At 45.6% G+C, this 57671-nt stretch carries 56 protein-coding genes (1 of these 56 running past the window's edge); 23 read left to right on the top strand and 33 right to left on the bottom strand.

The annotated features are described in order from the left end of the window. The 6 genes from ABIX36_RS06610 to ABIX36_RS06585 form a co-directional block, all read right to left on the bottom strand. Positions 1–1093: the 5' portion of an arginine decarboxylase gene (locus ABIX36_RS06610; RefSeq protein ID WP_348081371.1), read on the bottom strand. It extends 302 nt beyond the left edge of the window; the window shows 1093 of its 1395 coding nt (coding positions 1–1093); its start codon is at positions 1091–1093; its stop codon lies off the left edge, out of view. 317 nt (positions 1094–1410) lie between these two features. Then, the gene (locus tag ABIX36_RS06605; RefSeq protein ID WP_348081370.1) at positions 1411–1983 is read right to left on the bottom strand and encodes a hypothetical protein; all 573 of its coding nucleotides are present in this window, start codon (positions 1981–1983) and stop codon (positions 1411–1413) included. Positions 1984–2336: 353 nt separating this feature from the next. Beyond that, entirely contained in the window at positions 2337–3254 is a 918-nt protein-coding gene (locus ABIX36_RS06600) for an arginine deiminase-related protein (RefSeq protein ID WP_348081369.1), read from the bottom strand. Between the two features lie 112 nt (positions 3255–3366). Next, positions 3367–3576, bottom strand: a complete 210-nt coding sequence (locus ABIX36_RS06595; protein ID WP_348081368.1) for a helix-turn-helix transcriptional regulator — start codon at positions 3574–3576, stop codon at positions 3367–3369. Next, on the bottom strand, positions 3576–4193 hold the full coding sequence (locus ABIX36_RS06590) for a DUF2975 domain-containing protein (RefSeq protein ID WP_348081367.1): 618 nt from the start codon (positions 4191–4193) through the stop codon (positions 3576–3578). The genes ABIX36_RS06595 and ABIX36_RS06590 overlap by 1 nt, the downstream gene beginning before the upstream one ends. 91 nt (positions 4194–4284) lie before the next feature. Continuing rightward, a complete protein-coding gene (locus tag ABIX36_RS06585; protein ID WP_348081366.1) occupies positions 4285–5778 on the bottom strand; it encodes an arginine deiminase family protein in 1494 nt (497 codons plus the stop codon). A 175-nt stretch (positions 5779–5953) separates the two neighbouring features. Between ABIX36_RS06585 and argS the strand changes: the two genes are divergently transcribed. Next, a complete protein-coding gene (gene argS / locus ABIX36_RS06580) occupies positions 5954–7723 on the top strand; it encodes an arginine--tRNA ligase (protein ID WP_348081365.1) in 1770 nt (589 codons plus the stop codon). A gap of 120 nt (positions 7724–7843) precedes the next feature. Here the strand turns inward: argS and ABIX36_RS06575 are convergent, their stop codons facing one another. Together ABIX36_RS06575 and ABIX36_RS06570 are read right to left on the bottom strand one after the other, a co-directional pair. Continuing rightward, positions 7844–8137: a hypothetical protein gene (locus tag ABIX36_RS06575; RefSeq protein ID WP_348081364.1), complete on the bottom strand. Its 294-nt coding sequence runs from the start codon at positions 8135–8137 to the stop codon at positions 7844–7846. Between the two features lie 150 nt (positions 8138–8287). Then, on the bottom strand, positions 8288–9190 hold the full coding sequence (locus ABIX36_RS06570) for a 3-hydroxybutyryl-CoA dehydrogenase (protein WP_348081363.1): 903 nt from the start codon (positions 9188–9190) through the stop codon (positions 8288–8290). A 122-nt stretch (positions 9191–9312) separates the two neighbouring features. Between ABIX36_RS06570 and ABIX36_RS06565 the strand changes: the two genes are divergently transcribed. From ABIX36_RS06565 to ABIX36_RS06555, 3 genes are all read left to right on the top strand, one after another. Next, the gene (locus ABIX36_RS06565; RefSeq protein ID WP_348081362.1) at positions 9313–9990 is read left to right on the top strand and encodes a hypothetical protein; all 678 of its coding nucleotides are present in this window, start codon (positions 9313–9315) and stop codon (positions 9988–9990) included. Positions 9991–10008: 18 nt separating this feature from the next. After that, on the top strand, positions 10009–10602 hold the full coding sequence (locus ABIX36_RS06560; protein ID WP_348081361.1) for a Crp/Fnr family transcriptional regulator: 594 nt from the start codon (positions 10009–10011) through the stop codon (positions 10600–10602). Between the two features lie 64 nt (positions 10603–10666). Beyond that, on the top strand, positions 10667–11494 hold the full coding sequence (locus ABIX36_RS06555) for a sterol desaturase family protein (protein ID WP_348081360.1): 828 nt from the start codon (positions 10667–10669) through the stop codon (positions 11492–11494). Between the two features lie 53 nt (positions 11495–11547). Here ABIX36_RS06555 and bioD read toward each other — a convergent pair whose 3' ends face one another. From bioD to ABIX36_RS06535, 4 genes are all read right to left on the bottom strand, one after another. Beyond that, entirely contained in the window at positions 11548–12162 is a 615-nt protein-coding gene (gene bioD, locus ABIX36_RS06550) for a dethiobiotin synthase (RefSeq protein WP_348081359.1), read from the bottom strand. Further along, positions 12152–13282 (bottom strand): 8-amino-7-oxononanoate synthase, encoded by a 1131-nt coding sequence (locus ABIX36_RS06545; RefSeq protein ID WP_348081358.1) that lies wholly within the window; start codon positions 13280–13282, stop codon positions 12152–12154. Before ABIX36_RS06545 ends, bioD begins: the two co-directional genes overlap by 11 nt. A 69-nt stretch (positions 13283–13351) precedes the next feature. Further along, the gene (locus ABIX36_RS06540) at positions 13352–13714 is read right to left on the bottom strand and encodes a Spy/CpxP family protein refolding chaperone (protein WP_348081357.1); all 363 of its coding nucleotides are present in this window, start codon (positions 13712–13714) and stop codon (positions 13352–13354) included. A gap of 327 nt (positions 13715–14041) precedes the next feature. After that, positions 14042–14815 carry a LexA family transcriptional regulator gene (locus ABIX36_RS06535; protein ID WP_348081356.1) on the bottom strand — a complete coding sequence of 258 codons (774 nt, stop codon included), beginning with the start codon at positions 14813–14815 and terminating at the stop codon, positions 14042–14044. An 84-nt stretch (positions 14816–14899) separates the two neighbouring features. On the opposite strand from ABIX36_RS06535, the gene ABIX36_RS06530 reads away from it, so the two are divergent. Next, on the top strand, positions 14900–15265 hold the full coding sequence (locus ABIX36_RS06530; protein WP_348081355.1) for a GIY-YIG nuclease family protein: 366 nt from the start codon (positions 14900–14902) through the stop codon (positions 15263–15265). Here ABIX36_RS06530 and msrB read toward each other — a convergent pair. The 6 genes from msrB to ABIX36_RS06500 all read right to left on the bottom strand — a co-directional run bounded on the left by msrB (position 15255) and on the right by ABIX36_RS06500 (position 24212). Beyond that, positions 15255–15743 (bottom strand): peptide-methionine (R)-S-oxide reductase MsrB, encoded by a 489-nt coding sequence (gene msrB / locus ABIX36_RS06525; RefSeq protein ID WP_348081354.1) that lies wholly within the window; start codon positions 15741–15743, stop codon positions 15255–15257. The two genes, ABIX36_RS06530 and msrB, sit on opposite strands and share 11 nt — an antisense overlap. A gap of 302 nt (positions 15744–16045) precedes the next feature. Further along, entirely contained in the window at positions 16046–16681 is a 636-nt protein-coding gene (locus tag ABIX36_RS06520) for a hypothetical protein (protein ID WP_348081353.1), read from the bottom strand. Positions 16682–17082: 401 nt separating this feature from the next. Next, positions 17083–20256: a tolB protein precursor gene (locus ABIX36_RS06515; protein WP_348081352.1), complete on the bottom strand. Its 3174-nt coding sequence runs from the start codon at positions 20254–20256 to the stop codon at positions 17083–17085. A gap of 65 nt (positions 20257–20321) precedes the next feature. After that, the gene (locus tag ABIX36_RS06510; protein WP_348081351.1) at positions 20322–22652 is read right to left on the bottom strand and encodes a transglycosylase domain-containing protein; all 2331 of its coding nucleotides are present in this window, start codon (positions 22650–22652) and stop codon (positions 20322–20324) included. 131 nt (positions 22653–22783) lie between these two features. Then, the gene (locus tag ABIX36_RS06505) at positions 22784–23332 is read right to left on the bottom strand and encodes a dual specificity protein phosphatase (RefSeq protein WP_348081350.1); all 549 of its coding nucleotides are present in this window, start codon (positions 23330–23332) and stop codon (positions 22784–22786) included. A 7-nt stretch (positions 23333–23339) separates the two neighbouring features. After that, complete coding sequence (locus ABIX36_RS06500) at positions 23340–24212, bottom strand: YegS/Rv2252/BmrU family lipid kinase (protein ID WP_348081349.1); 873 nt, start codon at positions 24210–24212, stop codon at positions 23340–23342. A gap of 144 nt (positions 24213–24356) precedes the next feature. On the opposite strand from ABIX36_RS06500, the gene ABIX36_RS06495 reads away from it, so the two are divergent. The 4 genes from ABIX36_RS06495 to ABIX36_RS06480 are packed head-to-tail and all read left to right on the top strand — an operon-like array spanning position 24357 to position 26967. Continuing rightward, on the top strand, positions 24357–24746 hold the full coding sequence (locus ABIX36_RS06495) for a hypothetical protein (RefSeq protein ID WP_348081348.1): 390 nt from the start codon (positions 24357–24359) through the stop codon (positions 24744–24746). Between the two features lie 8 nt (positions 24747–24754). After that, a complete protein-coding gene (locus ABIX36_RS06490; RefSeq protein WP_348081347.1) occupies positions 24755–25567 on the top strand; it encodes a DUF393 domain-containing protein in 813 nt (270 codons plus the stop codon). 7 nt (positions 25568–25574) lie between these two features. Then, positions 25575–26501 carry a TIGR01777 family oxidoreductase gene (locus ABIX36_RS06485; RefSeq protein WP_348081346.1) on the top strand — a complete coding sequence of 309 codons (927 nt, stop codon included), beginning with the start codon at positions 25575–25577 and terminating at the stop codon, positions 26499–26501. 4 nt (positions 26502–26505) lie between these two features. Continuing rightward, positions 26506–26967, top strand: a complete 462-nt coding sequence (locus tag ABIX36_RS06480; protein ID WP_348081345.1) for an SRPBCC family protein — start codon at positions 26506–26508, stop codon at positions 26965–26967. Positions 26968–26977: 10 nt separating this feature from the next. Here the strand turns inward: ABIX36_RS06480 and ABIX36_RS06475 are convergent, their stop codons facing one another. Continuing rightward, entirely contained in the window at positions 26978–27238 is a 261-nt protein-coding gene (locus ABIX36_RS06475) for a hypothetical protein (RefSeq protein WP_348081344.1), read from the bottom strand. Positions 27239–27274: 36 nt separating this feature from the next. After that, positions 27275–28123, bottom strand: coding sequence for an MOSC N-terminal beta barrel domain-containing protein (locus tag ABIX36_RS06470; RefSeq protein WP_348081343.1), 849 nt, complete (start codon positions 28121–28123; stop codon positions 27275–27277). A gap of 560 nt (positions 28124–28683) precedes the next feature. Here ABIX36_RS06470 and ABIX36_RS06465 point away from each other — a divergent pair. Then, positions 28684–30393 carry a GMC family oxidoreductase gene (locus ABIX36_RS06465; RefSeq protein ID WP_348081342.1) on the top strand — a complete coding sequence of 570 codons (1710 nt, stop codon included), beginning with the start codon at positions 28684–28686 and terminating at the stop codon, positions 30391–30393. Between the two features lie 155 nt (positions 30394–30548). Here ABIX36_RS06465 and ABIX36_RS06460 read toward each other — a convergent pair whose 3' ends face one another. Both ABIX36_RS06460 and ABIX36_RS06455 read right to left on the bottom strand, forming a co-directional pair. Next, the gene (locus ABIX36_RS06460; protein ID WP_348081341.1) at positions 30549–32576 is read right to left on the bottom strand and encodes a tetratricopeptide repeat protein; all 2028 of its coding nucleotides are present in this window, start codon (positions 32574–32576) and stop codon (positions 30549–30551) included. 290 nt (positions 32577–32866) lie between these two features. Beyond that, a complete protein-coding gene (locus tag ABIX36_RS06455; protein ID WP_348081340.1) occupies positions 32867–34453 on the bottom strand; it encodes a M20/M25/M40 family metallo-hydrolase in 1587 nt (528 codons plus the stop codon). 206 nt (positions 34454–34659) lie between these two features. On the opposite strand from ABIX36_RS06455, the gene ABIX36_RS06450 reads away from it, so the two are divergent. Further along, complete coding sequence (locus ABIX36_RS06450) at positions 34660–35319, top strand: OmpA family protein (RefSeq protein WP_348081339.1); 660 nt, start codon at positions 34660–34662, stop codon at positions 35317–35319. A 24-nt stretch (positions 35320–35343) separates the two neighbouring features. Further along, entirely contained in the window at positions 35344–35859 is a 516-nt protein-coding gene (locus ABIX36_RS06445) for a PRC-barrel domain-containing protein (protein ID WP_348081338.1), read from the top strand. A 110-nt stretch (positions 35860–35969) separates the two neighbouring features. Here ABIX36_RS06445 and ABIX36_RS06440 read toward each other — a convergent pair whose 3' ends face one another. Next, positions 35970–36293: a hypothetical protein gene (locus ABIX36_RS06440; protein ID WP_348081337.1), complete on the bottom strand. Its 324-nt coding sequence runs from the start codon at positions 36291–36293 to the stop codon at positions 35970–35972. Between the two features lie 7 nt (positions 36294–36300). Then, the gene (locus tag ABIX36_RS06435) at positions 36301–36429 is read right to left on the bottom strand and encodes a hypothetical protein (protein WP_262708165.1); all 129 of its coding nucleotides are present in this window, start codon (positions 36427–36429) and stop codon (positions 36301–36303) included. A gap of 213 nt (positions 36430–36642) precedes the next feature. Between ABIX36_RS06435 and ABIX36_RS06430 the strand changes: the two genes are divergently transcribed. Further along, the gene (locus tag ABIX36_RS06430; protein WP_128533579.1) at positions 36643–36837 is read left to right on the top strand and encodes a cold shock domain-containing protein; all 195 of its coding nucleotides are present in this window, start codon (positions 36643–36645) and stop codon (positions 36835–36837) included. 93 nt (positions 36838–36930) lie between these two features. Next, positions 36931–37113 carry a hypothetical protein gene (locus ABIX36_RS06425; protein ID WP_348081336.1) on the top strand — a complete coding sequence of 61 codons (183 nt, stop codon included), beginning with the start codon at positions 36931–36933 and terminating at the stop codon, positions 37111–37113. A gap of 57 nt (positions 37114–37170) precedes the next feature. Here the strand turns inward: ABIX36_RS06425 and ABIX36_RS06420 are convergent, their stop codons facing one another. Beyond that, on the bottom strand, positions 37171–37491 hold the full coding sequence (locus tag ABIX36_RS06420; protein WP_348081335.1) for a hypothetical protein: 321 nt from the start codon (positions 37489–37491) through the stop codon (positions 37171–37173). Between the two features lie 918 nt (positions 37492–38409). Here ABIX36_RS06420 and ABIX36_RS06415 point away from each other — a divergent pair. The 3 genes from ABIX36_RS06415 to ABIX36_RS06405 all read left to right on the top strand — a co-directional run bounded on the left by ABIX36_RS06415 (position 38410) and on the right by ABIX36_RS06405 (position 42912). Then, complete coding sequence (locus tag ABIX36_RS06415; protein WP_348081334.1) at positions 38410–38610, top strand: hypothetical protein; 201 nt, start codon at positions 38410–38412, stop codon at positions 38608–38610. Positions 38611–39172: 562 nt separating this feature from the next. After that, on the top strand, positions 39173–40774 hold the full coding sequence (locus ABIX36_RS06410) for an ammonium transporter (RefSeq protein WP_348081333.1): 1602 nt from the start codon (positions 39173–39175) through the stop codon (positions 40772–40774). A gap of 167 nt (positions 40775–40941) precedes the next feature. After that, on the top strand, positions 40942–42912 hold the full coding sequence (locus ABIX36_RS06405; RefSeq protein ID WP_348081332.1) for a hypothetical protein: 1971 nt from the start codon (positions 40942–40944) through the stop codon (positions 42910–42912). Between the two features lie 46 nt (positions 42913–42958). Here ABIX36_RS06405 and ABIX36_RS06400 read toward each other — a convergent pair whose 3' ends face one another. The 4 genes from ABIX36_RS06400 to lepB all read right to left on the bottom strand — a co-directional run bounded on the left by ABIX36_RS06400 (position 42959) and on the right by lepB (position 46725). Continuing rightward, complete coding sequence (locus ABIX36_RS06400; RefSeq protein WP_348081331.1) at positions 42959–43891, bottom strand: CAP domain-containing protein; 933 nt, start codon at positions 43889–43891, stop codon at positions 42959–42961. Between the two features lie 125 nt (positions 43892–44016). Next, positions 44017–45207 carry a serine hydrolase domain-containing protein gene (locus tag ABIX36_RS06395; RefSeq protein WP_348081330.1) on the bottom strand — a complete coding sequence of 397 codons (1191 nt, stop codon included), beginning with the start codon at positions 45205–45207 and terminating at the stop codon, positions 44017–44019. A gap of 57 nt (positions 45208–45264) precedes the next feature. Beyond that, positions 45265–45612: a DUF1801 domain-containing protein gene (locus ABIX36_RS06390; protein WP_348081329.1), complete on the bottom strand. Its 348-nt coding sequence runs from the start codon at positions 45610–45612 to the stop codon at positions 45265–45267. A gap of 3 nt (positions 45613–45615) precedes the next feature. Continuing rightward, positions 45616–46725, bottom strand: a complete 1110-nt coding sequence (gene lepB, locus ABIX36_RS06385) for a signal peptidase I (RefSeq protein ID WP_348081328.1) — start codon at positions 46723–46725, stop codon at positions 45616–45618. A gap of 126 nt (positions 46726–46851) precedes the next feature. Between lepB and ABIX36_RS06380 the strand changes: the two genes are divergently transcribed. The 3 genes from ABIX36_RS06380 to ABIX36_RS06370 all read left to right on the top strand — a co-directional run bounded on the left by ABIX36_RS06380 (position 46852) and on the right by ABIX36_RS06370 (position 48386). Beyond that, positions 46852–47061 carry a hypothetical protein gene (locus ABIX36_RS06380; RefSeq protein ID WP_348081327.1) on the top strand — a complete coding sequence of 70 codons (210 nt, stop codon included), beginning with the start codon at positions 46852–46854 and terminating at the stop codon, positions 47059–47061. Positions 47062–47221: 160 nt separating this feature from the next. Then, positions 47222–47482, top strand: a complete 261-nt coding sequence (locus ABIX36_RS06375) for a hypothetical protein (protein ID WP_348081326.1) — start codon at positions 47222–47224, stop codon at positions 47480–47482. A 61-nt stretch (positions 47483–47543) separates the two neighbouring features. Further along, the gene (locus ABIX36_RS06370; protein ID WP_348081325.1) at positions 47544–48386 is read left to right on the top strand and encodes a phytanoyl-CoA dioxygenase family protein; all 843 of its coding nucleotides are present in this window, start codon (positions 47544–47546) and stop codon (positions 48384–48386) included. Positions 48387–48738: 352 nt separating this feature from the next. Here the strand turns inward: ABIX36_RS06370 and ABIX36_RS06365 are convergent, their stop codons facing one another. From ABIX36_RS06365 to ABIX36_RS06350, 4 genes are all read right to left on the bottom strand, one after another. Further along, positions 48739–49077, bottom strand: coding sequence for a TfoX/Sxy family protein (locus ABIX36_RS06365; protein ID WP_348081324.1), 339 nt, complete (start codon positions 49075–49077; stop codon positions 48739–48741). Positions 49078–49166: 89 nt separating this feature from the next. After that, entirely contained in the window at positions 49167–52238 is a 3072-nt protein-coding gene (locus ABIX36_RS06360; RefSeq protein WP_348081323.1) for a GH92 family glycosyl hydrolase, read from the bottom strand. A 479-nt stretch (positions 52239–52717) separates the two neighbouring features. Further along, complete coding sequence (locus tag ABIX36_RS06355) at positions 52718–53497, bottom strand: amidohydrolase (protein WP_348081322.1); 780 nt, start codon at positions 53495–53497, stop codon at positions 52718–52720. Positions 53498–53553: 56 nt separating this feature from the next. Continuing rightward, complete coding sequence (locus tag ABIX36_RS06350) at positions 53554–54699, bottom strand: methionine aminotransferase (RefSeq protein ID WP_348081321.1); 1146 nt, start codon at positions 54697–54699, stop codon at positions 53554–53556. 114 nt (positions 54700–54813) lie between these two features. Between ABIX36_RS06350 and ABIX36_RS06345 the strand changes: the two genes are divergently transcribed. From ABIX36_RS06345 to ABIX36_RS06335, 3 genes are read left to right on the top strand one after another with little or no spacing between them, the layout of a single operon-like run. Continuing rightward, positions 54814–55785 (top strand): ABC transporter substrate-binding protein, encoded by a 972-nt coding sequence (locus ABIX36_RS06345; protein WP_348081320.1) that lies wholly within the window; start codon positions 54814–54816, stop codon positions 55783–55785. Continuing rightward, complete coding sequence (locus ABIX36_RS06340) at positions 55785–56651, top strand: ABC transporter permease (RefSeq protein ID WP_348081319.1); 867 nt, start codon at positions 55785–55787, stop codon at positions 56649–56651. Before ABIX36_RS06345 ends, ABIX36_RS06340 begins: the two co-directional genes overlap by 1 nt. Continuing rightward, entirely contained in the window at positions 56648–57397 is a 750-nt protein-coding gene (locus ABIX36_RS06335) for an ATP-binding cassette domain-containing protein (RefSeq protein WP_348081318.1), read from the top strand. The genes ABIX36_RS06340 and ABIX36_RS06335 overlap by 4 nt, the downstream gene beginning before the upstream one ends. The last annotated feature ends 274 nt before the right edge of the window (positions 57398–57671 follow it).

Genomic DNA, 57671 nt, shown 5'->3' with positions numbered 1-57671 from the left:
TGTCCCAGTTGTTTACGGGTAACAGGATGTATTTCTGATTTAAGGCCCAAACGTCCGGCAAGTTGGTGATAAAACTGCCATCCAGCATTAGCCAGCGTTCGCGGTCGTTTTGTTGCTTGCGGCCCAGTACTTTATAAAGGATACCCGAAGCTTCGGCCACGGTATATTTGCCAAATTCGGTGATGATATCCGGCTCCATCGTATCATTGTCGGCACAAATTTCCTTAATACGGCTCACGATCTCATTGATCATGTACTCGTAATCAAAATCAAATACCAACGAATCTTTAAAAGGCATACCGCCGCCGATATCCAATGTATCTAAAGCCGGATTCACCTTTTTAAATTTGCAGTAAAGCGTAACGTATTTCTCCAGCTCGTTCCAGTAATACGGTGTATCTGAAATACCCGAGTTGATGAAGAAATGCAGCAGCTTAACCTGGAAATTCGGGTTGTCCTCTATCTTGTTGTGATAAAAATCTATCACATCCTCCATACGAACGCCTAAACGCGAGGTATAGAATTGAGAATCCGGCTGCTCTTCTGCCGCTATACGAATGCCGAGATTACATGGGGTTTCCATTTCTATCTCATCATCGTACAGGTTAAATTCCTCTTTATTATCCAGCACGGGGATGATATTGGTAAACCCATCGTGCAGCATATCAATAATGTACTGCTTGTATTGGAAAGTTTTAAAACCATTGCAAATAACCGTAACGTCCTTATTCAGGGCGCCTTTTTTCTCCAGTGCATCAATCATCGGCATATCAAAGGCCGACGAGGTTTCCAGGTGGATCTCGTTCTTCAACGCTTCTTCCACAATGTGCCTAAAGTGCGAACTTTTAGTGCAATAGCAATATTTATAGCTGCCGCGATAGTTATTTTTGATGATGGCCTGTTGAAATAACAGTTTTGCCTGCTGTATCTTTTTGGTGATCATGGGCAGATAAGTAAAGCGTAGGGGCGTGCCATACGTTTCAATCATCTCCATTAAATTAAGGTCCTGAAAGTAAAGTTCATCGTCGATGATCTCAAAACCATCTTGCGGGAACCCAACGCTTAAGTCAAGAAATTCCTGGTAACTCTGCATTTAATAAAATTTTGGCAAAAATGTAATTTTAAAACGGATTTTTGGCAAAAATGTTGGGCTAATTTATGGGCTGATTGTAATTTGTTTGTGAGGTATTACCGAAGTGGGTTTTTAGACAGATACAGTGTTTTTTTATGGAAACCGGTGTCCGGGATTTTTCGCTATTAGCCCATTTCTCCAAGAGTACGTTTTTCTTTTGCTGTAATTCTAATGCTTGTAGAAGTTGTGAGCTACAAACAGTGGTGAAGACAAAAGTTTTATAAAACAGGGAACTTTGTTTTAACCAAAGTTCCCCGCGCTATAAAACAGGCGTTTAATTATCGGCCGAAACTGTGAGCTATACGTAAACCCAGGGTGCCGTAATGGGCGTTCCCACCTGAATAGTTTTCATATCTAATGCCAAAGTCCCAGCTTTTTGTGGCATAGCCAATGCCCGGTGCCAAAATGAGTTTGGTGTTGCGCCCTGTTTCATAGCCAATGTTACTTCCTATACCTACGTTAGTTTGGAAGGCGACACCAACCTCGGCACCTATATAAATATTTGAAGTTATAAAGGCTTTTAACCCCAGTTTTACCGGTATCATATCTTGATGGTTGGTCTTATACGGGTCGATATATCCTCTGCTATCATAGGTTTTTCCAAACAAACGGTAATAACCCGATGTAAAAGTTAACGCCAGTCTGTTTGTAAGGCCATATTGCAGCTGCGGCGTGATACCCAACCCGAAATTGGAGCTATACTTTTGGAGTTTGCCTGTTGGCACCAGGCCATCCACCCCAATGTTAAAATCGAATTTACCTTGTGGCGTAGTTTGCGCGAAGCTGTTTGTGCCGATAAACAGTAATACTGCGGAGAATACTGCCGTAGCGAGTTTTTGTGCTGTTTTCATAAAGTGATATTTTTGTTTTGATTTTAGCTGAAACGAAAATATTTTCCTATGAATATTTGTATGGCGGGTATTTAACAATGTTTAACATGGGTTTTAACACTGTTTAACAAATGATGCGGGGCGCTAAACTACCATTAGTAGAGGTTAAGCTGAAAGCTTAGCCCATTTAGGTCCAAGTTTTAAACTTCGACCAGCGGGCGAATAGTATGCAGGTTCCTTTCAAAAGCCCCTGCGGCGATTTGAGTTTAGGTTTGCGGTGAGGACACCGCAAACGAGGAGGGACGTGGCCTGTCAATCCCCCCGTTCCGGTGTCCTCACCGGAACTATTGCGCATGCTCATCGCGAACAGCTCTCTACACCCTCGTCATATGCACCTCTGCCATCATGCACCTTGCACTTCCTCCGCCATTGGTTTCAATCGTGTTGATATCGGCATAAATTAGTTTACCAAACTTGTTTAAGGCCGTTCTTTGCTCTTCTGAAAGCGATGCATATGCCGTTTGCGACATCACGATCAACGTTTCTCCCGTGGCGTTTTTTACCTCCAGCATATTACCTGCAAAGCCGTTCATCTGTGTAAAAGTGATATCGATAATTTGCTTGCCTGTGGCGGTTAGCGATTGGATAACGGTTTCCTTTTCAGCGGCATCGGTGATGCTATCCCGGCAGATCACCGCGAAACGGCTGCCAATGCACATCAGTACGTTGGTATGGTATATGGCTTTGTGGTTTTGGTCGAAGGCATCAAAGGTGATGGCTTTGTAGCCGGTATAATCGCAAAAGGCTTGCAGTACTTCGGCATCCGTGCGGGGCGAGAGGCAAGCGTAGGCAATTTTGTTTTCCCTATCCAGTACCATGCTGCCGGTGCCTTCTAAAAATTGGTTTTTAGTCTCAAAACGACTCAAATCTACCAGGTGAGTAGCTTTAAAGTTTTCTTCCAGATGACTAATAATATCCTCGCGGCGCTCCAGGCGGCGGTTCTCGGCCTGCATAGGGTAGAGGATTACATCGCCTGTATCGTGGACGGAAATCCAGTTATTCGGGAAGATGGAATCGGGGGTATGCGGCTCGGGCGTATCCTCAATAACAGTGACATCCACGCCATTTTGGTGCAGCATGGCTACAAAGCCATCAAACTCCTGCAGGGCTTTGTGTTGCACGGCCTGCTGGTCGGCCTGTTGTATTTGGAAGGCGTTGCTCTCTGCCGTTTGCGCGTTAAACCCGAAATTCACCGGGCGTATCATTAATAGGTGGTTGGTAGATTGGCTCATTGTCTGAATCAGAATTTACAGAATTTTTAAATTTACAGAATGATTGTGATACTCCGCAAAATACAGCAATTCTGATAATTCTTAAATTCTGTAAATTCTCATTCAGACAAACTTAGACAGCCGCCTTATAGTCCAGAATATCGCCGGGTTTGCAGCCCAATTCGCGGCAGAGGGCTTCGAGGGTATCAAAGCGTACGCCTTTTACTTTACCGGTTTTTAGGAGGGAGAGGTTGGTCATGCTGATATCCAGGCGTTCGGCAAGCTCTTTTAGCGACATCTTGTTCTTCGCCATCTCCACATCAAGGTTTACAATGATAGCCATTATACAAACTCTCCAATCTCTTTCTTTAGTTCGAACCCGTATTTAAATATATCTGCCAGGATGTACAGCATGGCACCCAGTATGAGCCCGGTAAAACTTTGTTCCCAAACCATGTTCATCAGGTTCATATCCTTTACGCTGGTTTTTAATATTACCGCGGTACTTACGCCCAGTAATACACTAAGTAGGGTAGTTAGGGCAAAGCAAAGCGCTGTTATTTTTAACCGCCGCACATTCTCATAAGTAAAAGGCGCGTTTTGTTTAATGGTATTAAAAAACTTGCGCAGCTGGTAAATGATGCTCATTACCAAAGTCTCGAAAGCGAACAGGAAAAAATAGGCCGATGCTACGTGGCTGAAGTTATTGGTTAAGTGCATTTTAACAGTGGCCTGGTCGGGCGTGAGTGTAATGTTGCTCACATCCGGCGTAAGTGTTTTTAATGGGGTAGATTTAGTTATTAGCGGGTACTTTACCGGGTTGCTGAATTCGGTGTAGCTGCTGGTGCTTATCTTCCATGTAAGCATGCAAAAAGCAAACACCGCCAGTATAATGTTGCCATACCAAAATACATTAAGTATTACCCTAATAGTTGTTAAAAGCCAGGATGTAGTTTTCATGTTTGTATTGATTTAATAATACAAACATATAAACAATATTTATAAAACAAAGATTATTTTATGTAAAACATAAAATAATCTTTGTTTTAACTTAAATCAGACTGTCTCGCTGCAAGGGCATGCTCATGCAATGGAAACCACCACGGGCACGGGATAACTCTGCCGATGGCATCAATATCAGCGTATCTGTCATGCTTTGCGGGTCAAGCTCGTCGGTTTCAAATTGCTGGAGCAGATCCTGCACCTTAACAATGCTGAAACCGCTTTGCTTAAAGGCCTCCACGGTTTTGTCGTTACGGTCGTACCCCAAAACAACGCCTTCTTTCAGGGCAAGCAGGTTACAGCTATCGGTCCATTGCTCCCGGGCATCGTATGGGAACTCGTTATTGCCCGAATAGATAAAGCGCGTAGCCTCCTCGCTTTGCAGGTCTTTCTGACTGATGTTATCCAGCAGGGCCTCCAGCGTGGCAAAAGTTTTTGGCTTTTTTCCCTTGCGGAATTGTACTATCTCGGGCTTATCCTTATTCTTCTTATCGGCAAACCAGGCGATGGGCTCGGCGTCTTCCTGGCTTGGCTCACCAGGGGTGAGCGAGCGCAGCAACACCCAAACATTGCGTTTCACCTGGGTGAAAACGGTATCTATGTGCATATAATCCCGTTTGTGCGGAATTTTTACAATAGTTACCTTTTCCACCACATCGTTCTCAAACAGTAATTTAATGGCCTCGTTGGCGCCGCTTACTGATGTACGCTCGCTCCAGCCTATCAGCAGGTGGTTTGGTGCAACCATCATCACATCGCCGCCCTCTAAAGTGGTTTTGCTTTCCTGTTCTTCGCCGGGGCGAAGGAAGTGCTGCACGGTATCGGGGATCTCTAAAATGTTATCGCGATAGCCTTCAAATAAAGGGTGATTAAAAAAGATGTAGCGCACCAGCAAAGTTTCGCGTGCGCGGGCTTTTTTGGCGGGCTTGTTCAGCAGCATATGGTTGTTGATGGCGATGCCGATGTCCCTCGAAAATATCATGTTCGGGATAGGGGCGAAGATCATCTGCTCATCATTCAGCGAACCCGAAATAAAGATCTTGGCCAGTTCCACCGGCTCAATATCTATCAGTTGCAGTTGCAGGCGGTAGGTTACACCCTCTATGGCGCAAACGGCCGCCACCAATTTTTTACGGATATCCGCGTGTTGTAAAATATCGCTCAGCAAAGTTTGGATCTCAACCACCTTGGTAGAATTGTGGAAACCGGCGTTATCTGGTTTAAAGAAATTACGTTTATTGGCCGGGTCGTTTATTTCGGCAAGCTTGCCTTTTATTTTAGCCGGATCCAGGAAGTACATCAGTAATTTAATGTAGTGGTCGTACTCGCCGCCGCGCATGGTATCCAGGTGCACAATGTCTTCAAAAAGCCAGTCCTGCGCCTTGGAAGGCACTACTTTACCCAGCCCGCTATCCGGGCTATGCACCAAAAGCACACGCAGATTGCCAATTTCAGAAGTTACATCGAGCTTAAAATTTGGATTATTAGGTGTCATAAAAGGTAGTAAGAGTAGCGAAGTTAGTGGGAATAGTTGATAGTTCATAGATGATGGTTAATAGTTCATAGCAGCTCACCAAGGGCTTTTTAATTTTTGCCATGAACTATCATCTATCATCCATGAACTATTTTTTTGCCATGAACTATGAACAATCATCTATCAACTAATTTTTACCATGAACTATCATCCATGAACCATGAACTATTACTAATTTTGCCCGATGGATTTTATTATTGAGGCTGTTGTTAAGGCCATAAAGGATTTATACCAAACCGATATAGATGCAAAGGATATCAACCTACAGGAAACCCGTAAAGAATTTGAGGGCCAGGTAACGCTGGTTACCTTCCCATATACCAAACTTTCGCGCAAGGGCCCCGAACAAACCGGTGCCGAAGTTGGCGAATATCTGCAAGCTAACGTTCCCGAAATATCGGCCTTTAACGTGATCAAAGGCTTTTTAAATATCAGCTTTGCCGATAGCTTTTGGTTAGGCAAGCTGAATGATGAGATCTTACAGGACGATTTCGCGGTAGCAAAACCAAATGGTAAAAAGGTAATGGTGGAATATTCTTCGCCAAATACCAACAAGCCGCTGCATTTGGGTCATATCCGTAATAACCTTTTAGGGTTCTCGGTTGCGCAGATATTGGATGCTGCCGGGTACGATGTGGTAAAAACCAACCTCGTGAACGATCGCGGCATCCACATTTGCAAAAGTATGCTGGCCTGGAAAGAGTTTGGCGAGGGCGAAACCCCCGAAAGCTCGGGCTTAAAAGGCGACCACCTTGCCGGCAAATACTACGTTTGGTTTGATAAAGCCTACAAGCAGCAGATACTGGAACTGGTAGAAGAGGGCCAAACCGAAGAAGAGGCAAAAAAGAACGCCCCGCTGATAAAAGAAGCGCAAGCCATGTTACAGCGCTGGGAGGCCGGTGATGAGGAAACCATCAACCTCTGGAAAACCATGAACGGCTGGGTATACGCCGGTTTCGAGGAAACATACAAATCCCTGGGCGTTACCTTTGATAAGTTCTATTACGAAAGCAATACCTATTTATTAGGTAAGGATAATATTGACGAAGGCCTGGCCAAAGGCGTTTTCTATAAAAAGGAAGATGGCTCGGTTTGGATAGACCTGACGGAAGAGGGCCTCGACCAGAAACTGGTGCTCCGTGCTGATGGTACTTCGGTATATATTACCCAGGATATTGGCACCGCGCAGCTAAAATACGACGACTATCAAATGGACGAATCCATTTACGTGGTGGGTAACGAGCAGGATTATCACTTTAAGGTTCTGTTCCTCATCCTGCAAAAGCTGGGTAAGGAATGGGCGAGGGGCCTGTACCACTTAAGCTACGGGATGGTGGATCTGCCATCGGGCAAGATGAAATCACGTGAGGGTACGGTAGTTGATGCCGACGACCTGATGGCCGATATGTTTAAAACCGCCGCCCAAACCACCGAAGCCATGGGCAAGGTTGAGGCCTTTAGCGACGAAGACAAAAACAAGCTGTACCGTACCATAGGTATGGGCGCGTTAAAATATTTCCTGCTAAAGGTTGACCCGAAGAAACGCCTGTTGTTCGATCCCAACGAATCGGTAGATTTCCAGGGGCATACCGGGCCGTTTATACAGTATACACACGCCCGTATCAGATCAGTGCTGAGCAAAGCAAATTACTCGCCGCAAACCAGCACAACAGATGTTACGGTATTGGGCGGCGTAGAGCGCGACCTTATCGTACTGTTAAGCAAGTTCCCCGAAACGATTGCAGAAGCAGCAACCGGCCACAGCCCTGCGCTGGTAGCCAACTACGTTTACGAACTGGCCAAACTGTACAACAAATTCTACCACGAAAGCCCTATAATGCAGGCCGAGAACGAAAGCCTGAAACAATTTAGGTTGCAGCTGTCCGCGGCATCAGCAAAGGTCATCAGCAAAGGCATGGGCTTGCTGGGGATTGATGTGCCGGAGAGAATGTAGATAGGAGGGATTCAAGAATCAGGAGACAAGAATCAAGACGGAATAAAAATATGCAAAGCCCTTTGACGAATATCAAAGGGCTTTGTCTTGGTTCTTGATTCTTGCCTCTTAATTCTTTCGTTACCGCCAATGCCCTCTTCTCCAAACGTAGCCACGGGTGCTGTGTACCCAGGCGCCTTGTACGTAAACACGCTGTGCACGCGGGCGGGCGTAGAATCCATTTCTGTAAACATAGCGGTTACCGCGCCAAACCCATTCGCCGGGAACCCAATAAGCATTTGCATAGGGCGCTACAGGCCGGGTATAAACCGGTTCCACCGGCTGATCGGTAACGTAACCTTCGCTTGCGCATGACGACAGGAACACCGAGCCTGCTAAGGCACACATAATTCCCAATTTTGATATCGCTTTCATCTGTATATGTGTTAAAGTTGTTTGACAGATGAAAAAGGGAAAGGTTTAGCCCCCTAACCCCCTGAAGGGGGAACAGAATTTTTAAAATCAAAAAGCCTCTTAGTTTTAACTAAAAGGCCTTGTCGGTTAAGCTTTTCAAAAACTCCCCCTTCAGGGGGCTGGGGGGCTCGCGAACTTTTTCGCCACTACTAAATCTTTACTCCCCGCCGTATATTGGTAAAACCCAGTGCCCGATTTTGCGCCTAACTGGCCGGCCATTACCATGTTCACCAATAACGGACATGGCGCGTATTTAGGGTTGCCGAAGCCTTTGTGCAGTACGTTGAGTATGGCCAGGCAAACATCCAGCCCTATAAAATCGGCCAGTTGTAGCGGACCCATTGGGTGGGCCATACCCAGTTTCATTACGGTGTCAATTTCGTTTACGCCAGCCACGCCTTCATACAGGGTATAAACGGCTTCGTTTATCATGGGCATTAAAATGCGGTTGGCCACAAACCCGGGGTAATCGTTCACCTCTACCGGCGATTTCCCTAATCGGATAGACAGTTCCATAATGGTTTTGGTAACCTCATCGGTAGTAGAATACCCGCGGATCACCTCTACCAGCTTCATCACCGGCACCGGGTTCATAAAGTGCATACCTATTACCTTATCGGGCCTGTTGGTGGCGGCGGCAATCTCGGTGATGGATATGGAGGATGTATTTGATGCCAGTATGGCTTCGGGTTTGCAAACGTCGCTCAGTTGTTTGAAAAGTTTTAGTTTTATTTCGCGGTTTTCGGTAGCGGCTTCTACCACCAAATCGGCATCAGATGCGCCTTCGTAGGCATCGGTATAGGTTTTTATGTTGGCGAGGGTGGCTGCTTTGGCTGTATCGTCTATGGTGCCTTTTTTTACTTGCCTGTCCAGGTTGCTGGCGATGGTTTGCAGGGCTTTTTGCAGGGCGGCATCGCTGATGTCTACCAGCGAAACACTAAACCCGTTTTGCGCAAAAGTATGGGCTATGCCATTACCCATGGTGCCCGAGCCTATTACAGTAATATTCTTCATTTAGGTAAATTTATGATTACAGGGCTATATTAAGCAATAATTCAATTTGATTTACAGTTAATATTGCATAATTTAACACCTGCACAATTTCTTCGCTACACTACCAAATTAACAATGCGCAAATGAAATACCTTACCATATTATCCGTTTCGCTTTGCTTATCGGCCATAATACATACCGCCAGCGCCCAATTTATGCATCAGCGCGATTTTAAGCCCATCACCACGCAAGATTATACCAATATAGATGGTACACCGTACCTGTACGACACCTGGCAGCAGGGCTCTGTAATATTGGTCAACGGGGTAAGCAGCAAAGAGAAAATGTCGCTTAAATATAATCTCGTAGATGATGTGGTTTCGTTTAAGGATAAAGAATCGGGCGAGGAAATGGCCTTTGTCGTTCCGGTTCAGGAGTTTACCCTCAACCTTAACAATGATGACGAGCTTTTTGTAAGGCGTTTTCGCAGTGGGTATAAGAATATTGAAGGTAGTACCCCGGCCTCTTTTTTTGAAGTACTGAGCGACGGCAAAATACAACTGATCAAAAAATTCAATAAGGTGGTTTTCGAAAGCCAGAACATCGGTTCGGCATCAAAAACAAAAAGCTTTATGGAGAAGAGCAAATACTACCTGGTCAACAATGGTAAAGCACTGCCGGTTAAAAACGACAAAAAATCGTTGCTGGCTGGCCTTGGCGATAAGCAGGCCCAACTGGAGGACTACATCAAATCCAACAAAATAAGCTTCAAAAGCGATACGCAACTGGGTAAGCTTGTAGATTACTATAACTCTTTATAAAGCGCCGATAATTATTTTATGCTGGATGCCGAAGAAATAAGTTTTTACCTCTCCGTTTTTAAAGGCCTCGATCTGAAGGACATCTACGACATTGTGAAGATAGCGCATGTAAAGAAACTGGCAGCCGGGGATGTGTATATCGAACAGGGGGCAACGCATCAAAAATTAGGGTATATCCGTAAGGGGCTCATCCGCGCGTATCATTTAAAAGAAAACGGCGACGACCTGACGCTATTGCTGCAATGGGAGGGTAAATTCATTGCTTCACATGATGCCATCATCCACCAACGCCCTTCACGCTTTATCTACCAGGCATTGGAAGATACCGTGCTGATGGAGGTAGATTATGGGAAAGTAGAGCCGATGCTGAATAATAATCCCCGGCTCTCCTCAACCCAGGCAACTTTTTTGCGTAGTATGCTGGCCGAATCGATGGACAGGGTAGAGTCGTTTGTGCTTTTATCTCCTGAGGAACGTTACCTGCAGCTGGTGCGCGAAAAGCCAAATATCGTAAACCGGGTGCCCGATAAGTACCTCGCTACCTTACTGGGTATCACCCCTGTATCATTAAGCCGCATCCGTAAGCGTATTTCTTCGCAGCGCAAGCGTTAATTATCTTTTGTTAATTTTTCGGGACTGAGCCAACGCTACCTTTGAGGTATTAATTCAAATGGATATGGAAAAGGCGCTCCAGGTTTTAGTTACTATATTTAGCATTACCGCTCTCCGCTATTTTATACTGGCGGGTGTGCCGTTCTTTTTGTTTTATAAGCTGATAGCTAAATGGTATGCCAAAGGGAAGATCCAGAACCGCAGCGCGAGCGCTAAAGATTTTATTCGCGAGATATTGCATTCGATGCAAACCTCTGCGGTGTTCGCGGTGATCGCTTATGTGATCTTGTATACACCGCTAAAAAATTACACCCAGCTTTACGATTCGTTTACCGATTTCCCGCTATGGTACCTGCCGGTAAGCCTTGTGCTGAGCCTGGTAATACACGATAGCTATTTTTACTGGATGCACCGCCTGCTGCATCACAAAAAAATGTTTAATTACGCGCATGTGCTGCATCATAAAAGCACTAATCCATCGCCATGGGCATCGTATTCCTTTCATTTTTTTGAGGCCTGGGCCGAGGGGGCCGTGCTGCTGGTTATTGTGATGGTGATGCCGATCCATCCCATCGTGGTGGTTTGGTTCACTATCGTCGGCTTTGTTATCAACGTTTACGGGCACCTGGGGTACGAGGTAGCGCCAAAGTGGTTAAGAGGGTCCTTTTTATTCCAGATCGTCAATACATCGGTACACCATAATATCCATCACAGCAAATTCCGGGGCAATTATGGCTTATACTTTAGGGTGTGGGACAGGCTGATGGGCACCGAGCACCCCGATTACGTGAAAGAATACGACCGCCTGCAGGAAAGCCGCTTCGCTAAAAAACCTGTTGAGGCGTTAGAAATGGCCGAAAATATCGAACACCGAATGCTGAACGTCGAATAACTAAGGAAAGAATCCCGGTGCTGGATATTCGAAATTCATTGTTCGATATTATTTTACAAAGTGAGGTAGTCGCCCGCCTCAGCAACGCTTAGCCGGGTAATTTCCCGTAAAAGCGGGATGGTGCCTAAAAGCGATATGCCGGTGTAATTAAGAATGTATTCTTCCGACGAAGCGTTCGTTTCGCCGTTAAAAATGATGCCTTTTATGGGGATGCCGCGCTGTTTTAGCACCTCTGCAGAAAGCAGTGTATGATTAATGCTGCCTAAGTAGTTTTGCGATACCAATATCACTTCGGCATCCAGTTGTTTGATCAAGTCGATCAGCAAACAGTGGTCATTCAGCGGTACCATTAGTCCGCCGGCGCCTTCAATTATTAGTTGGTTGTTGGTTTTTGGGGCAATGATACGCTGCTCGTCAATAATAATATTATCAAGTTTTGCCGATTTATGGGGCGAATAGGGCTGCGTTAAACAGTAAGCCTCTTGATGAAAAATAGTTTTGGTGTTCGATACCAGGCTTTGCACCTTCATCGTATCGGAGTTATCAAGGTCGCCGGATTGGATGGGTTTCCAGTAATCGGCCTTTAGCTTTTCTACCAAAACAGCAGCTACCAGCGTTTTGCCTATGCCGGTGCCTATGCCGGTGATAAATAAAGGTTTATTGGGCATGGGTGATGGTATTTAGGGTTGAGGTAAGCAGTTTAACCTGTTCCAGGGTGTTGAAAGAATGCATGCAGATCCTGATCCGTTCGGTTCCTGTAGCTACCGTTGGGCTCAATATCGCGCGAACATCTAAGCCAGCTGCTTGTAATTGCCCGGATACATGTTTTGCATTTCCGTTACTATTTACAACGATGCACTGGATGGCGCTATCGCTCGGCAGGAGCTTGTATTGACTATTGTTATTAAGTTTTTGCTTGAATAGGAAGATATAATTACGAAGCACATTCGCCTCGTCGTCAACTTCTTTAAGCAACTCATAAGCCATTTTTACCGATGCCAGTTGATGAAACGATGCAGCCGTGGTATAAACAAAGGAACGTGCGAAGTTAATGAGGTATTCGCGCAGCAAGTTGCTGCCCAAAACTACGGCCCCATGACAACCCAAAGCCTTGCCGAAGGTAACTATACGAGCGAAGATCCTGTTTTGCAAACCCAATTCGGAGATTAGTCCGGCAGGGTATAAACCTACGGCATGTGCCTCGTCTACTATTAAATTGGCGTTGTATCGCTCAGTTAGTTGCAATATCCCCAAAATAGGAGGGGTATCGCCATCCATCGAGTACACACTTTCTATTACAACATAGCAATTGCCTTTAGCCTGCTTTAGCTTGCCCTCCAAGCTCTCTAAATCGTTATGGCGAAAGGTATAGCGGTTGGCGTGACTTAAGCGCGCGCCGTCGATGATAGAGGCGTGTATCAGCTCATCGCAAATAATGGCATGGCCCTTTTGTGGAAGAGAGGAAAAGAGCCCAACGTTGGCATCATAGCCGGAATTGAAGAGTAAACCAGCCTCCGCCTCATGGAATATAGCTATTTGCTGCTCCAGTTCTTCGGCATATTTTAAATTGCCCGAGAGCAGGCGCGAGCCTGTAGAGCCATTTAAACTATCGGGGTAGTGGGCCATTTCAGCCACGATATTGTTTTTTAACATAGCCGAACGCGCAAAACCAAGGTAATCGTTGCTACAGAAATCTACCAGGCTGTTTTCGGGTTTAAGCATACGGTAAATACCCGATGCTTTCCGCTCGTCAAGCCTGTTTTTTATAAAAGTATCTGCCGTTCCCAATTTCTGTTTAAATTTCGGCTAAAATAAAAAAAGCGGCTCATCGCCGCTTCATTTATTTTCCGCAAAAAATTATTTCTGTGGTGGAGTACCGCCGCCGCCGCCGTTTTGCATACGGGCGCGCATTTCATCCATTTGTTTCTGCCATGCAGCAGCTTGCTCGGCTGTTAATAAAGCCTTCACTTTTTCATTTGTAGCGGTTCTGATAGGGCCGAAAGACGACCTATCGGCACCTGCGGTACGCAAGCTATCTACTTGTTTGGTTTGTGCTTCGTAAATGGCGGTAATTTTAGTTGCTTGGTCGTCGGTTAATTTTAACGATTCTTTCATCGCTTTAACCCTGTCGGCCGCTGTCATTCTCATCCCACCACCCTGTGCGCGGCTTACTGCTGATATCCCTAACAGGAACATGCAGATCAACATAATCTTTTTCATTTTTAAATTTTTAGTTTTTAATTGATGTTTTGATAAATATAACGCCCAATAGTTTAACAAAGTTGTATGTAACTTAATTGTTGCTTCTTTGATGAGGTTGTAAGGGTTGTAAAAAGTTAGAAGAGTTGTAGAAGTTAAGTAGAGGTTGACGAGGGGGAACGGACGCAACGTGTCCTAACCACCGCTTCATTGCGAGGCACGAAGCAATCTCTGGACTGTGCATGACCACTTTGCAAATCGTGACCATTCTATCGGGAGATTGCTTCGTACCTTATAATGACGCGTGGGGAGTACTTGGGATGTGTAGGGGCTTTAGGCGATAAGTCCCTAATTCGAGCTCTTTAACCCCGCTATCGAGCGCTGCATCTGGGCCATCATGGTAGTGAGGCTTTCCATAGTAGGCTCCGGTGTTGGCATTGGCATGTGGGTAGAGATGTAGGCTTTGGCTTTCCAGATCTCTAAAACATCTTCGCCGTTGATATCGTATGGCTCGTAAACCGGGTTATCAGATATCAGCTTTAGTTTTTTGTTCTCTTTAAATTTATTGCCGGCACGTTTGTATACCACGCCATCGCTTTTTGATACAATAACATAGGTTTCTCCTGCTTTTACATCGGCCCAGTTCTCCTGGTATTCACCTATTATAATAGTGCCAGATTGCAGCGGCAGCATCGAATCGCCCTTGATCTCGAAACCACGGAAGGTGCCCTGTTTAAACATCGGCAGGTATAATTTTGGTAAAGCGGCAACGTATTCGGTGTCGGCATAACCGTTTAAATAGCCCGCGCTGGCTTTCATGGGTACTAATTCTATATTCTCGTTATCGTCTTTATCTACTGAAATACTAAGTACGCGCAGGTTGGCCGGGTTGCCTTTTGGCTTGGGCGCCCACTTCTCATCGATAGTTTCGTTGATGAAATCATCAATTGATACGTCGAAAAATAATGCTAAGTTTTTTAGTAGTTCGTATTTCGGCTCTGCGCGCTCTTCTTCATATGCGCCTACTAATGAGCGCTTTATGCCTACCTGGTCTGCAAATTGTTGTTGGGTTAGCCCCTTCTTTTTGCGTAAAAACTTAATATTTTGTGAAATATTTGCCATAAAATTTGGAATTGCTAAATTTATTAGTAATTTTATGCTCATAAAGTTAGTAATTATTTTTTAACCGGCAAATTTATTTATCAAATGAAGAGGTTCGTTTATATCATCACCGACAGGAACAGGAAAAATTTACATGTAGGCATGTGCACAGACCTGTTAAAAACGCTAAAATTTTACGGCGAGATGCCAACATTGTTTTTCGATAGCGCGCAGCAGTTAAACCGTTTGGTTTACTTTGAAGAGATCAACACCGAGGAGCAGGCCATGGAACGCTTTAAACAGGTGAGTACTTTTACCCGCCCGCAAAAAGAAAAGATGATACGCCCCGTAAACCCGGATTGGATAGACCTTACTATAGGACTAAACTACGAAAGCGGCCAAAAAATAAGGCCATCCGTTTTTGCCGGACGGCCTTCTATACAACCTATCCGCAGGGCGGTTACTTTTTAACAAATTTTAATGCGCCCGAGTTCATGCAGAAGCGTTTGCCGCCACGGTCGGCAGGGCCGTCGTCAAACACATGGCCGAGGTGCAGCCCGGTGCTTTTTTCGATAACCTCGTCGCGGCTCATGCCGTAGCTGTTATCGGTAACAACTTCTATTTTGCCGGCATCTACCGCTTTTACAAAGCTTGGCCAGCCGGTGCCGCTGTCGAACTTATCGGCAGAGCTAAATAATACGTCGCCGGTAGCGGCGCTTACGTAAACGCCTTTTTGGTGGTTATCGTAATAATCGTTCTTATAAGGCGGCTCGGTGCCGCTTTCTACCATAATATGGTATTGGTTTGCGGTTAATACTTTTTTCCATTCGGCTGCCGGTTTACTTTTTGGGCGGCTTGCACTTGGTTTTTTGGTTTGCCCGCTGATGTTCTGGCAACTGATGATGCCGAATATACTTACTATCAGTATCGCTAAAATTGATTTTTTCATTGCTTTTTAATTTTTCAGGTAATTAATTTTAATTACGCTTTGCTATATAAATCTACGAAATATAGTGCCAAAGCGATTGTCATCTCTTAGTCGTAATAAATTGGCGTTCCTTACATGATTTTATAAAATGTATAAATAAAATGGCCGGGTTTGTGAGCTTGGCTGATGGGGGGAATGCCAACCCTGAAATTTCATTGAAGTTATTTAATACCCGCCAGCGTGGACGCTGACAAACATTTACAGTCAGGCGGGGGACGCCTGACCGGGCGGGAGTAAGCCGCGCACGTTGCCATCGCAGCAAACTAACGCCAGGTGTGCTGAAACTTTTTATCATGCAACCAACGGTTAAATGTGAATTCCTTATCTAACCTGTTCGGTTGTTTTTCGATTTCATGTAATGGCATTAACATCATATTTATTGAGTCCATTTTCAATAACCTTTTTTCAATATTTATGGTGTCCTTGGGAGCAATCATCATTCCACTACCAAATGAGCCCTTTGAATTTATGAAAATAACAAGCCAATCATCTTCATCCCAATGAGTATATCGGATTGCCTTTTTGGGGCTGAAAACATAATAAGTCTTGTAATACATTTCTTCGCCTGTACCTCCATCATACGGATAGGTGGTGATGTAAAGTGTAACTGAATCTCCTTCAACCACCCGCAGGCTCATCGGTGGTGATCCTTGTCCATATGGATTGTTAATAATTATACTATCCAGCTTATGGCCACGCTTAATCAATTTGAAAAAAGTCTCATTCTTAAAGTTATAACTTCCTTTCTGATTTAAATCAATTTCGCCAAGCCCTCTCTTATTAAAAACGTCAAAGTCCCTATATATATGAGAGTGAAACGATTTGCTCGAGTTATCCCTGCACCCTAACGAGAACAAGAAAATCAATGTTATTACAGTTGGTTTGGATAGTATTGACATAATTTTCATTGAACCTTTCCTTTTGTCATTAATTCGATCCTTTTGGTATTTTAGATGTGTTATCCTGTCCAATTAGCGCCTGTTGTACCTCCCCGCCCGTCCAGGCGTCCTTCGCCTGGATGTAAACAGTTTAAGCGTCCACGCTTAAATTACCTAATTTAAAAGTAATTTTCCATAGTTAATTCTATGTCATGCAAGGCTTCAACCGGCGCTTGGTATGAATTGATACCCGTCAGCGTGGACGCTGATAAACTTTTACAGTTAGACGTGGACGCCCAACTGGGCGCACTCTTACAAGTTTTTGTATTCAGATGCTAAAATAAAAAAGGATTAAAGCTTACCGCCTTAATCCTTTGTCTTTGAATGTTCTATCTCAAATCTAATATCTCACATCTAAACCCCTACCATCCCGGCGTAAAGTTGAAACCAAATACCGGTTTCTTTACGTCCTTGCGGTTGAAAGGGAAGGCATAGTATGGTTCCAATACAAAGGCACCGAAAACGTTTATCCTTAATGATATACCCGCGCTAAAGGCAGGCACACGCGATACCGTGTAAACAGTAGTAGGCTGCCCGGTGTTTGGGTCCGTAACAGTTGCGGTCGATAATATATCCGGCTCTGTTTGAAACAGGGTGATCTTATCGCCTTTGTTCCAGGCTAAACCTGCATCAAAAAACAAGTTGAGATCTGAGAAAAGGAATTTCGAGGGTATTACCGATAGTTTCTCGGGGCCGGTAAACGGCAGTCGGATTTCAAAGTTTGCAACAGCTATACGGCTGCCGTTCAGCTGGTTACTGTTCCATAAACTGGTGCCGGATGTTGTGCTGATGTTATCACTATAAAGATCGTAACCGCGCACCAGCCATGGGTAACTAACCGAAAGCGGGTAGAAACTGTTGGCATCATCGCCGAAACGACCTGTACCGTAAAACCGTGCCGCCAAAGTGATTGGCTGTAGCCTTACGTATTTACGCAGGTCTACATTTGGAGCATAATACTTGTAGGTGCCAAAGTTATAATCCATACCCACTTTAAACCGGTACCCACCAAGCGGGGCGGCAATACCAAAGTAAGAATCGTCGCCGGTGAGAGAGGTACCTACGGTATAGGTGCTGAACGGACGGTAGTCATACCCGGTTTCGGCCTGGTATTGTTCGCGGGTTATTTTGTGTTTTTTAAAGTCTATCGGCTGGTAATAAGTACCCGAGGCATCAGTATAAGGTAGGAGGTAGGTGCTGTAGCGATCGATTCGGAAGCTGCTGCGTGCCGCGCTCGCACCTATTTCGTAGCGCAGTTGTTTTGATATAGGATATTGGGTAAACACCTGCACCGCGTCCTGGAAAATGCGGATGATGTCGGTATGCTGGTCTATTACATTTGTCGGTTTCCCCTGGTAATCAATAGTGGCGGCAGATATCCCGTAGTTACCAAACTGGTAAGGGATATGCGATAGCCCGAAACCCCAGTTCCAGCGGCCTTCCTGGTTAATGTAAATACCCTGTGCGCCAAAATCATATACTTCGCCATTTACAGATGCGCTCGCGTAGATCTGGTTGCGGCCCAAAATGTCGCTGAATACGCCTACAATACCACTGGATAAGCCGGTTCCATAAGTGCCTATTTGCGCTCCTACGCCGTTGCTGGCCAAGGCATCAAGCTTAAACTTGGGCTTGTACGCAACGCTGTGGATAGAATCGGTGTGTAGTTTTGGGTACGCCAAAAAGTTATTCAGGTTAGCGTTTATCAGGTCTACACCAACCGCGCGGGTTGGGGGTAGCATGGCAACATCAAAATTGGTGCTGCTGGCATCAACTACAAGCGGTTTAAATTCAGACGCCTTAGCGTTGTATATGGTATATTTTTGAGAACGGTAGTACGAATAGATGATATCGTCATTTGCTGAGATGCTGAGCGCCGGCGAAAATTCGGTGATACCGCAGATGCCGGTAAACAGGTCGGTCATTTGCTCCACCTTGCCCGATGCTAAAGTATAGCGGTACAAGTTGCGGAAGCCATCGCGGTTGCTAAGGAAGTAAACCTGCGTACCATCTGCCGAATAAAGTGGGTTGAGGTTGTTGGCGTGGTTGAATATTTTGATATCGGTAATTTTACCGGTAGCGATATCCAGCTCGGCAAGGTTGAAGGTAATTTCCTGAGATAATACCTGGTCATAAGTCCCGCGATCGCTGGAGTAAATGATCTTCTTACCATCTCTCGAAAAGGTAGGCTGGTAATCTGAGTATTTATCGTTGGTGAGCTGTTTTACGGTTTTTGTATCGAAATTGTACATATACAGATCGCCCTGCCCTTCGGATAAGGCCTGAAACGCTACGTTTTTGCCATCAGGCGACCATGTTAAGTTACTAAACTGCTCCGCTTTGCCCATCGATACATCGTTCAGCACGGTGCCATCGGGCACGGCAACAACCAGCATCCGGTTCCGGCCCTTGCTGAATACGCTAAAGGCGAACTTCTTGCTATCCGGCGACCACGCGCCGGCCGATTCGATAAAGTTAAATTCATCCACGTGCGAATTGGCGGTTTTACTGGTGAGGCGCTTAATGATCCGCCCCGTTCGGGCATCGGAGAGGTAGAGATCGATACTAAATAAATTCTTGGACGAAAGGAAGGCGATATATCGTCCGTCCGGGCTTACCGATGGGGCGACCGTCATGTCGCCGCCTATTTTATCGTCGATTACCTTTAGGCCGACCGGTTTTTGCACCGTATCTTTTAAATATGGTTTATAAGTGCTTTCTATCGAGTTTTTCCACAGGCGCGATAGGGTTTTATCGTCGTACCCGAAGGTACGCCTGATACCATATTGCAGGCCAAAACGCGCCGTATTTTTAAAGAACGGAACGATAATGGTATCGCCGTATGTAGAGCCAAGAAACGACCAGAACGCCTCGCCATAACGGTAGGGGAAGTATTTATTGCCGTTGGTTAAGGCTTCTACCGTTGGGATATCGTGGTTGAGGTAGGCATCGCGCATCCACATGGCGGTGTAGGCATCTTTTTTACCCAGCGAAAGATATTCCGCCATACCTTCCACCATCCAAAGCGGGATGTTACCAATGTTTTCGAAGTTAGAAGAATCGCGGCCCAGCAGCATGTGGTACTGGAATGCATGCACCAACTCGTGGCCCAAAACGTGCCGGGTAGTTTGGTTGGTTTCCATCACCGGCATTACTACGCGGTTTTTTAACCCCTCGGTAATACCGCCCGTCCCTACGCTGATCTCTCCATCGATGGCGGTTGTTTGCTGAAATTCGGGGTGATTGGCGTACAGGATAATAGGGTTGGGTTTAGCAAAAGTATCGCGAAACACCTGTTGATGAAGCGTATACCATAGCTCGGCTTCCTGCGCAAAACGTTTCATCATACTATCGTTTTTAATGTAATAGTAGATCTCGAAATGCGGCGTTTTATAAACTTTAAAATCCAACTTTTTATAGCGAACCTTATTTTGACCAAAATATTGCGCTTTGGCCGGCGAGCTAAACAATAATGCTGCAGCCAGCAAAAAAAACACGAAAGGAAGCTTTATAGCGAATGAGTAACGTTTATTCATAATTTGGTTTAAGAATATGGCGTAATTTAATTAAAAGCCAGCTTAAAGGCAAACGCAGAAATTTACTATTTATTAGGTATCTGCGGAATATTTTCGGGGGTTTCTTCGGTGGCAGGGGCGGGCACTACCCCCGAGGTATCTACCTGCATAGTTGTACTATCCGTTTCGGTGGTATCCCGGCTGTATTGCTGCGGTGTTGGGCAGTTATATTCCTTGGTGATCTTTACCCATGGTTTAGGGAACGGCCCGTAAGTGTAGCCCGAATTAGCATCGGCATAAACCTTCTCCATAAAGGTGCCAAATATAGGCAGGGCGGTATGCGAACCTTCCCCTGTTTCGGATGTGGTGAAGTGCACGCTTCTATCGTCGGCACCTACCCAAATACCCGTTACCAGGTCTTTGGTGATCCCCATATACCAGCCGTCCACATAATCACTTGAGGTGCCGGTTTTGCCACCGATCTGGTTGTTCTTTTTCCACAGGCTTGGGTACTCCCACAATGCCTGTGAGGTACCGCCCGGTTCTTCCATACCACCACGGAACATATAAAGCATTAGCCAAGCGGTTTCCTCGCTTAAAACCTGTTCGGTTTTTAATGTGAATTCCTGTATGATATCGCCCTTCTGGTCGGTTATTTTGGTTACCAGTAATGGGTCTACTTTCTGACCCTTGTTCAGAAAAGTACTGTAAGCCCTTACCATTTCAAATACCGAAACATCGTTAGAACCCAATGATACCGATGGTACCGATTTCAGCGGACTTTCGATGCCCATCTTATGTGCGTACTGTACAATTTTATCCCAGCCCACATGCTCGGTTACCTGCGCGGTTATCGAGTTAACCGATTTCCCCATCGCCCAGCGCAGCGACATTTCGCGACCCGAGAAATTGAAATCGGCATTGTTTGGTTCCCAAACATCATCTTTACCGTTATCTTTAAATTTAATGCTTACGCGTTTATCGGTAAATTTATCGCAAGGGGTAAAGCCGTTATCAATAGCAGTAACGTAGGCGAATGGCTTAAAAGTAGAGCCTGCCTGGCGTTTTGATTGGTTTACGTGGTCGTAATTGAAGTATTTATGGTCGATACCGCCAACCCAAACTTTGATCTTGCCGGTAGATGGCTCCATGGTCATCATCCCGGTATTGAGGATCCTGGTGTAGTATTTTATCGAATCCACACTGCTGAAGGTGGTATCCTGGTCACCTTTCCAGGTGAAAACGCTCATGCGTTTCTTAGTTTCGAAGTAGTTTTTTATCTGCGTGGTATCACCGTTATATTTTTTAACCAGCAGCTTGTATATAGGTAGTCTTTGCTCGGCTTTCAGCAGGAAATCTTTTATCTCTACGCCCTTGCTGTCGCGCCATGGGTTTTTATCGCCCCATAAATTGTTAAATCGCCTTTGCAGCATTTTCATTTTATCGGCAACCGCTTCTTCGGCGTATTGCTGTAGTTTGCTATCAATGGTGGTATAAATTTTTAGTCCGTCTTCGTAAAGGTCGTACCCGTTCTCTTTACACCATTTATCCAGCCATCTTTCTACCGCATGGCGAATGTAAGAATCGCCCTGGCCGGTTTTATCTACGTAGCCGCCATCCAGCCCTATTGGTAGTTTTGTATCGTGGTCGTATTCGGCCTTATTAATGTATTTGTACTTCAGCATTTGGCTCAACACCACGTTGCGGCGCTCCAATGCCCGCTGCGGGTAAACGCGGGGGTTGTAGGTAGATGTCGCCTTCAACATACCTATTAAGGTAGCAGCCTCGGAAGGGCTAACCTGATCCGGCATTTTGTTAAAATACTTTAAGGTAGCTGTTTTGATACCGTAAGAATTATTGCCGAACGGAACGGTATTGAAGTACAGCGTTAGGATCTGCTGCTTGGTATACTGGTGCTCTATTTTATAAGCGGTGAGCCATTCTTTAAACTTAAAAACCACGGTACGTAATACGGGAATGTATTTTACCAGGCCCTGCGATTTGCGCTTGCGTGTGTTGAACAGGTTTTTGGCCAGCTGCTGGGTTATGGTACTCGCACCGCGGCGATCGCCTTTGGCGGTGGAGATCATACTGCTTACAAAGCCATAAAAATCTACCCCGCCATGTTTGTAAAAGCGTACGTCTTCGGTAGAAACCAGCGCGTTTACGAGGTTGGGGGAGATGCCTTTATATTCTACAGGGGAACGGTTCTCTTTATAGAAACGGCCTATCAGCTTACCATCTGCCGTGTACACTTCCGATGAAAGCGAGAGGGTAGGGGTTTTGATATCCCTCATATCCGGCGAATAGCCAAACAGCCACAGAAAATTCAATTCGATGGCGCAGAAAAAGAGGATAACAAAGTAAACAAAGATGGTAAGGTATCTCAGGTATCGGTTTCTTATACTTCTGAACATGGGGTAAAGATGGAAATTTATGCAACTATAACCATAGATGCGGCATAAAAAATTATCAACGCAATTTTATCAACTAAATTTTAATTTCATACGTTGCCTGTTCATTTATTTTCTTCGTGGAACTTAAATCGTCAGGAGGCAGTGCTTTTATCCTTTTCGCGGCACACCCTTTCCAGTTCTTTTAAACGTTTAATTTGCCCCGGGCGGGGATTTATAAAGGTACGTACGCTTTTAACCAGTTTAAAAGCGTCCTCGAAAGTAGCTCCCGCTTTTATAAGGTAGGCAATAGCCATGGTAGGTCCGCGGCCCAGTCCCTGGCGGCAATGTACGTAAACAGTGCCGCCGGCCTTTATCTCGTTATCCATAAACGTGGCCCCTTTCAGCAGCACATCCAGGTCTGGCGGGGTATTATCTACAGTAGGCAGATGCAGGTATTTAATGCCTTCGTGCTGCGCCTGGGTATACACGGAATGAATGCGCATGTTTACAATGGCTGTAATACCCAACGCCTTTAATTTTCTTAACCCAATCAAATTGTACTGGCTGCCCAAAAAAAGGTGGGCAGTGATCTGGCTGCGTTTAATGTTGGGCAAACCGTATATATAACGGTGCGTAATATCTACCATCTTTTGCATGAAGATGTAGACAACCAAAGCCCAGCTTTTTATTTTAGTAAACATTATAATATTATTTAGGTACTAATATGTTGAGTGCTTTCGGTAGTACACTTATTTCAATACTATTTGCTTGTTCTTCACTGTCGTCGCAAATGTATTTGATGTTTTCGCTTAGTTCCACTAATACATTTGTGCATTGCCAGTGTTTTAAAACATCAGATGCTGTTTGGAATAAAGTACTGCCTGCCAGCTGTAATATAGAAAGCGGATCGGCACTTTTAAGCAGGATCACGTCCAGTTTGCCATCGTATACGCTTATCCCCGGCAAGAACGACATATCGCCAATACCAATGTTTCCTGCATTGGTTACAGTTAATGAAACGCCTTCCTCTGTAACTTGCCGGCCGTCTATAGTTAAACGATAAGTGAGTGGTTCCGCTGCAATTGTGGTTTTAAGAGCTGTAAGGCCATACGCTACCTGGCCAAGTTTGCTTTTAAGTTTTATATCAGCATCCAAAATCATATCGGCCATTATGCCGAGGTTGATCCTAAGCAGAAAAGGGCGTTTGTTGGCCATACCCATATGCCTTACTTTACCATTACCGTTTACTATAAGATCTATCGCTTCGCGCGAATTCTGCGGTATCCCCAGCTCTTTAGATACAATATTTGCTGTACCACCGGGTATAATAGCTAATGGTGTGTTACCGTTGTAAAGCGCCGCCGCTGCTTTGGTAACGCTGCCGTCGCCGCCGTAAATCACTACCAGGCCTGTTTTGCCCCTCAGTTTTTTTGCCGTATTGAAGGTGTCTTCCTCTTTACGGGTGACGGTTATTTCCCAGTTAATTTCGGTATCCGTGAGCGCCTGATGCAGATAGGTAAGTATTGGTTCTTCTTTACCCGAACCGGGGTTGATGATAAAGTGAATGTTTTTAAATTTCATTTGTAATGGCAGGGCAAATACCATTCCAGTATAGTTTGCGGGCAAAGAGAAGGTAAAATAAAGTTTCAATACATTTTGAAAGTTCAATACAAATATTCTACATTTGTTCCATGCAATAAGCATAACAATAAAAATATAGAAATCATGAACTACTTTATTTTAACCTACGCCGTTTACCTAACCGTTAGTATTTTATTAACCATTTGGGTAGCTAAAGTTTTATTTAACAACGGTCGCATTTTTTTGGTGGATATTTTTCATGGCAATGCCCCGCTTGCCGATAGCGTGAACAAGCTGCTGGTAGTAGGCTTTTACCTCGTTAACATTGGCTATATGTGTTTGGTGCTAAAAGAGACCAACACCATCAAAAGTACCCAGGAAGTGATAGAGGTACTGAGTTATAAAATAGGTACTATTATCCTTATCCTTGGTGCCATGCACTTTTTTAACGTGGTGGTTTTCTTTAAACTGCGCAACAAAGCACAACTGGTAAAAGGCGAGAAAGCTAACGTAGTATTTGTACAACCTAAATAACCCGGGCCATGAAAACGCTGAACGATCACCTGATACTTTACGATGCCGATTGCCCTATGTGCAAGGCTTATACCAAAGCCTTTACCCGCAGCGGCATGCTGGGCGATGGGGGCAGGGCCAGTTACCAAAACATGCCCGATGAGGTTTGTCCAATGGTTGACAGGCAGCGCGCCGTGAACGAAATTGCCCTGGTAGATACCCAAACCGGCGAAGTGAGTTACGGTGTGGAGAGCTTGTTTAAAGTGATCGGCAACAGCTTCCCGGTGTTTAAGCCATTGTTTGGGTTTGGGCCATTTATTTGGTTGATGAAGAAGGTGTACGCGTTTATCTCTTACAACCGCAGGGTAATTATCCCTGCGGCACATGAGGTTCAGGGCATACAACCCAGCTTTAGGTTGGGTTACAGGCTTATTTATCTGGTGTTCACCTGGTTGATGGTGGGTAGTATTCTCACGGTTTATGCGCATCATTTAACCCCGCTTGTTCCGCTTGGCGATCCGCTGCGCGAGTATTATATCTGCGGCGGGCAGGTGCTGTTCCAGGGAGTGGTTATCAGCCTATACAGGCCCGCCAAACGCTGGGAGTACCTGGGCAATATGATGACGATATCTTTAGCAGGTGCGTTATTATTACTGCCGGTATTGCTAATAGCCAAATTTGTTGCCCTAACGCCAATAATATGTACCTTATGCTTTTTGGGCGTGGCCGGGCTGATGTTCTTAGAACACATCCGCCGTACCAAACTGATGCAGTTAGGCTGGATACTTACCATCAGCTGGGTGGTTTACAGGCTGCTTTTGTTGATCGTTATTTTAAACTGAACATATCATGAAATACCATAAAATAGTGCTTGCCGGTGGGAATGGTTACCTGGGCTCGGTATTAGCCAAATATTATAAAAACCTTGCTGAAGAAATTATCCTGCTGAGCCGCAAGCCCGCACCTGCCGATGGTAACATTAAAACCCTTATTTGGGATGGTGAAACCGAAGGTAAATGGGGCGCCGCGCTAAACGGTGCCGACTTGCTGATAAACCTCTGCGGTAAAAACGTGAACTGCCGGTACACCGAAAAAAATAAACGCGAGATCATTAATTCAAGGGTAGTGCCCACAACTTTATTGGGGAGGGTTGTCAATAAATTGGCAGATCCGCCAAAGCTTTGGATCAATCTGGCATCTGCTACCATCTACCGCCACGCGGAGGATCACGCCCAGGACGAAGCCACAGGGGAAATAGGCTACGGCTTTTCTATAGATGTATGCACCCAATGGGAGCAATGCTTTTTTGATGCCGATACGCCAAACACCCGCAAGATTGCCCTTCGGCACGGTATTGCCCTGGGTCGTAGCGACAGTGTTTTTCCACGCTTGCTTAACCTGGTTAAACTGGGGATGGGCGGCAAGCAAGGCGATGGCGAGCAATACATCGCCTGGATCCATGAGCACGATACTGCCCGCATCACCGAGTTTTTGATGGAACATACCGAATTGGGTGGTGTGATCAACTGTGCCGCACCCGAAGCTGCCAAAAATAAAGACCTGATGCGCATCATCCGCAAAGCTTACGGCATTCCATTCGGTTTACCGGCACCGCAATGGCTGCTGGAGATAGGCGCAAAAGTTATCGGTACCGAAACCGAGCTAATCCTGAAAAGCCGCTGGGTAACCCCTAAACGATTGCTGGATGCGGGGTTTGTATTCCAGTTCCCAAAGGCGGAACATGCTGTACACGACATTTTAAGCTTGAGGGTATAACACCATGGCCATTATTAAACTAACTACCAAGATAAAAGCACCTGCAGCAGTGTGTTTCGATCTTTCCCGAAGTATCGACCTGCACGTAAACTCCATGGAACATACGCATGAGAAAGCCATCGCCGGCAAAACCTCCGGGCTGATCGGGCTCAACGATTGGGTAACCTGGCAAGCCAACCACTTCGGTCTGAAGCTAAACATGACCATCCGCATCAGCGAGTTTGCAGCCAATGATTACTTTATAGACGAGATAGAAAAGGGCCCCTTTAAAATGATGCGCCACCTGCATCAATTCAAACAGGTGGGCAGCTTTACATTTATGGAGGATGAGTTTATCTTCAAATCGCCGTTTGGTTATCTGGGTAAACTGATTGATTGGCTGTTTTTAGAAAAGTATATGCGCACTTTGCTGCTGAAACGGAATAAGGTTATAAAAGCAGCTGCTGAGCAATTAGTAATAGCCTGACAAAAACTGCTTAGATCAGCTTTTTCATGATATATTGAAATTCGCCCATGCTTGCCGAGGAGTCGACATATTGCCAGCCCAGTGAAGCCATGTAATTAAAAGCATCTACAATCGAGGTGAATTTTTTAACAACTTCGTTTTCATCTTTTAATTCATTCCCGGCCAGGGCGATAAAGCCGTTCTCGCCATAATCAACCTTAATTTCAACCTTGGTTGATAATAGCTGTGGCGTGACCTTTAACATGCAGTAAATTTCGGTTTGTGTTGCCATTTTGTAATGCTAAATAATAATTAGTGAAAACGCAACTTAATTAAGTGCAGCTTCCACCGGTTTTATAAAAAACCGTTCCTCATGATGCACTTCTAAAACGCGTATCTCATCGCCCACATTTAACACACCTTCGCCGGTATGTACCAAATTCTGCCCGAAGTAGATCTTATTATTCTTTAACCGGTATTTAGCCAGCGTTTTTAACGGCTCTTTGCCTTTTTTTGCGTTTTGCTGGTCAATTGTGGTCATTACGCAGCGGGCGCAAAGTTTTACACCGTACATATCTATGCCATTTATATTAATGTGCTTCATGGTATCCTCGCTGTACGCCTCGCCACCAGTAAATACAATGTTGGGGCGGAAACGGTTCATGGGCAACGCATCCGGTAGTCGAGCGTTTAGGTCGTCCAATGAGGCCTGGCCGATGATCAGCATCGGGTATGCGTCCGAAAAGGAGGTGATGGCACCCTCGTTGGTGTACCTTGGGTCGGTTGGGCGGTGGCTGTTATCGGGCATGTAAACCAGTCGTGCGGGTAAGTTTAATTTATCAGAAAACCATTCATCTATACGGCTACTTACCAACTGCGCGCGGCAATTGTCGTCCCAAATAGTAACCTCCAGTTTTTCTTCGCTTTGCGGTAAAAATGGGATGGTAATAGAAGTATTATCAGGTACGTAGGTTACCAAAAGGCCATCTGTGCTCAGCGTTGTTTTTAATAGCGCCATTTGAGCGTTCTCGCGCTGGGAAAGGAACCGGTTATTGGCATCTATCAGCATCCAGCGGCGGTCGTGCTGCAGGCCGCGGTCGGTAAGCACGGCTGTATCAAGCGCTATGCCGCCTAAAGATTTGATGGGGTAGATGTAGAGTGCGCTTACCTGTAACATGCTGTAAAAATAGGGCTTTGGTGCGAGTTTTGGTTATTAGCGATCAGTTAATCAGCGATTAGTTAGCATAGGATAATTTAACACGATTAAGGGATTTTTATGATTAACACGATAAATCAGGGCACTCTTATAATCTTTTAATCAAGGTTCAGAAAAAAATGCGATAGGGATTGCAGTGGAAACCCCGGAATGAAGTACCCACTTCTATCAGTGGGGGCTGAATGAGGAGTTGGAACGGAAAGCCCGGGCCGAAGGCATCGCCCAAAATTGTCTGAACTCGAATTTTATGGAATTAGAAGAATTTTCAGAATTTAAAACAAATAACAGTGCAGTTGTATTTTTACTCACTACTCACTACTCACTACTCACTACTCACTACTCACTACTCACTACTCACTACTCACTACTCACTACTCACTACTCACTACTCACTACTCACTACTCACTACTCACTACTCACATTAAATGTTCAACTTACAGTTGTTTTTGCAGTTATAAATCTATAGAATTGTTTAACCATTTATTAACGCCGATTTTTTACCGGCAAAAAACCCTAAATTATGCCAATAGACGCACCCAATATTAACGGTAAGGCGACAGCCAATAACACGTACGATGCCATTGTTGTAGGATCTGGCATCAGCGGTGGCTGGGCTGCCAAAGAGCTTACCCAACGTGGCTTAAAAACCATTATGCTGGAGCGTGGGCCTAATTTTGAGCACATAAAAGATTATAAAACAGCCAATAACAACCCCTGGGATTTTGAGCACCGTGGCAACGTAACCCAGGCTCAGCGTAACCGCAGGCCGGTTATCTCGCGTAACTGGGGAGCGCAGGAAGCGGTTATGGATTACTGGGTTGACGAGCAGGAGGCGCCTTTTACCGAAATAAAGCCTTTTAACTGGTGGCGCTCGTACCAGTTGGGTGGCCGCTCTATATTGTGGGGTAGACAAAGCTACCGCTGGAGTGATCTGGATTTTGAAGCTAACGCGAAAGATGGCTGGGCGATTGACTGGCCCATCCGTTATAAAGACCTTGCGCCGTGGTACACTCATGCCGAAAAATTTGCAGGCATCAGTGGTTCAATGGAAGGGTTGCCGCAACTACCGGATGGACACTTTTTGCCGCCTATGGATATGAACTGGGTGGAGAAGGATGTTGCAGCCAGTATTAAAAAGAAGTTTGGCCGCCACATGATCATTGGCCGGGTGGCTAATTTAACGGCCGCTATCCCCGGGCGCACCAAATGCCAGTTCCGCAACCGTTGCTGGGAGGGCTGCCCTTTTGGCGGGTATTTCAGTACGCAATCATCTACTTTACCGGCAGCGCTGGCAACGGGCAATTTAACGGTGAGGCCACAATCTATTGTTACCAAAGTATTATACGATAAGGATACCAAGCGTGCTAAAGGGGTGGAGGTGTTGGACGCCGAAACTAATAAAACCTATGAGTTTTACGCCAAAGTTGTGTTTGTGAATGCTTCAGCGTTAAATAGCGCCTGGGTGCTGATGAACTCCGCAACGGATATCTGGCAGGATGGCCTGGGGAGCAGCAGCGGCGAACTGGGGCATAATATTATGGACCACCACTACAACCTTGGCGCAAGCGGGGTGATGGAAGGATACGAGGATAAATACTACTATGGCCGTCGCGCCAACGGTATTTACCTGGCGCGGTTTGCCAATATGCTTAACGATAAGCGCGATTACCTGCGCGGGTTTGGTTATCAGGGTGGGGCGAGCCGCCAGGGCTGGAGCCGCGAAATTGCTGAACTGAACGTGGGAGCCAAATACAAGGACGCACTAACCGAACCAGGCCAATGGCAGATGGGCCTTAGCGGTTTTGGCGAACTGCTGCCTTACCATGAGAACAAAATAACCCTCGATAAAGAAAAGAAAGACAAGTGGGGGTTACCAATTTTGGCCATGGACGCCGAGATAAAAGAGAACGAAAAGAAAATGCGTGTTGATATTGTGAAAGAGGCAAAAGCCATGCTGGAAATGGCCGGCGTTAAAAACATAGAAACGCACGATAGGGGCCACAACGTTGGTGACGGCATCCACGAGATGGGTACCGCCCGGATGGGCCATGATCCAAAAACTTCGGTATTGAACAAACATAACCAGGTATGGGACGCGCCAAACGTTTTTGTTACCGATGGGGCTTGTATGGTGTCCGCAGCTTGCCAAAATCCATCTTTAACCTATATGGCTTTAACCGCTCGTGCCGCGAATTTTGCCGCCGATGAATTGAAGAAAGGGAATATTTAGGGGGACAATTATTAATAAACGTCGTCCGGAACTTGTTTCAGGATCCCACAGGACAGGTATCGAACTTTGCTAAACGGCGACGCATGTGTGTTACTTTTATGATGGGGGTGCCGAAAAAATTTCGGCATGACGTTGGGTGTTTATGCCCTAATCTCTTACTTACAATACAGCGCCAGTTTATCGCCGGCTTCTTTTAAGCCAAGGGTTACGGCTTTGTTAATGTCTGCGCAACCTGCTATTTTTTCGCCGCGCTGGGCTTTGATGATGCCGCGGTTGAGGTAGGCTGTAGCGTTTTTTGGGTCCATTAAAATAATGGCGTTTAAATCAGTTAACGCCGTTGCCCAGTTCTTCAGATTCATGTGGGCTGTGGCGCGTGCCATGAGTATCGTGGCGCTTTTGGGCTCCAGTTTAAGTGCTGTCGCGAAATCTTTTTTCATGGCCAGGGTATCGCCCGTAAAACTTTCGGCAACAGCGCGGCCCGTATAGGCCTTTACGTTGTTTTGGTTGAGCAGCAATACGTTGATATAATCGTATACAGCCCCTAAATACTCCTGTTTAACCAGCTTAAAATCGGCACGGGCAAGGTATGCCTCGTCGTTGGTTTCGTTGAGGGAGATGCCTTTGTTAATGTTGACTAATGCTTCGTCGTATTTTTTGAGGGCCACCAGGCTATTCCCCCGGTTGATGAATGCTTCGGAAGAGGAAGGGGCCAGTTTTATTGCCAGATCGTGATCGGCCATTGCACCCGCCAGGTCATCCAGCTTGCTTTTGGCAACGCCACGGTAACTGTAAAAGTTCACGTTTTTTGGGTTCACCACTATAGCATCGTTAAATACTTTTAAAGCCTGCGTATAACGGCCGGAAGCGATGAGCGCTTTGCCATAATCTACGTACAGATCATTGTTTTGCGGTGTTGATTCAATGGCGGCTTTGTAATCGGCCAGGCTTCCTTCCACATCGCCATTCTTCATTTTAATGCGGGCGCGATGGAGTAAGGCGTAAGGGTTGCGTGCATCCAGCGTTAGCGACCTGCTATAAAGCGCGATAGCGGCAGGATAATCGTGCTGAGCAGCCTTAATATCTCCACTGCCTACATAAGCGTAGGTGGCCTTGGGCTCCATTTTAATAGTAGTGGCAAAATCGGCGAGCGAGCCTATGGTATCATTCAGTTCTATCTTAGCCTTAGCACGCGACATATACCCATAAGCATTCTTCGGGTTGATACTAATGGTGGTATCAGCATCGGCAATAGCGGCGGTAAAGTTTTTCATGTTGATCTTTACATCGGCCCGGTTTTGGTAAGCTTCATCATATTTTGGGTTGAGGCTTATGGCTTTGCTCAGATCCTCGATCGCTCCATCACGATCGTTCATATTGTTTTTAGAGATGCCACGGCCCATGTAGAGTTCGGCTTTTTTAGGGCTTTGCTCAATGGCTTTATCAAAAAACTCTATCGCACCCTTGTCGTCATCCGCATTGCTGGCAGCAGAGGCCAGGTAATGGTAAAGCTCGGGCATTTGGGGGTTAAGGCTCACTACCCTGCGGTAATCGGCAATGGCGCCCTGGTAATCCCTGATATTTACTTTAGCGTTACCGCGATAGAACCAAGCTTCAGAATTACTGGGTTCTGCCTTAATGGCGGCGTCGAAATCAGCAATAGCTGCCTTGTATTCGCCCAGGTTTCCTTTTGAGTTTGCGCGGTAATAAATAAGGTCGGCATCACCGGGTAAAAGCTTTTCGGCAATATTAAAATCAACAATGGCCCCCTTATTATCATTCAGGTTGGCCTTAGCTACCGCCCGGTATTTATATAATTCTCCCTTTTGCGGATTCAGGGCAATCGCTTTATCAAAATCGGCAAGGCTGCCTGCGTAATCCTTTAAATTGCTTTTTGCATTGGCACGGTAATGCCAGGCGTCTAATAATCTTGGGTCGAGCACCAACGCTTTGGTAAAGTCTGCTACCGCGCCGGTATAGTCACCTATGTTGGTTTTAGCGTTGGCGCGGTACAGGTAAGCCCTTGCCACGCCGGGATTCATTTGAATAGATCGGTTAAAGTCGGCAATGGCCTCCTTGTAATCCTTCATATTTGCTTTTGTGTTGCCGCTGGTCATGTAATCAGTAGCGGTTTGGGCCATGCAATAAACAGGCAACAAAAACAGAATAATTAATAATATCTTCATTAATTTATTTTTCAAATATGCGTAAGATACGTAAATCCGAATAAATGGTTTGCTAAATTAGGAAAATACGGCCGTTTTAACCTAACGATTAAAATGGCTATAAGCTGTGAGTTACAGGGTTAATTGTAAATAAAAAGCACAGATGGTGGGCTGTACTTGTCTGAATCAGGATTTTCAGAATTTTAGAATGAGCAGAATTTAATATAAATGTATTTTCGATTGGCAATGGGAGTTTCTGTTGTTATTCTGAAAATACTATAATTCTGTAAATTCTGATTCTGATGAATTTTTTATTCAAACCCACCATGCCTGTTGGCCTTGGTTTGTGCCGGCCACTTTGTTTGCTCGCCGGTTTTGGTGTTTATGGGTAATACGATTTTGTCGCGCGAGGTTTTGGCGGGGTCTTCACAAGCCATGTAAACCAGTATGGCGGTTAACATAGCGTTGTTTTTTACGTCGTCGAATACTACTTTGTCGTAAGTATCGCGGTTGGTGTGCCAGGTGTAACTGCCATAGCTCCAGCTGTTAGAGCTTAACGAAAAGCCGGGAGCGCCTACCGCTACAAACGATGCGAAATCGGATCCGCCACCGCCCGGTGCACCGGGGAAGTTGGTGGTGATCTGTTCACGAATATTTGCGGGTGCTTTGCTCAGCCAACGGCCAATATAATCGTAGCTGTTTAAAAAGCCTTGTCCGGAGATATTCACAACGCGGCCGGTGCCGTTGTCCTGGTTAAATAAAACCTGCAGGTTGGCCACAATTTCCGGGTGATCTTCCACAAAAGCGCGTGAACCGTTCAGGCCTTGTTCTTCGCTGCCCCAATGCCCAACTAAAATGGTGCGCTTTGGGTTAGGGTATACCTTTTTAAGGATACGCATAGCTTCCATCATGGTTAAGGTACCAGTGCCGTTATCGGTAGCACCCTGGCCGCCATCCCAGGAATCAAAGTGGGCCGAAAGCATTACATACTCATCCGGTTTTTCGGCTCCTTTTATTTCGCCAACAATGTTAAAGGTTGGTACAGCGCCAAGCTCTTTGGATTCTGCTTGTATTTTAATGGTTGGTTTGCTGCCGCCTTTGGTTAAGCGGTATAGCATCCCGTAATCTTCCAGCGCTATATCAACTGTTGGCGTTTTTTTGGTGTAAGCGCCAAAGATCTTATCAACCCCAAAACCTGCCGACCAGTTTGAAGTGACAACACCTGCCGCGCCGGCTTTCTCCAATGCGGGAGGTAAGGTACGCGCGGTTAAACCGGTATTGCTGATACGTTTGCGCCAGGCATCGGTTTGGGCGGTGCGGTCGGCTTTCATCTTATCGAACGATTCCTTGGTGGCAAATTCCGTCCAGTTATAATCGGGCCGCCCCGTAGGTTGCAGCATAGAGATCATTACAAATTTACCCTTTACCGCAGGCAGCCATTTTTGAAACGCGATAGAATCGGCAAATTCAGGCAGGATGATGGTTTCGGCAGTAACCGCTTTTTTCATGCCCGGGCTCCAGGCAAGTTGTGTGCCTTCCAATGATTTTACACGAGGGGTAACCATATCAATATGCGATACGCCGCGTTCCCAGCCGCGCCAGTCGCCCCATTTTTCGTAACGGGCCGTAATGCCCCAGTCTTTATATTTTTCCAGCGCCCATTGGCCAGCTTTTTCCATTTGCGGTGTGCCTACCAGGCGCGGGCCAATACCATCAAACAGTTGCTGGGCAAGGGGCACCAGTTGCGAGTTCTCGGTTTCTTCTTTTACAATGTTATCTACAACCGGGTCCTTGGTTTGCGCGGTAGCTGCACCGGCGGCAAAAAGCGCCGGGATAACCAGCATTTTTGTGATGTTTTTTGCACTGAGGAGGTGCAATAGGGTATTGGTAGTTTTCATATAGGCTAAGATAATGATAAACACGAATTTCACGAATGAAGCGAATTTCACGAATTTTTAAAAAAATAAATTTGCTATGCGTATATGGAAGTAGTTTTTTGATTTGTGTCATTCGTCCTATTCGTGGAATTCGTGCAATAATTTAAAACCAAATACCCTTCTGATGCTTTGATATAAAGAGATTTAAGTAAAAATTAATTTAACCTATGGCGCAACTGGATGTACAGCCCAAACAACGTAGTCCGTTTTGGATATGGATCGTTATACTTTTGGTGATACTTGGTGTATTGTTTATGTTGTGGCGCGGATGCAACCGTAGTTACCAACCGCAGGTATTAAAAACTGTCGATTCGGATTCTACCCATGTGGATACCATTAATACAGCCACAAAAGTAGCTGTTACCCAGCCCGATTGGGAAGCCGTGGATTTTGAACTGCCGCGATCCACTTACGATGAAATTACCGATACTGCCATTTTGGTACGCGGTACCGATAAATACACCATTTACGGTTTAGGCGAAAATATCCTGTTTGCTGAAGACCAGAGCACCTTACAGGGCAGTGCCGATGGCAGGCTGAAACTGATCTCGGCATCGCTCCAAAAAAGATTCAATAATGCGGCGATAGGCGTTTACGGCCATACTGATAGCACAGGCGCGTCATCAACTAACCGCATCCTGGGCGCACAGCGTGCCAATGCGGTTAAGGAATGGCTGATCAGTAAAGGTGGTTTTGCCGAAGATATGATCTCCGTACACTCAGTTGGTGAGGCCAAACCTATTGCCACCAACGGAACCGAAAGCGGCAGGCAGCAAAACCGCAGTGTGGAAATTGTAGCGTTCCCGGCAGATACCACAAAAAACTAATATTCAACCTTAAGCAATAACGACATGGCTTCAGAAGATAATGATTATAGCAAACTGGAAGAGTTGAGCGAAAGCGATTTCGAGATAGTGGATGGCCAGCCCGATATACAGGGTTGGGATGTGAGAGACTCCGACAATAATAAAATAGGCGAGGTGGATGAGTTACTGTTTAACCCGCAATCGCGCAAGGTACGGTATGTTATTTTACACATGGAGAATAACGACATCGACTTAGAGGATGGCCGTGTACTGATCCCCATTGGTGTGGCCGAACTGCATGAGGAGGAGGACAATGTGATTATCCCGGATATTACCAAAGCTCAGATCTTAGCTTTGCCTATTTACGAACGGGGGAGGGAGATCAACACTGATACCGAAGCACAGATCCGTAACGTATTTGTAAGTCCGGAAGCCAATGTAATGCTGGGTACCGATTTTTACGACCACGACCATTTCAGCGAAACCAAGTTCTACGGCAAACGCCGCCAGCCGGGAGCAGATAATGAGGTAAGTAAAAGTTATTTGGATGAACCCGAATAGTGAGTAGTAAGTGATGAGTAGTGAGTAATGATTGTTAATGGTGAGTAGGGAGTTAGTGTGAGCGTTAACCGACTATTGCACACTCACTACTCACCATTTACTACTCACCACTACGTCCTTGGTCTTTTCAGGTTGTAGGCAACCAGATAGTTCAGGTTGTCGGTAACTACGGTGCGTTTATCAAGCGACTGTTCGTCTCTGCTGAAGGATTGGTTCAGCCTCGATTTTATCTGGTGGAATACTTCCAAAACAGCCTCGGGTAGCATTTTAGTAGCAATGGTTGGGTGATAAGCCTTCTGCAAACGCAGTCTTTCTATGTCACCAACAAGGCTAAATTCCCATACGTCATCGGCTTTAAAGCCGTGTTCCCTGGCAGTGTTCATCAGGTCGTACAGGTATAGGCGGGTTTGGTTTTCTATTGTTTTTTCGTCCATTAGGAGGTTATTTCTTTTTAGAAGTAAGGTCGGCAGAGGAGGTGCTTTTGCCCGACTGATAGGATGATACTTTTTTGTTTACATTAAGGCTTTTTTCTTTTTTGGTTTCCTTAACCTGTTTCTTGTCTTTGCTCATGATATATAGATATGTAAATTAGCTGAAATGGATACCTGCCTCGCCATGAAACGCAGCAGATGCTTTAAAAATGTATTTGTGGAATTGTTTAAATGTAACCTTTATTTATTGAAAATGAGCAGGTTTTTTAATTAAATTGAAGTAAAAGTTTATTATTAAAAATAATGCCGTATATAATGACTACCTTGCACACTTATTAAAAACAATATTATAATGTCAAAAGAAGGAACTGTAAAGTTTTTCAACGTCACAAAAGGCTTTGGATTTATTTCACAGAGTGATAACAGAAGCGATGTTTTTGTTCACTCTACCGGCCTGATCGATGAGATCCGCGAAAATGATAGCGTAACGTTCGATGTAGAAGAAGGCAAAAAAGGCCTAACAGCGGTAAATGTAAAAGTAGTTTAACAAATCACTATAAAATTTAATCGTGAGCATCTGCCGTAAGGCAGATGCTTTTTTATTCTCTTAAAATAATTATTAACTAACCCGCATACCAATATGGCTAAATCGCAAGCAACGTTCATGAAAAAACAACTGGAAAAAAACCGCCAGAAAAAAAAGGAAGATAAGGCACAACGCAAACAGGAACGCAAGGATAACCCCGGCAGCAGCGACCTGGACAGCATGATGGCCTACGTAAATGAATTTGGAGAGATCACCTCAACGCCTCCCGAAAAATAAACATCATCTTCTTTAAGCTTATACTCCTAAGGTATTAAGCTTAAAGAAATCCTGTTTTCAACCCAGCAAAACAGTTTTAAGGCCGGTAGCTTCTACCATAAACATCCGGTTAACAAATGCCTTTAAGCGTTCCAGTAAATTAAGGGGCTTTTTGGTTTTTAGCATAACAATTTCTTCCTGTTCGGGTTCCCGGGTAGGGTGCTCGTGCTCGTGCATTTCTTCGAGGATGCTTTCGCGTATCTCAGGGTCGCGGTTTACAATGTCGTCCAGTTCGGTAAGGTCGTTAAAGGTGGCGTTGCCGTTACGTTGTTTTTTGATAAGGATATCGAAGCGTTCCTGGCGAAAGGTACGCCTGATCAATGGCCGGTTATTTCTCATGATGGCACCAATTATAATATATCGGTGTCAAAAGGAATGCCATGCTTTTAAGACGCTGATTTTTAGATAATTGTGTTATTTATTTATTGTTCGCTGTACTGTGGTGATACAGTGGGGTGTACGGTTATGAAAGGGTTTGATTTCGGAATTCGGGTGTTCGATTTCGGATTTTTGTGTTTGATTTAACTTGTAAACTTCGGTTAAATGATGAACTTTCTACCTTAATGAATTAGCAGCATGAAAGACGTCACCATCCAAACCCTGCATCCGAAGGCTGGCAAAACCAGTAAGGTTATTTCTCTGGAAAAATATGAGGTCACAAATCCGCTATATTGGAGATTTTGCAGGATGGCGATTTAAGTCATACGCAGCTCATGGAGGCAATTTATCAGCGGTTGAACGGGCATTTCAAAGGAAATACCCATTGGTACGGCGAAACGGTTAAACTCGACCTCAAAGCAGGGCACTTAATTGAGCGTAGTAGAGCCAAACCTCCAATTTATAGCCTGGTTTGACAGAACTACCTTTATGCCCTCGCTGGGTGCTTTTGCAAATAAGCCCTGCGCCAATTTCTCCAGTAAAAGCGTTGATTAACTGTTTCACGCCGTGCTTTTTATATTTTTCTACTATTTTTATAATTTATTTATAATAAGTTACTTACGGGCTTTATTTAAACAGCAGGGGTGTTCCAAAGTGTTTCACCAAAAACGGTAAAATATTGATTATCAATATTGTTTTGAAAATAAGTGTTCCGCTTTTAAAGTGGAACACCTGCATATTTAGATGCAGGAATGATGGTGCTTTTAAAGATCAACCGGTGTTAGTTTGAAACTGGTAGATCGCCATTTGTGTAATATTTACTAAAAATATTAGTAAATAAACATCCTTTTCTTACCTTTGAGTATAACTCCTCGTGTTATGGAAAATTCAAAAGAAATGGAACAGTTAAAGCAATACCTGGCCGAGGCTGTGGATATGCTTGATGATGTAAAGCCAAAACTGGCTTTGTTTGAAAAGCAACGCTACTTTCGTTTCAAGGCTGCTTTGAGTGAATTCAGCAAACTGAATGATGGGTTACGGCAATCGCCGACTGAAGCTGGTGTGGCCTTTGGCAAGTAATTAAATGTAATCAAAGATACCATTTCTTGAAACCTATGCCGGCAACTTCGCCGGCAGACTCACCTTTATATATACCCCTTCTTTCAATCAATTTTACTTTTGTATCGAATAAAGACCCGATCGGCCTTGTATTTATATATTCTCCATATAAAATCGAGTTTTATCCTAAAAGCAAGTGTTTTTCTTGATTTTATGCATGCATAGCATACGCTTTAAGTTAAAAAATGTTTAATTCTTTGTTAATATTATCAAATATATAAAAATATGGACTTTATGATGCCCGTATTTTATAAAATCACAATTTTTAATCTTTAATTTTTTCTTTTTAAAATTAATTTCCGTTTTTTAGATGTTAATAATTGATTTTTTTGCGGCTTTTATTGAAAATATATCATTTATGATTTGTTTTTATTGAAATTCATTCATATTTTCATAAAATATTAATAATTAATAACCTGAATTTCGGTTTTTGATTTTTTAAGTGTTGTGTTTAATAGCGATTTCAACCCCCATTTGCTAAAAAGACTTTTTTTAACATATCAATCCACTTAATTAACAACAAATGAAGAGTAATTCTACAAAAATCAGCCTGCTGGACTCCTTCCGGCAGCTGTCGAAGGAAAAATGGCAGCTCGGTGCTACCATTTTTATCGGGAAACTAACCGGCTTGTTCCTGGTTGTAATGGCCATGATGGTGCTGCCAAACTTTTTTGGTACACCGGCTCATGCTGCAGACACCTACACTGCGCACGAAACATCAATGATCAACACCATCAACACCGTTTGGACCCTGGTTGCCGCTTTCCTTGTATTTGGGATGCAGGCGGGCTTTGTAATGCTTGAGGCTGGTTTCGCCCGCAAAAGAGAAACCGTTAACGTTTTAATGGAATGTATTTTTGATACCTGCCTTTGCGGTATCTTATTCTATGCAATTGGTTATGCCTTTATGTTTGGCCAGGGCAACGGCTTTATTGGCTGGGGCGGCGCAGACGGTAAAACCTGGTTCTTTTTACAAAACATACCTGATACCTACCTCGCTTACGGTGTACCGGTATTGGCGCACTGGATCTTCCAGTTTGCATTTGCCGATACCTGCTCTACCATCGTATCTGGTGCTATGATAGGCCGCACAAGTTTCCGCGGCGATATCCTTTACTCAATAGGTATCACAGGCTTTATATACCCAATCATTGGCCACTGGGCCTGGGGACCGGATGGTTTCCTGGCTACCATGGGTACATCGGGCGTGTTCGCAAAATTATTGGGCCAGCCATTCCGCGACTTTGCAGGATCAACCGTAGTGCATACTATTGGTGGTGTTGCATCATTGGCCGGCGCAATAGTTTTGGGGCCACGCTTAGGCCGCATATTTGCACGCGATAATAAAGAAAAGGGCGGCTTACCGGCCGGGCATAACTTATTGATAGCTGCCGTGGGTGGTTTCATCCTTTGGTTTGGCTGGTACGGCTTTAACCCGGGCAGTACCCTAAATGCGATGGATATGCAGGGGATTGGCCGTGTGGCTACCAACACTACTTTAGCAGCCTGTGCCGGTGGTTTCACCGCTATGCTTGCCGCTTTATGGTGGGGCCCTACAAAAGGCAAGTTCGATCTGGCCTTTACCGTTAACGGTTTCCTGGCTGGTTTGGTTGCTATTACCTGCCCATGCTACTGGGTTAGCCCTTTCGGTTCTATCATGATAGGCGCCATTGGCGGTATCATCATATTTGCCGGTGTTTATATTGTTGAATGGTTCCGTATCGATGATCCGGTTGGTGCATTCTCGGTACACGGTTTAAACGGTATCTGGGGAACATTATCATTAGGTTTATTCGCATCCGGCCAGTTTGGTTTTACTACACCTACAGGTGCAGATAATACTGCGCCCGTTACCGGTTTACTGTACGGTGGCGGTGGCGCGGTGCTTGAGGCCCAATTAGTTGGTAGCTTCATCATTACCGCTGCTGTGTTCATTGTATCTTTCTCTATGATGTATATCATCAACAAATTACCACATCCGTGGAAACTGCGTGTTGAAGAGCATGGCGAACTGGGTGTTGGCGGTATTGACGTATTTGATCACGGTATCGAAATTTACCCTGTTCAGGACGAAGAAGTTACACTTGGCGACCTGATGGACAAAGGCGTTAAACAACCAGCTTAATTTAAAAGTACTTATTTCGCTTTACCAGATAATTATTACCAGGCAGCCCCTTCAAGGGCTGCCTTTTTGTTTTTGTACTGTCGAATTTCGATGCGTTTATGTTAAAATATCATTGACGGTAATAGCTGCGGTTACTGTAATTTAGACCACAATAAACGCTACGCCAATTGAAAAATTTCTCCGCCACCTTGCACCCCTGTTTTAGGGCATTAGCTATACTTATTTTATTGCTCAGCACTTTCACTGTTAATCATGCGTTCGCCCAGGCCGAAGTGGAGCCATGGGGAAATATTACCGGTATCCGCAACAAAGGGCAGCTTTACGGCTTCGAGACCAGCCTGCGGGTGATCAGTGCCAATGGCAAACGTATGGCCGCGACGGCCAAGGAAAAGCAGTCGCCCAAGTATAGCCGCAGGGGCGATGACCAGATCGTAGTTACCCGTATAGACAGCCTTTTTTTCAGCCAGACCGTTACCGACGCAGGCTCCGGCAAAATAAAGGTGGATCTGCAGGTGATCGCCAAAAAAGATACCGCCATAAAGGGTGTTTTCTTTTGCATGACACTGCCCGTAGCGGAGTATGCCGAAAGCCGCCTGCAGTTAGCCGGGGTAAAAGAAGATTGGTTAAAGCAATACGCGCCGGGTTTTGCCAATAGCTTTGTAAGTGTAAAAGCTAAAGGCGTGGAGTTTATCGCTGCCACACGTAAATTAAAAGTAAGTTTTGACGAACCGGAGATGGTGATAGTGCGTAAAGATTCGTTAGGTAACCTGCAACTGTATGTGTCGCTGGCGCTGGATGAGGTGCATCGCGGCGATGTAATAAATAAAACGCTCAGCATTAAAACAGAAGGCCTGATAGATACACAACCGGTTAACCTGGTTATTAATACCGCGCAACCGGGCCGCGAATTTGCCGGGCTTGGCGGTAATTTTCGCCTGCAAAACCCGAAGACAGATCCTCAGGTGATTGATTATAGCCTGCAAAACCTGCGTGTAGCTTGGGGCAGGGTAGAGATGCCATGGCGCTTTTGGCAACCCGAAAAAGGCGTTGACCCCACAACAGAAGCAAATAATGGCAAACTGAATCCTTTTGTGTTAAAATCGATGCAGATGGCGCGCCGGTTGGATAGCATGGGCATCCCGGTGATCCTTTCGGCATGGTCGGCACCTAACTGGGCAATTGTAGGCCCGCCACGTTTCAGGCCTACACCCGAAGGCGTTTGGGGCAACCCGCTGGATCATTCGCAGGATGAAGCAATCTACAGATCCATAACCGACTATATCCTTTATCTGAAAGCTAAATACGGTTTCGAGGTTAAGATGTTCTCTTTTAATGAATCGGACCTCGGTATCAATATCCGCCAAACAGGAGAGGAGCACCGCGATTTTGTCAAGGGGCTTGGCGCTTATATGGCCTTCAAAGGCCTCCAGACCAAATTGTTACTGGGCGATAACTCAGACGCAACAACTTATAAGTTTATATACCCGGCAATGGATGACCCTGCTGCCAAGCCGTACATCGGTGCGATATCTTTCCACAGTTGGAGGGGCTGGGATAGCGCCACGCTGCAAAAATGGGCAGATGCCGCTACCAAAATGAATGTGCCGCTAATTGTAGGCGAGGGTAGTATTGATGCCGCTGCCTGGAACTATCCCGACATTTTCCAGGAACAAACTTACGCGCTGGAGGAGATAAACCTATATACCCGTTTGCTGGCCATTTGCCAGCCGGTTTCTATATTGCAATGGCAACTTACTGCCGATTACTCGCCGCTGATAGGCGGTGGCATTTTTGGCAACCCCGAGCCACTGCACCCGGGACAGCGTTTCTGGAATTTAAAGCAGCTTTCCATCACACCCAAAGGTTTATTTGCCATGCCGGTTAGTGTAGACCGACCCGGAATTTCTGCCGCAGCTATGGGCGATAACGGCAAAGGCGTTTATGCCCTGCAATTGGTAAATAACGGCAGCACGCGCGAAGTGAATTTGACTGGCTTGCCCACGAAAGTTGCACGGCTTCGTTATTACATCACCAACAGGAAAACTAATATGAAAGAAGAGCACGCTGTGGAGGTAAAAGATGGTGCGGCCCGGTTTAAACTACCTGCGGTAAGCTATGTGAGCCTGATAAGTGAATAAGCAATTCTGGATTTAATCCCCACCAGCTGAAATAGCAGTGCCGCGGTTATTTTATCAGCCGGAAAGTGTATTGGTAATTTAAAATATTACCATCGGCCTCTACATTTTTTATTTTAACGGTGTAGGTAATATTATCCTTCAGCCCGTCCGCCTTCCATTGGATGGAGTTGGGGAGGCCCTCGTTCTGGTTATCAAAGTTAACGGCAGATACAAGTAAAGCGTGTCCATCATCACTCGTTACTTCTACAACAGTGTGGGTGTATTTTATATAAGAGTTATTCCATTCGTTTAGGTTATCGTACAGTACCGAGAAACTAAGGATACCATTTTTTAAGAAGAGCGAGGTAGGATAATCTGCATACGGGTAAGCCACATAATTTACGTGTAAGTAGGTTATATCTGCAAATTCGTTGTTTATTACTTTAAGCGATACGGCAGAAACGAAGCCGTAACTGGATCTTTTGGGTTTGCCGTCCACCCGGCCGTAGGATACGTACTTTAAAAAGGGATCGAGCAGCCAGCGCCGGTGGCCAATGGTTTCACTGTATTCTTCGGTAAGCCAGCGGTCTGCATTTTTTTCATCGCTAAAATTGCTTACGTCGCTACTTAAACTGATGCCGAGGTTGCTGGTGCTACTGCCTAATGCGCCATCTTTGCTAAAGCATTCTGATGTGGTGGCGGGGTAGTGGTTAAGTTCCGCATTCGCTGCGCCTATCAGGGCCGATTGCTGCGCCAATTCGTCGTATTTGGTATTATAAACAACAGCGGGTAATTTATGCAGGCTGCGAATATAGTTTACCCTGGCCAGCACTGCTTCTTTACTGCTGCTATTTAAACTGCCGGTAACACAGTTTTGAATATCGGGGCGGCTAGCATAATATTTATCATAACTAAAACCACCGCCATCTTTTTTGCAGCCCGTTGCATTAAACAACAGTAGTAAAATCGGGAATAGTTTATTAGGCGATAGGTTACTCATACGCGTTACGCATACAAACATGCTAAGTTTTTAGCGTTTTTTGTTTGTTGCGCAGCATTATCATTGCCTTATCGGCCGGTATTTTACGGGTTTTTTCTTGTTTGGCATGAGTAATATACCTACGTCTACTTTAACGCCTCCTGCAGTAAGCCCGCCAACTGCTTATACCGTTCGCCGCGGCCATCGTTTTTTAGATAATAGCATAGCAAAAATGCGGTATAATAGCCCTTGTTATCTACCATCGGGAAACTGCCAAACAACCCGGGGCTGCTTACCATATTTGGCCCCATTACCCACTCGCCGTAGCCATAGCCCATGGTACCGGCCTCGGCGGGAGCGTACCCAATTTTCACATCGGCGGTTACGCGGTTCACCTGCATTTCAGCAATGCTTTTTTCGCTGAGGATGCGTTTGCCTCTGTACATACCTTTATTTAGTATCATCGCCAAAAAGTTGGTATAATCATCGGCGCTACTATTAGCACCTCCGGCGGGCAAGGCCACCTTGCTGGCACCGAAATCACTGTTCTTCATCTCCAGTGGGCCTGCAATACGTTCGGCAAACAGCGTGTGAAAATCTTTACTACTTATTTTCTCGATGATAGCACCCGCAATTTGCAAGCCTGCATTGCTGTAATGGAATACGGTACCGGGCTCGCCTTCCATAGGCAGGTTGGCAATATCAGCTATGGCTTCGTCCATAGTATTTACGCCGCGCATTTCCTGCAAGCTTTCTTTAAGAGATGGCGGGTTGATGCCTGTAGTATGCGACAGGCACTGGCTTAGGGTGATGTTGCCTTTACCATGTTGCGATAAAATGGGCAGGTACTTGCCAACCGTGTCGGTTAGTTTTAGTTTGCCCTCGTCAACAAAGGTCATAACCAGCGCGGCGCTGAGCCATTTGCTACAGCTGGCAATAGGGATCTTGGTGGTGGAGTTGTAATCATCCAGGTTAGCGGTTTTATTTTGCCGGCGGGCCATAAACTTGTTCACCATTTTTTGCCTGCGCGACAGATCGTTTACGGCTTTATTGTATACTACTTTGCCATCCTTATAAACCAATAGCACGCTGCGCCCACCCATGGCAGGGGTGTTATCATTCAGCCAGGCGTCTACCTTGTTAAAGTTCTGCTGGGCGTTGGCCTTAGCTTCGTTCTTTATCATTTTGTTTTGCCAGTCGGCCCGTTGCTGCGGGGTAGACCTTTTAATAGCAGCGACATCCATCTGCTGTGCCTTGGCCGTTATGGTAAACAACAAGGCTAACAGCAGCAGCACAGACAACAAACTAAAGGTTGCTTTCGGTAGCATGTTTTTCATGCTGCAATTTAATGTTTCGCGCAGTAAATTCGGGGCTGGAGCTAAAAAAGCGAGGAATTATTTATAAAAGGTGAGCGCCTCTGCTAATATTGCATTTATCTTCTCCACCGGGATGTCCTCTGTAGCGTCTATCAGCAATATTTTCATCCGGGCACGCTTCTCTTGGAGCAGATCGGGGTGGTTAAGCTGGTGGCCTTCCACAATACCAATGTAGGGTTGCAGGTGTTTTTTATGCACCCATAAATAGCAGAACATTTTGCTCTTGTAGCAATACATAGGCATACCGTATTTCCACTCCTCGGTAAGATGAGCGTCCAGCGATAAAATATGGCTGCGTAAAAAAGCCAGGGCGCTTTTTGCAGGCTCTGGCTTTTCTAAAAAGTAGTTATCTATCGGGCGTATCAAAGCCTATTGTTCTACGCTATGTATCGGGCGGAAAATACGATTCCAGCGAATCTTCTTGAAGAAAGATTGGGTGCTATCGATACTCATCCAAGTAATTACAGCTTTGCCTACAATGTGGTCCTCGGGCACAAAACCCCAAAAACGCGAATCTTCTGAATTGTGGCGGTTATCGCCCATCATCCAGTAGTAATTCATTTTAAAGGTGTAGCTATCGGCCTTTTTATCGTTAATGAAAACTTCTTTGCCTTTTATTTCCAGTTTGTTATGCTCGTAAACCTCAATAGCGCGGCTATATAATGCTATGGTGCTATCATTTAGTTGGATAACCGTACCTTTTTTAGGGATAAGGATAGGGCCATAATTATCTTCATTCCATTTAAACAGGGGGCTTTGCGGGAAAACGCGGGAGTCAGCTCCGCCCTTCGGCTCATTTACCTGGGTAACAGATTTTACGTTAGAGAAGTTTTTTACCTGCGAATAGCTATCGGTAGGGATCACCATTTCGTAGGTGCTTGTACCATCAAAACCTCTTACTTCTACGTGCAGGTCGGTTAAAACGTCCTGGTTTAATGGAGTACCGTTGGTGACTACCAGGTAAGATGTTTGTGCCTGCGGTGCGTTTTTTACAATTTTTCCGTCGGTGTATACTTGTCCGTTCACTATGGTAACGGTTTCGCCGGGGAGTCCAACGCAGCGTTTTATATAATGCACGCGCATATCCACCGGGCGGGGAACGGTTTCTGCAGGATAGTTAAATACAACAGCGTCGCCTTTTTTAACATCGCCCAAGCCCGGCAGGCGGTAGTAGGGTAGCTGTATGCCATCCCAATAAGTTTTCATGTTGCCGTATATGGTCGATTCTGTAAACGGAATGGCTACAGGTGTCATCGGCATACGGGCGCCGTATGATAATTTGCTTACGAACAGGTAATCGCCGGTCATTAAACTACCTTCCATGGATGCGGAAGGAATGGCAAATGCCGAAAATAACAGGCCCCTGATGATGGTAGAAGCCACCAGTGCAAACAAAATAGCATCTATCCACTCGCGTGTTTTGCTCTTTTTAGGCTTTGCTGTATCAGTTTTTTTGCGCGATAAGAATTTCCAGTTCATAACTATTATGGTATTAATTTAGCATTCCTTATTCACTTAGAGCGTGACGCACGAGAAATGTTACAGCCACCAGAGCGGTTTTTAGCTGTAATTTGTAGATTTAGGTACGTTGTTTTATATCAACCTATGTTACGACGTAATTTTATCAAACTCTCTGCCGCATCCATGGCGGCGGCAATGTACAGCAGGCTTACGTTTGCAATGACATTTGGGCCGCCGGGGTTTCACATGACGGATGCGATTACCGCGCCGGCCTGGAAGTTCCCGGATCAAACAAAAACGAATGCCGAGATCATTAGCCACCTGTATCGATCCATAAGGGCAATCGGCGGGTGATATGTATATTATAGGCTGTATACCATGAGCCACTTATCTGCCGGCGTGTTTGAATTGAACCGTGCAGGCGACGATACCAGCGGTAAGAAGTGGGCCAGTACTAAAAAATGGGGGGGGTGAATACTTTAGGTTTCCGCCTTTACACACCACAATACTTTTTATGCTGCCGATTGCGATTGCGTTGGCCAAAGATGTGCCATGGGATAAGAATCGCCAATGGCTACAATTGCTGGCCGAATGCGGCGCGCCGTTATTTGTATCGGCCGAACTGGACATTTTAGATGCTGATAAAAAAGTTGCCATTAAAAAGGCCTTTGCCGATGCTGCCAACGTGCAGCCAACCGGCGAACCGCTTGACCGGCTGACCGAACAATGGCCGGCTAAATGGAAACTAAATAACCGCGAGGTTACCTTTAACTAGGATTGATAAATAAATTGGTTAGATAAATCTCTTAAATTTACCTAACCAATTTTACTTTTTTATGGAAAGCAAAGCACTCAGCCCTGAGCAGATAGCGCAGTACCAGCGTGACGGCTATCTCGTGATCAAACAATTTTGCAGCGATGCCGAGATAGAAAAACTTTACAGTACCGCCCTTAATGATGACGCTATGCGTAAGAACGCGCTGGATCTGAACGACCAAAGCGGCAAAAAAACACGCCTATCTTTATGGTTCACGCCCGGTGACGACGTTTTTGGCTACCTCACCCGGAGCGAGAAAATGATAGCACGCGTAGCGCAGTTGCTGGGCGAGCATGCCGCGGTTTGTCACTTTCACTCCAAGCTGATGCAGAAAGAGCCCAGGGTTGGCGGTGCATGGGAGTGGCACCAGGATTACGGCTATTGGTATAAAAACCAGTTTATGTTCCCCGATGAACTGATGAGCGTGATGGTTGCCCTAACGGATGCCAACAAGCAAAACGGCTGCCTTCAGGTGATCAAAGGATCGCACAAGTTGGGCCGTGTAAACCATGGTTTTTCCGGGGAGCAGGTAGGGGCAGATATGGTGATGGTGGAGAACGCACTTAAAACCATGGAGTTGGTGTATAGCGAACTGGATGCGGGTGATGCTTTGTTGTTTCATAGTAACCTGTTACACAGGTCTGAAGCGAATTTATCCGATCAACCGAGATGGTCAGTAATTAGCTGTTATTCGCTGCAATCCAACCTGGCTTATAATGAAACATCAACCTCCTGGAAAACGGCGGTAGAAATAGTGCCCGATGAAGCCATTTTAGAATGGGATGCAGGTTCGTTATCCAACAATGATTTTTTAGCCAAAGAGAATGACCCAGCTTTGAAGGAAACGGGGTGGGAGAAGTAGGTGGGACAGTGCGTGAATATGCAGATTAACCGGGCGTACACACCATGCATTTGCGAGAAGTGTATTGGGCTGTGTAGTGAGGCGATTTGGCAACCTCATGGGCCAAGTGGCGATTATTGCTCCGTTAACAGTGGGGGTGCGTAATTAAAGCCAGTGATGTTACTTTTCTTTTTCCGCAAAAAAAAGTAACCAAAAGAAACTCTCGGCTGCGCCCTGTTCTATCAAGGGGTTATGCTTTAGCAATGCCTGTGGTTGCCGAACAGGACGAGGCCGATTTTTTTAGGTGCCGACGGGTTTGTCGGTTTTAAAAGCTTAACAATTACTACATATACCGCTACTGCAACTGCTACTTCTATTTCCCCTTCTTACTTGCCTTTGCTACCTTATTATACTCAAGTGCTTTATTCACCCATTCTTCAAATACCTTTTTACTGCTGAGTGCGTCTTCGTGTACAAAAAGGTAGCCTTTGGCGGTGCGTTTTTGTTGTTGCATGGGGCGTACACCGTCCATTTCAACGGTGGTTTCAAAATCATCAGGGTTGATGCGGAAGAGGGCCTCGTGCTGGTTTACGCAGATGCAGAGCTTATCATCTACCATAAAGCAAATGCCGCCGAACATCCGTTTCTCGCCCACATCCGGCAGATCAACCAATGCTTCGCGAACGCGGTTTAAAAGTTCTTCGTTAATCACTGCGTGTAAATTCTAAAATCGAAAGCCTAAATTCTAATTTGGGTGCATGCCGGCGTTTTTGCTTCTAACTAATCTCCAGCCTCTAATCACTATTCAACAGTTATCTCATCCGCGAATATGTACGATGGGTTGCCTTTGCTTTCGTGCCAATCGGGCAGGGGGCCATATTGTTTGGCTATTAGTTTGATGTAGCGCGCCTTTACATTTACCGCGGCGGCAAATTCCTGCGTTTGTGGTTCAAGTTCCTTCACATTTACCTTGCTGTTTATTGTGGCGGCAAGTTTGTAATTTTTGCCATCATCAGAGATCCAATATTGTACGTATTTAGGGAACACTATCCAGGCGCGGCTATCCTGTAAAGTACCAATGCTCAGTTGTTTGACAGGTTTTACCTGGCCCAGATCTATCACCGCTTCCAGGTCTTTACCCTGGTAACCCTGCCAGTTGCCCAGGCGCCAGTTGGCGGTACCGTGGATGCCGTTTATCAGTGTTTCATCGCCCTGCGCCGAGTAGTTGGGCAGGTATTTGTTGGTGAGGGTAAGTTTAATGTCGCTGCGTATTTTGGTGAACGTTGCCTCATCCACAAAGCTATTTTTACCATTGTTAATGGCAACGGCTTTTACCGTGGTGTTCACTAAGATCTGGATCGGCTTATCGTACATAGCCGAAGAAGCGGTTGGCGTGGTGCCATCCAGTGTGTAATATATTTTAGCTAAAGAGTCAATACATTTAATTTCTACGGTAATAGGTTTCTTAAAAGTTTTGGTGCCTGCTACAATGTAGGGGTTAGGTACTATTAGTTCTTCGGTAATAGCCGAGGTTGGTTTCTCCAGATCTTGTACAAAAAGTTTATTGGCTATCCGGCCACTGAACACTTCGAAAGTGCCGCCTTTTTCAATGGTTTCATAATTGATGTAAAGCTTGTTGTAGGCCTTACCGTCCATGTTCAGGCCCTGCAAAAAGTTATTTTCGCGGCTAACGGTAGCACCGGTATTGCTGATATTAAATCGTTTACCGTTCTCTAAACTCACAATGATCGATTCGAACTGCGGCACACCTACCTGGAACTGCTGCTGGCCTGGCGCGATATTGTAAATACCCAACGAACTCATTACATACCAGGCCGACATCTGCCCGCAATCCTCATTGCCCGATAAGCCATCGGGTTTATCGCTGTACTGCTCCCGCAGGATCTTGTTTACATAGTACTGCGTTTTATCGGGCGCGTTGGTAAAGTTGTACAGGTAAGCAATATGATGGCTCGGTTCGTTGCCATGCGCGTACTGCCCCACCAAACCGGTTACGTCGGCTTGTTCGCGGCCGCTTAGCTTGGCGTTGGTGCTGAACAGTTCATCAAGCTTTATCTCAAAATCTTTTTTGCCGCCCATGGCTTTCATCAGCCCTTCTACATCCTGCGGCACCAGGAAAGTGTATTGCCAGCCGTTGCCTTCGGTGTAGTTGTTGTTGATCTCGGTAGGTTCAAAAGGCGTGTACCAGCCGCCGTTATCGCGGGCCTGCATAAAGGTGTTCTCGTTATTAAAAACGTTCTTCCAGTATTGCGCGCGTTTGATGTATTCGGCGTACTCCGCAGGTTTGTTCAGCATTTTGGCCATCTGGGCAATACACCAGTCATCGTAAGCGTAATCGAGCGTTTTAGAAACCGATTCATGCTCCACATCGGCATTTACCGCACCGGTTTTGCGATAGTTATCCAACCCGAACTGGTTACGGTTCACTGCGGCTTTCATGGCCATAAAGGCTTCTTCGGCGTTAAAATCACGGATGCCTTTTGCGTAGGCGTCTACAATAACAGGGATGGAGTGGTTACCCACCATACAATAAGTTTCGTTGGATGCCAGCGGCCATATAGGCAACAGGCCGCCCTGCTCGTACATCGCTAAAAAGGATTTGATGAAATCCGTTGTGCGTTTACGGTCTATCAGGGTAAGTAATGGGTTCTCCGCGCGGAAAGTATCCCAAAGCGAAAACACGGTATAATAGTTAAAGCCCGTAGCGTTATGGATCTTTTGATCGAGCCCGCGGTACTGGCCATCCACATCGTTATAAATGTTTGGCGCAACCATGCAATGGTATAGCGCGGTATAAAATATCACCTGCTTGGTGCGCGCATGATCCGGAAACTGTACGCCTTTCTTGTTATAAGTAGGGTAGCCGTAAATGTTGGTCTCCTGCGCCTGTTGCGGTTTTGGCGGCGCGCCGCCTTCTACCTGGATCTTATTCAATTCTACGTTCCAGGCGGCCTTAGCTTCTTTGTATACTTTTTTAAAGTCGAAATCAGGCACCTCCGTATCCAGATTTTTTAAGGCTCCCTCAGCGCTTACGGCTGAGATACCCACCTTGGATACTACCTCGCCGGGGTTATCAAACTGGATGTACATTTTTACATTTTCCCCCTGTACTTTATTTTGGCTGTTTTGCAGTTTATCGTCCAGCGCGATGCCGTAGGTTTTAAAAGGTTTGGAGAATTTGGCGTAGAAGTATAAATACTGATCAGCAGCCCACGATTTGGAGCGACGGAAGCCACGGATCTCGTGGTCGTTCATCACCTCTATCCACGAATCCAGCACCTCGTCGCGGTGTTGCAAGTCGATGATGATATTGGCTTTATCGGTATTTGGGAAATCGTACTGATGCACACCAACCCGGGCGCTGGCGGTAAGTTCCACCTCGATGTTATACTTATTCAGCTTAGTTTTATAGTAACCAGGCGACGCTACCTCGTTTTTCTTGCTGAATCCGGAGCGGTATTCGGTGTTTTTAAATTGAGGCTCGCCGGTGGTGGGCATAAAAAGCACGTCGCAATAGTCGGGGATACCGGTACCGCTAAGGTGCGTATGCGAAAAGCCATAAACCGTAGTGTCGCTGTAATGATAGCCTGATGAGCCGTCCCAGCCCTCTAAACGGGTGTCGGGACTTAACTGTACCATTCCAAAAGGGGCTACCGCTCCGGGGTAGGTATGTCCATGCCCACCGGTGCCAATAAAGGGGTTAACAAACTGGGTAAGTTCCTTTTTCTTAAGCGGCTTTTCCTTTTTCTCTTTTTTAGGTTTCCCCGCAGGTTTTGCTTCATCCTGTGCCGAAGCGCAGATGGTAAAACCAAGGGCAAAAACAACTAACACACCGCGTAAAATCAATCTCATCTATAAATCCGGTTTAACTTGTTTGAATAACGCAAAATAGTAAGATTTATTGAATGGTTCAGTGGTTCATTTGTTCAATAGTTCCATTGGGGGATGGTTCATTGGTTCAATAGTTCATTTGTTCATTAGTTCAATGGTTCATTGGTGGGAAGGTTCATTAATTTAATGGTTCATTGGTGGGATGGATCAAGCTAATCCTTAAATCAAAAAGATCATAGCTTAGGAAATGCGATAGGGATAGAAACGAAAACCCCGGAATGGAGTGCTGCTTCTATCAGCAGCCCGGAATGAGGAGTTGTAGTGCAGAGCCCGGGCCGAAGGCATCGCCAAGATGATTGTCTGGATCAGGATTTAAAAAGTTCGTCATGGGTAGGCACGAAGCAATCTCCCGATAAGCAAACCGGCAACGCAAGGCGGTTATGCAAAGCTTAGAGATTGCTTCGTGCCTCGCAATGACGCGTTGGAGGGGAGGTGGATTCTTAACCTTCCAAACTAAAAGCATCCGCGTCTTTTAAGAACGGTAGCGCGCGACGGATCTTCTTTACTTCGTCGTAAATGATGGAGAAGGTGTATACGTCTTCCTCATCGCGTTTGTAGTATACCACATCGCCGTTGGGGCTGATGCAGGTAGAGTCGCCGGAGTGGTAAACTTCGTTACCGTCATGACCAACGCGATTCACAGCAATAACATAGCTTTGGTTCTCTACCGCGCGGGCGGGGATAAGGGTACGCCAGTGCAGCGCGCGTCTTTCGGGCCAGTTGGCAACGATCATTAATACATCGTAATCCTCATCAACATTACGCAGCCATACCGGGAAACGGAGGTCGTAGCATATTACCGGGGAAATTTTCCAGCCGTTTAGTTCTACAATGAGTTTTTTAGTTCCGGCTGTATATGTATTATGTTCTTTGCCAAGTGCGAAAAGATGGCGCTTGTCGTAATGCTCGTAAGTACCATCTGTGCGCATCCAGATGAGGCGGTTATAGAATTTGCCATCCTCCTTGATAATAATGCTGCCGGTTACCACGCAATCGTACTTAACAGCGGTATCGTGCATCCATTTCATGGTTTTACCGCCCATATTTTCACCCAGTGCTTCAGCGTTCATGGTGAAGCCGGTGTTAAACATTTCGGGCAGGATGATGAGGTTGGTTCTTTCGCGGATATTGGACAACCTTAGCGAGATATTCTGCAGGTTTTTATCAATGTTCTCCCAAAATAAATATCCCTGGTAAACGGTAACTTTAAGATTATCCATAAGCGGTGGTTTTGAGTAACGGCTTGTAAATTTATACGTAAATATTTTACTAAAGGTTAAACCTTTAACAACCTATCAACGGCTTTATCGATAGTTTCTTGCCTTTTGGCGAAACAAAAACGCAGTACATGCTTATCGGTACCTTTACGGTAGAACGCCGAAACAGGTATAGAAGCCACCCCAATTTCTTTGGTTAAACGTATGGCATAGTCCGAATCTTTTTCATCGGTAATGGCATTATAAGTAACCGATTGAAAGTATGATCCCGCGCACGGCAGTAATTCAAAGCGTGTGTTTTTAAGCCCTTCGCGGAAGTAATCGCGCTTTTGCTGAAAAAAATCCGGCAGGCTTAAATAAGTATTCTCGTCCTTTAGGTATTCGGCAATAGCGTGCTGCATCGGCGCGTTCACACTAAACACCAAAAACTGGTGGATCTTACGGAACTCGGTCATGAGGTAGGCAGGGGCGAGGCAATAACCCATCTTCCAGCCCGTAGCATGGAAGGTTTTACCAAAGGATGATACTATAAAGCTGCGTTGCTGCAGCTCGGGGTAGCGGGCCATACTATGGTGCGTTTCGCCATCGTATATCAGGTGCTCGTACACCTCGTCGCTCAATATCAGGATATCCTGGTTTTTCACCAGGGCGCTCAGTTCTTCAATATCCTCCTTGGTCAGTATAGTCGCGGTAGGGTTATGCGGCGAATTGAGGATGATCATTTTTGTTTTACCGTTGATGAGACGTTTCACCATGTCCCAGGCAATGCGGTAATCGGGCGGATCGAGTTCTAACGACTTCACCACGCCGCCCATCAGTTTAATGGCAGGGGCATAGCAATCATAAGCCGGTTCGAAAATGATCACCTCATCATTTGGATGGATCACCGCGCTGATAGCGGTGAACACGGCCTGTGTGCCGCCTGCGGTAACCGTGATTTCGGTATCGGGGTTGTAAACGGCGCCGTAAAGTTTTTCGGTTTTAATGGCAATTTGCTCGCGCAAGGCCATCAGGCCGGGCATGGGCGCGTATTGGTTATGGCCATTTTGCATGGCCTTGTTCACCAGTTCCACCAGTTCGGGCGCGCAATTGTAATCAGGGAATCCTTGTGACAGGTTAATAGCCCCAAGCTCGGCAGCAAGTGCCGACATCACCGTAAATATGGTGGTTCCTGTTTGGGGTAGTTTAGATATAACGGGTATCATGAAGGGCTAAAATAGGTAAAAAAAGCATCGCCATAAGAAAATTCTGATATTTGAAAGACAATTTAGACTGATGATAAATACAAAAAAATCGACCTGTTTAACTATTTTTGATATATGAAATTTCCTAAGCTTTCTATTGCTGTTTTATTAATTGCTGCCATAGTTTCCTGTACGCCGAAATCTAAGGATGCCGTGCCGGTGGTTGGTTTTGTAGATGCCTTTGAGGATGCCACCATAGCGCAGGCCAAAGATGGCTTCGTGGCCGCGTTGAAAGCGAATGGCTTTAGCGAAGAGCAGAAGAACGTAGAAATAAAGTACAGCAACGCACAGGGCAGCATCCCTACGCTTACTACCATGGTAAACCAGTTTGTGGCCGAAAAGGTCGACCTGCTGGCAACGTCCACCACTTTATCTACGGTGGCTGCCATTCAAAAAACAAAAACCATCCCCATCTTCCAAATGGTATCGCCCACGCCCGATAGGATGAAAGTGACTGATGCAAGCGGCAAGGGCCCAGCAAATTTATTCGGTACCATGGAGGAGTTGAATTACATCGATACTTCGTTCGCCATTATTCCAAAGCTATTGAAGCCAAAAGGCGCGCAATTGACCATCGGTATGATCTATAACCAAAGCGAGCCGCAATCTGCCGATGCCTTGAACAGGATACAGGGATTAGCGGCTAAACTGAATGTAAAGATAATTGCCCTGCCCTTAAATTCTTCTGCCGATGCGCAACTGGTAACGCAGGCGCTTTTGGGCAAAGGCATCGATGCCTTCTTCGCTAACCCGGATAATACTGTTTTTGCTGCCTTTGAAACTATCTTGAAAAGCTGTAATGAACATAATGTGCCCATTTTCACCAGCGAGGCGGGTTTGGTGCAGCGTGGCGCGGTGGCAGCCTTTGGCGCTGATATTTACCAGTGGGGTTATCAAAGCGGTGTACAAGCTGCACAATACCTAAAAACACGTAAAACCGACGGCCTGACCCTGGAGATGGTAAAGGTGCGCAAACGCGTGTATAACGCTGCTGCAGCTGAGAAATATAACATCGCCGTCCCGGCAGATTATACCGCTGTAAAATAATGGGGCTGTACCTGAGCGCTTTATTACAGGGGCTTTGCTTCGCGGGGATTGCCTTCGGGATCTATATCTCCATGAAGATCTTTAATATCCCCGATATTACTACCGATGGCAGCTACACGCTGGGCGGGGTGGTAACGGGCATTATGCTGACGCATAATCAACCGGGATGGCTTATCTTGTTCGCGGTAATGGCGGCAGGGGCCGCAGCGGGCGCGCTCACGGGCATTATCCATACCAAATTAAAGATCAATGCTTTGCTGGCGGGAATTTTAGTGATGACGGCGCTCTACTCGGTAAACCTCACCATTTTAGGTCGCTCTAATTTACCCCTGTTGAGTTTGCCCACCTTGTTTTCGGTGCTGAATGTGCTGACTGATCCCAACCAAAATTCGCTCATCATTCTGTCGTTATTTGTAGCTGCGCTTACCTTACTTATCGGCTACCTGCTTAAAACAGATTTCGGCATTGCCATGCGTGCCACGGGCAATAGCGAACAAATGATCCGTGCCCTTGGCGTAAATACCGACAGGATGAAGATCATCGGCCTTGCCATTGCCAACGCCTTAACCGCACTAAGCGGCTACCTCATCACCCAGTTCCAGGGTTTTGCGGATATCAGTATGGGGATTGGGGTAGTGATCATCGGGCTCGGCTCGGTTATTATTGCCGAAACTCTGATCAACTGGCTGCAAATAACTTCGGTTTGGCTCAGTTTGGTGCTGGTGCTTGCCGGCGCGGTGATCTTTCAGCTGGTGCTGGCCTTTACGCTGGACATCGGCGTAAACCCCAATCTGTTAAAAATGGTAACGGCCATGTTTGTATTAATTATAGTCGGCCTGCCGCGCTTAACCTCCAGTAAGGCATGATAGATTTAAAAAGCATCAGCAAAACCTTTAACGCCGGCAAACCCAATGAGGTGAAGGCGCTGGGTAAGTTAAGCCTGGAGATAAAAGAAGGTGAGTTTGTAGTGATCGTGGGTTCCAACGGTTCGGGTAAAACCACGCTGCTTAATTTGGTGGCTGGTACTACGCTGCCCGATACAGGCAGCATCAGCATCGCCGGGAACAGCGCCACCAAACTGGCCGACTACCAACGCAGCAAATGGATAGCTCGTATTTTTCAGAATCCATTATCAGGTACTGCCGCCGATCTGAGCATATTGGACAACTTCCGGCTTGCAGCCCTTCGCACCCAAAGCAAAGGTCTGACAATCGGAAAAAACGAAACGTTTAAAGCTTTAATCCGCGAAAAAATTGCCACCCTGGGCATGGGCCTCGAAGATAAAATCGAGCAACCCATTGGTACGCTCTCCGGCGGGCAAAGGCAAGCGCTTACCCTGCTCATGAGCGTGATGGATGAGTGTAAGATCCTCCTGTTAGACGAACCTACTGCCGCTCTTGATCCGCGCTCTGCCGAAAAGGTAATGCGCACAGCCGATGCCCTTATTAAACAATACGGCCTTACCGCTGTACTGGTGACGCATAATTTAAAGGACGCCGCAAATTATGGTACCCGCATCATCCAAATGGCCGAAGGCGAAATATTAAAAGACGTCCCCACAAAAGAAAAGGCCAAACTGAAGCAGACAGAGCTGTTTGAGTGGTTCGGATAAATAATTAGCTTGTTGTATAGGCGAGCATACTAAAGAACGACAAGGGTTAACATAACTTAACATAATTCAGAAATTAATTTTTTAAATATTTGATAATCAATAATTTGAAAAATAACAGGGTTAACATTTTTTCCCCCATAATAGCGTCAATGACCCGTCCTGAAATAGCTATACAGATTTTGAGTAAATCCTGTAAAACCTATACCTTATAGCTTATTAATCCTAAAGGAACTATACAGGTCTTTTTTTTAAAGATAATCAATAATTGACTTGT

The organism is Mucilaginibacter sp. (assembly GCF_039925265.1).
GTDB lineage: Bacteria > Bacteroidota > Bacteroidia > Sphingobacteriales > Sphingobacteriaceae > Mucilaginibacter.
This window is presented reverse-complemented; position numbering and strand designations above follow the sequence as displayed.

Excerpts from the sequence above, each read along its gene's own strand:
- ABIX36_RS06440 (WP_348081337.1), bottom strand. The coding sequence starts at position 36,293 with ATGGACGAAAAAACAATAGAAAACCAAACCCGCCTATACCTGTACGAC.
- ABIX36_RS06435 (WP_262708165.1), bottom strand. The coding sequence starts at position 36,429 with ATGAGCAAAGACAAGAAACAGGTTAAGGAAACCAAAAAAGAAAAAAGC.
- ABIX36_RS06485 (WP_348081346.1), top strand. The coding sequence starts at position 25,575 with ATGAAATACCATAAAATAGTGCTTGCCGGTGGGAATGGTTACCTGGGC.
- ABIX36_RS06480 (WP_348081345.1), top strand. The coding sequence starts at position 26,506 with ATGGCCATTATTAAACTAACTACCAAGATAAAAGCACCTGCAGCAGTG.
- ABIX36_RS06495 (WP_348081348.1), top strand. The coding sequence starts at position 24,357 with ATGAACTACTTTATTTTAACCTACGCCGTTTACCTAACCGTTAGTATT.
- ABIX36_RS06395 (WP_348081330.1), bottom strand. The coding sequence starts at position 45,207 with ATGAAAAACATGCTACCGAAAGCAACCTTTAGTTTGTTGTCTGTGCTG.
- ABIX36_RS06455 (WP_348081340.1), bottom strand. The coding sequence starts at position 34,453 with ATGAAAACTACCAATACCCTATTGCACCTCCTCAGTGCAAAAAACATC.
- ABIX36_RS06560 (WP_348081361.1), top strand. The coding sequence starts at position 10,009 with ATGCTGGATGCCGAAGAAATAAGTTTTTACCTCTCCGTTTTTAAAGGC.
- lepB (WP_348081328.1), bottom strand. The coding sequence starts at position 46,725 with ATGAACTGGAAATTCTTATCGCGCAAAAAAACTGATACAGCAAAGCCT.
- ABIX36_RS06540 (WP_348081357.1), bottom strand. The coding sequence starts at position 13,714 with ATGAAAAAGATTATGTTGATCTGCATGTTCCTGTTAGGGATATCAGCA.
- ABIX36_RS06590 (WP_348081367.1), bottom strand. The coding sequence starts at position 4,193 with ATGAAAACTACATCCTGGCTTTTAACAACTATTAGGGTAATACTTAAT.
- bioD (WP_348081359.1), bottom strand. The coding sequence starts at position 12,162 with ATGCCCAATAAACCTTTATTTATCACCGGCATAGGCACCGGCATAGGC.
- ABIX36_RS06450 (WP_348081339.1), top strand. The coding sequence starts at position 34,660 with ATGGCGCAACTGGATGTACAGCCCAAACAACGTAGTCCGTTTTGGATA.
- ABIX36_RS06515 (WP_348081352.1), bottom strand. The coding sequence starts at position 20,256 with ATGAATAAACGTTACTCATTCGCTATAAAGCTTCCTTTCGTGTTTTTT.
- ABIX36_RS06555 (WP_348081360.1), top strand. The coding sequence starts at position 10,667 with ATGGAAAAGGCGCTCCAGGTTTTAGTTACTATATTTAGCATTACCGCT.
- msrB (WP_348081354.1), bottom strand. The coding sequence starts at position 15,743 with ATGAAAAAATCAATTTTAGCGATACTGATAGTAAGTATATTCGGCATC.
- ABIX36_RS06430 (WP_128533579.1), top strand. The coding sequence starts at position 36,643 with ATGTCAAAAGAAGGAACTGTAAAGTTTTTCAACGTCACAAAAGGCTTT.
- ABIX36_RS06575 (WP_348081364.1), bottom strand. The coding sequence starts at position 8,137 with ATGAAAGCGATATCAAAATTGGGAATTATGTGTGCCTTAGCAGGCTCG.
- ABIX36_RS06535 (WP_348081356.1), bottom strand. The coding sequence starts at position 14,815 with ATGGCAAATATTTCACAAAATATTAAGTTTTTACGCAAAAAGAAGGGG.
- ABIX36_RS06380 (WP_348081327.1), top strand. The coding sequence starts at position 46,852 with ATGTTACGACGTAATTTTATCAAACTCTCTGCCGCATCCATGGCGGCG.
- ABIX36_RS06490 (WP_348081347.1), top strand. The coding sequence starts at position 24,755 with ATGAAAACGCTGAACGATCACCTGATACTTTACGATGCCGATTGCCCT.
- ABIX36_RS06600 (WP_348081369.1), bottom strand. The coding sequence starts at position 3,254 with ATGAGCCAATCTACCAACCACCTATTAATGATACGCCCGGTGAATTTC.
- ABIX36_RS06605 (WP_348081370.1), bottom strand. The coding sequence starts at position 1,983 with ATGAAAACAGCACAAAAACTCGCTACGGCAGTATTCTCCGCAGTATTA.
- ABIX36_RS06530 (WP_348081355.1), top strand. The coding sequence starts at position 14,900 with ATGAAGAGGTTCGTTTATATCATCACCGACAGGAACAGGAAAAATTTA.
- ABIX36_RS06370 (WP_348081325.1), top strand. The coding sequence starts at position 47,544 with ATGGAAAGCAAAGCACTCAGCCCTGAGCAGATAGCGCAGTACCAGCGT.
- ABIX36_RS06345 (WP_348081320.1), top strand. The coding sequence starts at position 54,814 with ATGAAATTTCCTAAGCTTTCTATTGCTGTTTTATTAATTGCTGCCATA.
- ABIX36_RS06445 (WP_348081338.1), top strand. The coding sequence starts at position 35,344 with ATGGCTTCAGAAGATAATGATTATAGCAAACTGGAAGAGTTGAGCGAA.
- ABIX36_RS06470 (WP_348081343.1), bottom strand. The coding sequence starts at position 28,123 with ATGTTACAGGTAAGCGCACTCTACATCTACCCCATCAAATCTTTAGGC.
- ABIX36_RS06335 (WP_348081318.1), top strand. The coding sequence starts at position 56,648 with ATGATAGATTTAAAAAGCATCAGCAAAACCTTTAACGCCGGCAAACCC.
- ABIX36_RS06400 (WP_348081331.1), bottom strand. The coding sequence starts at position 43,891 with ATGAGTAACCTATCGCCTAATAAACTATTCCCGATTTTACTACTGTTG.
- ABIX36_RS06500 (WP_348081349.1), bottom strand. The coding sequence starts at position 24,212 with ATGAAATTTAAAAACATTCACTTTATCATCAACCCCGGTTCGGGTAAA.
- argS (WP_348081365.1), top strand. The coding sequence starts at position 5,954 with ATGGATTTTATTATTGAGGCTGTTGTTAAGGCCATAAAGGATTTATAC.
- ABIX36_RS06475 (WP_348081344.1), bottom strand. The coding sequence starts at position 27,238 with ATGGCAACACAAACCGAAATTTACTGCATGTTAAAGGTCACGCCACAG.
- ABIX36_RS06505 (WP_348081350.1), bottom strand. The coding sequence starts at position 23,332 with ATGTTTACTAAAATAAAAAGCTGGGCTTTGGTTGTCTACATCTTCATG.
- ABIX36_RS06565 (WP_348081362.1), top strand. The coding sequence starts at position 9,313 with ATGAAATACCTTACCATATTATCCGTTTCGCTTTGCTTATCGGCCATA.
- ABIX36_RS06465 (WP_348081342.1), top strand. The coding sequence starts at position 28,684 with ATGCCAATAGACGCACCCAATATTAACGGTAAGGCGACAGCCAATAAC.
- ABIX36_RS06415 (WP_348081334.1), top strand. The coding sequence starts at position 38,410 with ATGGAAAATTCAAAAGAAATGGAACAGTTAAAGCAATACCTGGCCGAG.
- ABIX36_RS06460 (WP_348081341.1), bottom strand. The coding sequence starts at position 32,576 with ATGAAGATATTATTAATTATTCTGTTTTTGTTGCCTGTTTATTGCATG.
- ABIX36_RS06350 (WP_348081321.1), bottom strand. The coding sequence starts at position 54,699 with ATGATACCCGTTATATCTAAACTACCCCAAACAGGAACCACCATATTT.
- ABIX36_RS06510 (WP_348081351.1), bottom strand. The coding sequence starts at position 22,652 with ATGTTCAGAAGTATAAGAAACCGATACCTGAGATACCTTACCATCTTT.
- ABIX36_RS06340 (WP_348081319.1), top strand. The coding sequence starts at position 55,785 with ATGGGGCTGTACCTGAGCGCTTTATTACAGGGGCTTTGCTTCGCGGGG.
- ABIX36_RS06355 (WP_348081322.1), bottom strand. The coding sequence starts at position 53,497 with ATGGATAATCTTAAAGTTACCGTTTACCAGGGATATTTATTTTGGGAG.
- ABIX36_RS06360 (WP_348081323.1), bottom strand. The coding sequence starts at position 52,238 with ATGAGATTGATTTTACGCGGTGTGTTAGTTGTTTTTGCCCTTGGTTTT.
- ABIX36_RS06425 (WP_348081336.1), top strand. The coding sequence starts at position 36,931 with ATGGCTAAATCGCAAGCAACGTTCATGAAAAAACAACTGGAAAAAAAC.
- ABIX36_RS06410 (WP_348081333.1), top strand. The coding sequence starts at position 39,173 with ATGAAGAGTAATTCTACAAAAATCAGCCTGCTGGACTCCTTCCGGCAG.
- ABIX36_RS06520 (WP_348081353.1), bottom strand. The coding sequence starts at position 16,681 with ATGTCAATACTATCCAAACCAACTGTAATAACATTGATTTTCTTGTTC.
- ABIX36_RS06570 (WP_348081363.1), bottom strand. The coding sequence starts at position 9,190 with ATGAAGAATATTACTGTAATAGGCTCGGGCACCATGGGTAATGGCATA.
- ABIX36_RS06420 (WP_348081335.1), bottom strand. The coding sequence starts at position 37,491 with ATGAGAAATAACCGGCCATTGATCAGGCGTACCTTTCGCCAGGAACGC.
- ABIX36_RS06375 (WP_348081326.1), top strand. The coding sequence starts at position 47,222 with ATGCTGCCGATTGCGATTGCGTTGGCCAAAGATGTGCCATGGGATAAG.
- ABIX36_RS06585 (WP_348081366.1), bottom strand. The coding sequence starts at position 5,778 with ATGAACTATCAACTATTCCCACTAACTTCGCTACTCTTACTACCTTTT.
- ABIX36_RS06595 (WP_348081368.1), bottom strand. The coding sequence starts at position 3,576 with ATGGCTATCATTGTAAACCTTGATGTGGAGATGGCGAAGAACAAGATG.